This is a genomic window from Geoalkalibacter ferrihydriticus DSM 17813 (genome assembly GCF_000820505.1).
Taxonomy (GTDB): domain Bacteria; phylum Desulfobacterota; class Desulfuromonadia; order Desulfuromonadales; family Geoalkalibacteraceae; genus Geoalkalibacter; species Geoalkalibacter ferrihydriticus.
The window spans coordinates 287,647-345,317 of the sequence record NZ_JWJD01000002.1; the positions used below are offsets into that span (position 1 = coordinate 287,647).

Below are 57,671 nucleotides of genomic sequence, written 5' to 3' on the forward strand. Positions count from 1 at the left end.
AGGCGATAGCGCACCAGATTGGGATGTTCGGGCGGATTGGTGTTGGGGTCGACGCCGGCGGGAACTTCGACGCGTACCACCAGATCACCTGGCCGCAGGGTCACGGGGGTTAAAAAACCGCTCAACGTCAGGGTGCGCGCCTCTGGGTCGGAGGCCGTGACCTGAAAGACGCGATCCAGAGGCTGAATGCGGCTGGCGGGCCGGAAAATCCGCGCATAGACAGGCGTGGCGAGGTAATCCTGTGCATGAAACAAGCGCACCATGCCTTCGGACGCCAGATTGAGGGTCTCCTCGGTGCCCGTCGTGCTCAGGTCGTCGGAGATCCGCGCGATCACTCCAGGAGCGGACAGGGTGCGAAAGATGAGCGCGTCGAATTCATTGGGATCAAGACAATCACCATTGTCGTTGAGATCCACGCAGCGCAAGGACGCAGGGGCGCTCACAAAAATATCCTCATCGGCCACGCCCAACCCCGCGAGGCGCAGATCGCGGCTCATGCGCTCCAGGGCCACACGCAGATTCTGCTGCACCTCGACCACTTCTTCGGTGGTATGGGCATGACGCTGAGAAGTCTGCACCAGACCGAACACAGCGACCATGACGACACCGAGCAAGGCTGAGACGATGAGCAATTCGATCAGGGTGAAGCCACGCTGACTGCGAAAATGAAGGATCTGTCTCATAGTCTTTTAAATCCCGTGAGTGAGACAGAACGGGTTTGAACCGTCATCGTTCGGCCGCCGTCAACCCGTACACGGACCTGCGCCATTCCGGGTGCGGGAGAATTCAGAGTGATATCATAACTTGCTTCATACCTGTCACCCCCGCGTATATTGGCCATCGCCGCGGCATTCAGGGCAAAAGGCTCATCCGCCACCGTATCACCGAAGATATCATCATCCGCCGAACGCGACAGGATGTCTTCCAGCACTCCCTGGGCGATGGCCGTGGCCACCGAATTGCTGTCGGCATCCATATTGGCCTGGATGGCGGCCATCTGCATGCCGGCCACGGTCAGCAGGCCGATGGCGAAAATGGTGATCGCGATGAGCAACTCGAGTAGGGTGAAACCTTTTTGGCGTAAAGAAATCATGGGTCGTGCCTGTATCGAGAGAAAGTCCGACGCGCCGACTTACTCAGGTGCAAATCCCGCACCAGCAAATTCGGGGCCCAAACTCTGCATTTTACACCAAGACACCCTTCCCGGACCATGCAAAAAGCTTCACCCCTTGCGCCATTTCGCGGGGGCTTATTCAATCCCGTAATCTTTGACCTTGTACAAAAGGTTGCGCAGACTGATGTCCAGAAGGCGAGCGGCCTGGGTGCGGTTGCCGTTGGTGCGGGCCAGCGCCTTGCGGATGAACTCTTTTTCAATGCGCGCCATGGCGGCTTTAAGGGACAATTCTTCGTTTGCCGCGCGGTTTCGGCGCCGGATTTCCCAGGGCAGAGCGCTGAGCTCAATGAGCGGTTCGCGGCAGAAGATCAGGGTGCGTTCAATGAAATTGGCCAATTCGCGCACATTTCCGGGCCAGTCATAGCTCTGGAGGAACTCCAGGCACTCAGCGGCAAAACGCGGTACGGAGCGACCTTCGCGGCGTGCGATGCGCTGCAGAAAATGTTCGGCCAGAGGCAGGATGTCCTCGCGTCGTTCGCGCAGGGGCGGGATGAAAATTTCCACGACGTTGAGTCGATAATAGAGGTCTTCCCGAAATTGTCCCTCGGCGACGGCCTGCCTGAGATCGACGGCGGTGGCGGCGACCACCCGGACCTTAACGCGGCGGCTGACGGTTTCGCCGACACGGCGCACTTCGCCTTCCTGCAACACCCGCAGCAGCTTGGGTTGAAGCTCCAGGGGAAGCTCGGCGATCTCATCGAGAAACAAGGTGCCCTTATCGGCCGCGGCAAACAAACCTTCGCGGTCGCGCTCGGCACCGGTAAATGCACCACGCACATGGCCGAAGAGTTCGCTTTCGAGCAGCCCGGCGGGTACCGCGCCGCAATTGAGGGCGATAAAGCCGTCCGGTTTGCGCCCACTACGGGCGTGCAGGGTACGCGCCACCAGTTCCTTGCCGGTGCCGGTCTCGCCCCGGATCAGGACCGCGCTGGCGGCGGGCGCCACCCGCTGCGCCAGATCCACCACCTCGGCCATGGCCGCGCTGCGATAGACCATACCGTCCTGGTTCTCGCCGTCGAGCTGCCGCCGCAGTTGCTGGTTTTCGCGCTGCAGACCCAATCGCTCTTCGGCCTTGCGCAGGGTCAGGACGACCTCATCGGGTTTGAAGGGTTTGGACAGGTAGTCGTAGGCGCCGCGCTTCATGCACTCCAGGGCCGTATCGATGCTGCCGTAGGCGGTCATCATAATAAAGGTGGGCGACAGGTCGCGACGGCGTACCTCATCGAGCAGATCGAGACCGCCAAGCTCGGGCATGCGTATATCGCACAGCACGATGTCGCAGGGGTCTTCCTGAAGGCGCGCAAGTGCCTGACGACCGCTTTGGGCTTCGTTCACGAGATAGCCGGCGCGTTCGAGCAACAATCGCAGCATGTGGCGCATGGCGCTTTCATCATCGACAATAAGAATCCGCAGGGACTCAGGCATGGTGCGCCTCCGCGTCAAAAGCGGGCAAGCTCAGGGTAAAGCAGGTTCCTTGGCCGATGCGGCTGTCGACCTCCAGCCGCCCCTGCCATTGCTCCACGACCTTGTGGCAGAAAAACAGGCCCAGTCCACGCCCCTTTCCTGGCTCCTTGGTCGTAAAAAAGGGCTCAAAAATGCGCTCCTGCAGAGCGGGCGAAAAGCCGCAACCGTTGTCCCTGATGACGAAACAAACTGTCTGTACGTCGACAAACCCCTGCACAATCACCCGTCCTTGCCCCGCAACGCAGGAATCTCGCGCATTGAGGAGCAGATTGACCAATACCTGTACCAGTTTGTGCCGGGAGCCGCGCACCATCGCCAAGGCCTCGGGCAACTCGACGCGCAGGTCGATTTCGCTGAACACTCCCTGGTGGCAGAGCAGATCCAGCGCCTCGCGCGCCGCGTCCGCGGACTCGAAAACCTGATCAGCCTCCGTATCCGGCGCGGCAAAGTCAAGCAGGTCGCGCACCAGGCGATCAATGCGTGCCAGTTCACGGGTCGTGCGCGTCAGAAGATCGAGATGCTGTGGCTCATGGCATTCGGTCTGCAAAAACTCCAGGTATCCCAGGGATGCACCAAGGGGATTGCCGATTTCGTGAGCCATGCCCGCGGCGAGGTTTCCGACCGCCGCCATTTTTTCCGAGCGCACCAGGTTGTCGCGGGCTTCAGCCAGTTCGGCATTGGTCCGGTGCAACGAAGCGATGGTGGCCTGGGTCTCGCTGCGACTGTCCTGCAGCGCTTGGGTCATGGCATTAAAAGATACGGCCAGTTGAGCGATTTCGCGTGGGCCGTCCACCGGCAGGCTGACACCCAGCTCGCCCCCGGCAACCTGCGCGGTGGCCTGCATAAGGCGGCGCACCGGCGAAACCACGGTTCGTCCAAGCAGATAAGTACCGAATCCGACCAGAACCGCACCGAAACCGAAGATCAGCACGACGACTGCCTGTTGCGCCAGGGCCATGCGCTGTGCGACGCCATCCAGGGAAAATCGGGTGAGCAGCACACCCTCAACGCTTCCTTCGAAAATAAGCGGAAGATAACATTCGAAGGAACCGCCCGCGCTGCCTGGCACCAGGCTGCGCCAACCCGCGGCGGAGTAAATCGCAACCCGGGACGTGCCGGAACGGATCACGTTCTGCAGAGTCTCGGAGTCGGCACGGATCGCATTGCTGCCAGAAAACCTCCGCTGCTCGGCATCCAAGAGGGAATAGGCCTGAAGATCCGCCGCGTTGCTCATCTGCCGAAACAGCCAATCGATCTCGTGCAGAAATCGAGCGCGGTCGGTTTGGGTTGCCGCCACGGAGGGCAGGCGATGCAGCAGGCCAAGGGTAAATTCAATGCGCTCCTGCACCAGTTCGTTTTCGGCGACTTTGAGTAAAAACAGCGCCGCGAACAACAGTCCGGAAACGACCAGGACGGATAGACTGATAAGAATTTCACTGCGCAGGCCTATGATTTTTTTCACGCCGCCCTCGGAAGAAAAAGGGGAAATTAACCCAGACCAACAAGATAGCATAGGCAGTGCTGCAATCTCCATGCGCATCGGAGGTTATCGTATTTTTTGCTTAGGTTTCAATATGCAGCGCAGGCCTTGGCAGAATCGCTTGCGGTAAATACTCGCCTGCGGGGTGATTGGGAATTGCAATTGAATCGTGTAACTGTTCAGCATGTACCGCAGGGTACGGCGGCATCGCGTGCGGCAAAAACTCACCTGCGGCTCAAACATTTGCCGCAGCACTCAACCGCCGCACCCTGCGGTCCTATTTTGGACGTTGTAGCTGAATAGTTAGGTTTTTTGTACGGTATTTGTCGTTGGATTTTGCTTGTTTTGCTGCTAAAGTGTCGCCCGAACTCTTCCCAGCCTAGGAGATTGCCCATGCCCCGCGTACCCGTCGTCGACCAGCAAGCCTGCATCGGTTGTGAAGTGTGCACCCAGATCTGCCCGCAAGTGTTTCGCATGGAAGAAGGCCCCGAAGGCGGCCACGGCCACGAGCACAAATCCACAGTTTACAACCCCACCGGCGCCCCCGAGGAAAAAATCGAGGAAGCCATGGACAACTGCCCCGTCGCCTGCATCTATTGGAGCGAATAACGCTTGCAGATCTGACATCTGACGACCGGCACGCCCTTGCCTTTCTCCTCCAACATCGCCAAACTCAGAGCTTTTTCCTTTCTCAAGATGACGCTGTTTCCCATGGCGATCATCACCCTGTTCTGGAAGGATCACATTGGCCTGAGCCTCACGGAAATCCTTGTCCTGCAGGGGTTTTTTTCACTCGCGACACTTCTCTTCGAATTTCCCTCGGGTTACCTCAGTGACCGGCTGGGTTATCGCTTCAGTCTCAATCTGGCCTCGCTTCTCGGAATCTGCGGATGGGGCTGGTACCTGTTTGCCGGCTCCTTTGCCGAAGTGCTCATCGCCGAACTTCTGTTGGGTGCCTCATTTGCTTTTATCAGCGGCGCGGACAGCGCTCTGCTCTATGAAAGCCTGCGCCAGGAAGGCAGCGAGCACCGCTACAGCCAGCATGAAGGGCGCATGATCGGCCTAGCCCAGGCGGGCGAAGCCGCCGGCGCCATTTTCGCGGGAACGCTCTATGCCCTTTTTCCCTTGCTACCCTTCATCATTCAGGTCGTGGTCTGGATTCTGGCCCTGGGACTGACCACGACCCTGAAAGAGCCGCCACGCGAGCGCGCGCCCACGACGCACTCACATCTGGCCGAAGCCCTGGCCACGGTACGCTATACCTTCCGGGACAACCGGCGCCTGCGCGCCACGGTGGCCTTGTCAACGGTGCTGGGACTGGCCTCCTATTATCCGGTCTGGATGATCCAGCCTTTCATGCAGGAGACCGGGGTTCCCCTGGCATGGTTCGGTCCTATCTGGGCCGGCGCCAATGCCACCGTGGCCTTGTTTTCGTGGCTCAGCTACCGATTTTCCATGCGCCTCGGAAACCGCTCCATGGCTTTTCTGATGTTTGGCCTGGTTGCCTGCGGATACTTCGGGCTGGCATTCACTCATGCCCTGTGGAGTTTTCTTTTCTATTACCTTCTCACCACCATGCGTGGCCTCCAAGGGCCGCTGCTCAAGGCGCATATTCAAGGCCAGAGCCAGTCGTCCAATCGGGCCAGCATCATGTCCTTAAAATCCTTTGCCTTTCGCTTCTGTTTCATCTGCACTGGACCCGCCGCCGGCTTAGCCGCCGATCGCTTCGGCCTTAATACCGCCTTTGCCATCCTCGGCCTGGCCTTGTGCGCGACCCTGATCCTGTGTCTGAGAAAATTCGAATTCTCCGCGTCTTCATCCGGCGCATCGCATCCCTAATTTTTGCAGGCCCCCCTTTCATACTCCTGGGTCCGTGAGCGCCAGGATATTTATTGCATTTTTTACCGCTTCGTTTAAAATCAATCCATTACGTATACGGCATTCCTGCCGTTGGCTGGGGGAGGTTATGATGAGAACGTACGAGGTTCCACAGGAAGGCGCGGAGGAGCTGCGGGTCGGAAGTTGGGTGGAAATCTTTGAGGCCTACTGCGATCCTCGCAGCCAGGCGGTGCGGGTCAGAACGATGCGGGTTGGCGCAAAGAAACTTGATTTCATGATCGAGCGCCCAGGGGGAAATCTGCTTCGGCCTCACGAAGGGAAGATCACCCAGATCTATCGCAGTTCGGGGAAAGCCCAGTTCAGCATCAATCTTTAAAAATCTGGGGAACTCATGTCATACAGGGACGGTCACTGGACCGTCCTTTTTTTGTGTCAACGGGGCCCCAAAAAAAATGGCCCGGTGAGGAGGGCACCGGGCCGAGAAAGGAGAGGGAGGTTCGGGTACTACTTGGAACTTGTTCTGTATTGCTTTTCTTGTCTTTTAATTGCTTACTTACTTGGTATTCAATATACCAACATTTTTAAAACTGTCAAGAGTTCTTGTCGATTTGTAGCTGTTCAGCATGCACCGCAGGCCGCCGCGGCATCGTTTGCCGCAGAAACTCGCCTGCGGCTCAAAGCACTCAACGGCTGCGCAATGGGGCTTTGCAGCTTAATCCTCATGCCTATTTTTTCTTTTCTCCTGCGCAACCAGACTAAATGCGATAAGGTTTTCCCAGGATTTTTTTACCTGCGGAGGAACTATGTCCGGTGCTTTTACTTCATTTCGCCGTTTCCTGCTTTTTTTTGCGGCCCTGCAGGCGATTTTCTTCCTGGCGGGGTGCGGCGCAAAAACGCCCTGGAGTGGAGAAACCTTGCCCACGAAACTCTATATCGACGCGCCGCGCAACTTCGTTGTCGAATTTCCCGGCAACTGGGCACGGTTTGTCGATCCTGATCAACCCTTTGTGCCAAGCGCCGATGTGGTCGGATGGGAAAGCCCGGAGCAACGCAGCACAGAAGCGGCAGCGCGCATGGCGGTTGCAAGCCTGCATCGTGGGATGGAACGCGAGGTCGCAATCAAATCAATCCTTGCGGAATTACCCGACCTGACCATCGAAAAACACGGCGAGGAAAGAATCAACAAGCTGCGAGCGCCGACGCTGCTTGGCGCCACGGCGCAGCGCCGCTATTATATCATTCTGGTGGGCGAGCCGCTCATAAGCCATGTCCTGGTTTACTCTGCTTTATCGGAAGATTTCGATCGTTATCGCCCCCAGTTCAAGGAGATGGTGACATCCTTTGAAACCCTGCGCTGAAGACAGGGGCATCGTCGCGCGCTGTGTGGGCTCTTGCTGAAGTGATTGCGCCATGGAACCTTGGCTTGAAACCGTCGCGAGCTTTCTGCCCTCGGGCGGGCTTTACTATTTCTGCCTGGGGCTGTTCACATTTCTTGAATCCCTGGCGCTGGTGGGTATTTTTATTCCCGGGAGCGTGGTCATCGTTCTGGCGGGATTTCTCGCGGCTCACGGCAAGGGCGATATCTGGATGCTTATGACGGTGGCGGCCCTGGGCACAATTCTTGGTGACTGCCTGAGCTATCTGTTGGGCGCTCGCTTTGGACCGCGTCTCTTTCAGACCCACATCCTTCTTCGGCGCAGACAGATCCTGGATCACGCACGGCGCTTCTTTGACGCCCATGGCGGGAAAAGCGTGTTCTTCGGCCGCTTTATCGGTTTTCTTCGCCCTTTCATTCCCCTGATCGCGGGCAGCGCCCGGATGCCGTTCGCTTCGTTCATGGTCTACACGGTCAGCAGCGCCATTCTCTGGGGTATCGCCTATCCAGGCCTCGGCTTTTTTTTCGGCGCCAGTTGGCAACAGGTGCAAATCTGGACGGGCCGTTTAAGCCTGCTGATTCTGGTTTTCGCCATCCTGCTGGTCCTCAACTACCTTTTCTGGCGCTATGTATTTCCTTTGCTGCAAAGGCTGGTCTTGCGCCTGTGGGTTCGGTCTCAGGGGACATTGGAGCAATTGGCTGCGTCCAGACAGTCCCTGTGGTTCGCTGCACGCCTGCCCCATCTGCACAAATTTGTCCTCGATCGGTTTTCCTTACGCAAAAGCACCGGTTTTTCCCTGAGTATCGGTTTTCTCGCCAGCCTCATCTTTGCCCTGGGCTTTTTCTGGATCAACCGGCTTCTGGTGCGCCAGACACCCCTCGTGCGTGGCGACCAACTCTTTTATGAATTGATGCCGGAACTCCATCACCCCTTCAGCAATCTGTTCTTTGCTGCCGTCAGTCAATTGGGCGATGTATCGATCATGCTCATGGTCGCCGCTCTGGCCCTGCTCTGGCTGATCCTCAACAATCGGGATTTTTCCGCGCTGATTCTGGTTTTCGGCTCTGCCGCAGGTCAGGTTCTGGTTCTGTTAATCAAGGTTATTTTCGACCATGGGCGCCCCCTGCCCTATTTTCTCCATGTCGATACAGTTTTCTCCAGTTTCCCCAGCAGTCATGCTTTCAGCGCCGTGGCTTTCTACGGTTTGATTGTTTATTTTCTTCTCGGCAGCGTACGCCTGTGGGAAATCCGTTTTTATCTGGTCTTCTGGGCGAGTTTTTTCGCTCTGCTGGTTGCATTCAGCCGTATCTATCTGGGCGCGCACTGGCTCAGCGATGTTCTCGGCGGCTTGACTTTGGGCGCCTGCTGGCTGAGCGTCCTCATTACCATCTGTGAAATGCGTTTTCGCTTCGGCGAATTTCCTCTGCGGCGCGGCTGGCGGCCCATCAGCTTATCGCGCCGCGGCAAACTGCTGATTCTGGCTCCTGCGGCAGCGGCGACACTCGTCGGCATCGCCCTGCTGATCACGACCAACCTGCGCATGCTGAACTGATTTTTATCCGGAAGCGGGCTTTTATGAACGGCCAAATTCAGTTGCCGTACCCGCATCTTTGCATTAGCATGCACGGCATTCATCATCATGCGCGCAAGGAGTTATGCTATGAACCTTCGCCTGCCCGCCGAGTGGGAAGAGCAGGATGGCGTGTTGCTGGCCTGGCCGCACGCGGCCAGTGACTGGGCACCGCTGCTGGACCAAGTGGTGCCGGTGTTCACCGAAATTGCCTGTCAGATCAGTCGCTTCGAATCCGTTGTCATTGTCGCTCCGAATCTGGAGCCGGTGCGCAGGGAACTGGCCGCCGCAAACGCCGATCTCAGTCGTTTTCGCTTGGCGGAGCTGCCGACCAATGACACCTGGGCGCGGGATTTCGGACCGATCACGGTGGAGGACCAGGGCAAGCCTTGTCTGCTTGACTTCGGCTTTAACGGCTGGGGACTCAAATTTGCCGCGAATTATGATAATCAGGTGACGCGCGGCCTGGTCCGACAGGGGATTTTCGGATCAATCCCGCTGCGCACCCCAGGTTTGATCCTGGAGGGAGGCAGCCTTGAAAGCGACGGCCGCGGCACCCTGCTGACCACCAGCGAATGCCTGCTCAATCCCAACCGCAATCCCCACCTCGACCGCGCGGCCCTTGAAGCCGAACTGGCCGTGCACCTGGGCGCAAAACATTTTCTCTGGTTGGAGAGCGGCTATCTCGCAGGAGATGATACGGATTCGCATATCGACACCCTGGCGCGGCTGGCTCCTGAAGACACCATTCTCTATGTCGCCTGTGACGATAAAGAGGACGAGCATTATGAAGCTCTGCGCGCCATGCGCTTGGAACTGGAGAATCTCCGCACCCCCACGGGGCAGGCTTACCGGCTGCTGCCCCTGCCCTGGCCGGCGCCGCATTTCGAAGAGGAGGACGGCCGGCGTCTGCCTGCGACCTACGCCAACTTCCTGGTGATCAATGGTGCGGTTCTGGTGCCTACCTATGGCGATGTGCGGGACACAGAAGCGCTGTCCATGGTGGGCAAAGCATTTGCCGAGCGTGCTATCATCGGTATTGACTGTTCGGCACTGATCCGGCAACACGGCTCGCTGCATTGCGTCACCATGCAGCTTCCCAAGGGAGTTCTGGCATGAAGAAGCTGACTGTCGGTCTGGTTCAGCAAAGCTGCAACGCGGACCCTGAGAGCAATATCCAAAAAAGCGTCGCCGGCATCCGCGAGGCGGCTGGACGCGGTGCGCAACTGGTGGTTTTACAGGAGTTGCACACCGGGCTGTATTTCTGCCAGACGGAAGATACTGACTGCTTCGATCAGGCGGAAACCATTCCCGGTCCGTCCACGGAACTTTTCGGCGCCCTGGCCCGGGAGCTCGGACTGGTTATCGTGACCTCGCTGTTCGAGCGACGCGCGCCCGGCCTCTATCATAACACCGCCGTGGTGCTTGAGCGCGACGGCTCCATCGCCGGGCGCTACCGCAAAATGCACATTCCCGACGATCCCGGCTATTACGAAAAATTCTACTTCACTCCCGGCGATCTCGGCTTCACTCCCATCGACACCTCCCTCGGCCGTCTCGGCGTGCTGGTGTGCTGGGATCAGTGGTATCCCGAAGGGGCGCGCCTCATGGCCATGGCGGGAGCCGATTTGCTTATCTACCCCACCGCCATCGGCTGGGACCCGCGCGACCAGAAGGATGAGCAGCAGCGTCAGCGTGACGCCTGGTTGACGATTCAGCGCTCTCATGCGGTGGCCAACGGCCTGCCGGTGCTCAGCGTCAACCGCGTAGGCCTCGAACCCGATCCCAGCGGCCAGTCTCCCGGCGCGATGTTCTGGGGCAGCAGTTTTGTCGCCGGCCCTCAGGGGGAATGGATCGCCCGCGCCGGAACCGAAGAAGAAGAAGTTCTGGTCACGGACATTGATCTGGCACGCAGCGAAGCGGTGCGACGTATCTGGCAGTTTCTGCGGGACCGGCGCATCGACGACTATGATGATTTAACCAAACGCTATCGGGACTGATATAAACAATAAATCGTAACTTTTCAGCATGCACCGCAGGGTACGGCGGCATCGCGTGCGGCAAAAACTCACCTGCGGCTCAAACATTTGCCGCAGCACTCAACCGCCGCACCCTGCGGNGTACGGCGGCATCGCGTGCGGCAAAAACTCACCTGCGGCTCAAACATTTGCCGCAGCACTCAACCGCCGCACCCTGCGGTACTGTCGGATGTTGCCGCTGCATAGTTACAATAAATCAATCAATAACTGTTACCTTGCTTATCACCACCGGCTCAACCGGTGCATCCTCATGTCCCGCCACACTCGTGGTCGGTTGTTGCTCGATGGTATAGACCACATCCATGCCGTCGACGACCTGCCCGAACACCGCATAGCCGAAATCCGCAGCGCTGGTTCCCGTGTTGTTAAGAAATTTATTGTCCTCGGTGTTGATGAAAAACTGCGCGGTCGCGCTGTCGATCTCTTCGGTGCGGGCCATGGCGATGGTGCCGGTCTTGTTCTTCAATTTGTTGCGCGCTTCGTTTTTAATGGGTGCTGCGGTGGGTTTTTCCTGCATATCAAGGGTCAACCCGCCACCCTGGATCATGAAGCCTTTGATTACGCGGTGAAAAATCGTCCCATCATAATGTCCGGCACGAGCGTAAGCGAGAAAATTGGCAACGCTCAAGGGCGCCTTTTCGGCATCGAGTTCAAGAATGATTTCGCCCCGAGAAGTTTCCATCTGGACAAGGGGATTGGTGTTGCTCATGGGTTGGTTCCTCCCAGAAAAGTAAGTCAATGGTCACTGTTCAGCAGGCGCCGCAGGGTGCGGCGGCATCGCGTGCGGAAAAAACTCGCCTGCGGCTCAGACACTTGCCGCCGCGCCCTGCGGCACTGTCGGATGTCGCAGCTGATAAGTTACAGCCAGTGTTGATTTGGGCGCGCAACCGGCCGATGTTCAACGAAATAAAGTTGTCTGAAAATGCGTTCCGAGAATTTCCTGAAATGCCTTGACCTCCTGCAGCGCCAAGCGCAGGCGGCCGGTCTCCATACGGTTGAGTTGCGTCAGGGCAATGTAGTTGATCGGGTCGCGTCCTGCCTTCAGTGCGCTCACCTGCCCACGCAACCTCAGAGAGACCAGAAAGTCGAAGCTGGCCTCAAGGTCTGCGACCAGCTTGCGCCCGAGTACCTTGGCGTCCTGCAAGGCATGCATGCGTTCACGGGTTCCACCAGTAAAGATGCCTGCTTCCAACGCCAGTACCTTGATCCCTTCGGTGATAGCAAAAATCCCAGCTTTCTTCACGTCGAGCATGCCGATATAATCACCCTCGGTTTCCACCTTGATGCGTCCGAACAAGCCCAGGGGTGGCTTGAATCTCTGCACATTGGCCGCAGTGCGGGCCAGAAACCCGTCGTTGCGCTGGAGATTTTCAGCGACCTGCTCTTTGAGGGCGCGCTCGAAACTTTCATCGCCGTGGAGTGTGCGCAAGTCGAAAAACATACTGCCGTTGAGAATGTTCTCCGGCGTTGCGCTACCCATCCAGCGATCCAGAACCTTTGTCCATGATTGGAGGCTGCGCCGCCAGGCCTCGTTTTTGGCCATGATGCCACCTGGGCAGGGCGGCACCCCGATAGAGATGAGGTTATCAATCAAAATCTGGCTGAACTTTTCAAGGCGCGCAATATCCGCCGGCGGCAAATCGTCGGCATAAACGATGGCATTGTCCTGATCGGTCGTCAGAGTCTGCTCACCCCGCCCTTCGCTGCCCAACACCAGGAAGGCAAAACGATCCGTCAGATCTGGAAAGCTCTGCTCCCGGGTCAGTGCGATGAGCCGGATCAGAAGGCGATCATTGAGATGGGCGATGGTTCGCACCAGGTCGCGCGTCGCAACCCCGGTGCCCAGCAGATGCACCACCAACTCCTGCACCTGGCGATGAAGCTTTTTAAGCTCATCCACATCCTGCGCGTGTTCAATGTCGCGCATGACCTGTTGTGGCGATCGGCTTTGCAGCCTGAGAATATCAGAATTGGTGATAATGCCCGTGAGCTTTCCAGTGCGATCGACGACCCCGACACGGTGGATGTTGTGGTGGGTCATTCGGTAAAGCGCCTCGAATAGAAAGTCCTCCTCCCTCACCACAATGAGCGGGGCATTCATGATGGAGTGCACAATCAACGATTGAGGATCCAGGCCGCGCGCAATGACTTTGTTGCGCAAATCGCGATCGGTCAGAATGCCGATGGGAGCACTCCCGTCGCACACCACGACGCTGGAAATGTTTTTCTCCCGCATGATCTCCGCGGCCTCCACGAGTCGCTGATCGGGAGAGCAGGTCACCACATTTCTTTGGCAGAAATCCTTGACCGGCAGAAAGAAAACATTTTCAGCAGGCATCGAGACATTCTCCAAGCAAAAAAGCGATTGTAACTGTTGAGCACGCACCGCAGGGTCGGCGGCACTGATGAACGGTGCAGCTGAATAGTTACAGGCGATTTACAGAAACCGACATTCTTGAGTTTATTGGTAATTCTAAAGAGGTCAAGAAAAAAGCCCCTGCCGAAAAGCATTCGGCAGGGGCGCTGCGGTGCAGAAAATCTACAGAACTATTCGATCAGGCGGATTTCGCGTAGCCTTCCAACTCATCGAACTGAAGATACTGGTAGATCTGATCGGATTTAGGCAGAACTTTTTCCTTATAAACAGCCAGATATTCGGCCGGGGTCGGAATCTTGCCCATGTTGGTGATGACCGCGCCAAGCTCGGCGGAGCCCAGATAGACCTTGGCACCGTTGCCGATGCGATCGTCGAAGTTACGCGTCGAGGTCGAGAACATATTCACCCCGTCGGGTACGCGTGCCTGGTTGCCCATGCACAGCGAGCACCCGGCGATTTCCATACGTGCGCCGATGGCGCTGTAAATCGCAAAGTAGGCTTCTTCCTTGAGCTTTTCCTGATCCATTCGGGTCGGCGGACACAGCCAGGTACGCACCTCGGGGTTGAATTTCTGACCCCGCCAGATTTCTCCGGCGGCACGGAAGTGCCCGATATTGGTCATGCACGAGCCGAGAAATACGTCATGAATCGGGGTGCCGGCAACCTCTGAGAGCAGCTTGACGTCGTCCGGGTCGTTGGGGCAGGCAAGGATCGGCTCGGTGATTTCGGCCAGGTCAATCTCGATAACCTCGGTGTATTCGGCATTTTTATCGGCTCTGAGCAGCTTGGGGGCCTTCAGCCACTCGTTGACGGCGTCAATGCGCTTGCGCAGGGTTTCGGGATCCCGATAGCCCTCTTCAATCATCTTCTCCATGAGGGCCACGTTGGAGCGCAGGTAAGTCGCCACCGAATCCTCGGAGAGCTGAATGCAGCCGGCGGCAGCGGAGCGCTCGGCAGCGGCATCCGTCAACTCGAAAGCCTGCTCGACGGACAGCTCGGGCAGTCCTTCCATTTCGAGAATACGGCCGTTGAAGATGTTCTTTTTGTTTTTCTTGGGTACCGTGAGCAGCCCCTGCTTGATGGCCCAGTAGGGAATGGCGTTGACCACGTCGCGCAGAGTGATGCCTTCATTGAGCTTGCCTTTGAAGCGCACCAGCACCGATTCGGGCATATCCAGGGGCATAAAGCCCATGGCACCGGCAAAGGCGACCAGGCCCGACCCGGCGGGAAAGGAAATGCCGATGGGAAAGCGGGTATGGGAATCGCCCCCGGTCCCGACGGTGTCGGGCACCAGCAGACGATTGAGCCAACTGTGGATGACACCATCGCCGGGACGCAGGGCCACGCCTGCGCGCTCAGCGATAAAATCGGGCAGCGTCTTGTGCATCTTGACGTCGGCCGGCTTGGGGTAAGCCGCCGTATGACAGAAAGACTGCATGAACATGGGCGACTGGAATCTGAGACAAGCCAGTTCCTTGAGTTCATCGGCGGTCATGGGACCGGTGGTGTCCTGGGAACCAACCGTCGTCATTGTCGGCTCACAGGCGGTGCCGGGCAGCACTCCGGGCAATCCGCAGGCCTTGCCGACCATCTTTTGCGCCAGGGAATATCCCTGATCGGCTTTCGGCGTCGGATTGATCGGTTTGGCAAAGACTTCACTTTCCCCCATGCCCAGGGCCTGACGTGCCTTGTTGGTCAGAGCGCGTCCGATGATCAGAGGAATGCGGCCACCGGCGCGGTACTCGTCAGCGAGAGTATTGGGCTTGATCTGAAAGGTCGTAATCACTTCGCCCTTCTCGTCTGTAACCTCACCTTTTTGGGTGTTGATGGTGATGACATCTCCGGTGTTCATCCTGGAGACGTCCATCATCAGCGGCAGCGCACCGGAATCTTCCGCGGTGTTGAAGAAAATCGGCGCGATAACCTCGCCAATAATAATGCCGCCGGTCTTCTTGTTCGGCACGCAGGGGATTTCTTTCCCGATGTGCCATAAAACGCTATTACAGGCCGACTTGCGGGAGGAGCCGGTTCCAACCACATCGCCAATGAAAGCCACCTGATGCCCTTCCTCGCGGAACTTGGCGATGGTTTCAATCCCTCCGGGGAAGCGGCTTTTACCCATGGCGAGTGCATGCAGCGGAATGTCGGGACGACTCCAGGCATCGCCGGCCGGAGAAAAATCATCGGTGTTGATTTCACCGTCAACCTTGAACACTTTGACTTTGATGGTTTCGGGAACTCCCGGCTTTTTGGCGAACCATTCAGCGTTCGCCCAGGACTCGACGACTTTTTTGGCGGCCGCATTACTTTTGCTCATGGCTGCGACATCGTCAAAGGCGTCATAGACCAGCGTAATGCCGGAGAGAGCTTTGGCGGCCTCGTCGGCCAACGCTGAATCCTTGAGAGCATCGACCAGAGGCTGAACGTTGTAGCCGCCCATCATGGTGCCGAGAATTTGCACCGCTTCAACTTTGGAGATCAGGGGCGAGGATGCTTTACCCTTGAGGATCTTGTCGAGAAACTCAGCCTTGACCTCTGCGGCGGGGTCAACACCGGGAGAAATACGGTTTTTAAACAGATCGAGCAGGAAATCGTCCTTGCCGGCAGGGGGATTTTCCAGCAATCCGCAAAGCTCGGCCGTTTGTTCAGGACTCAGGGGCAGAGCCGGAATACCTTGGGCGTTTCTTTCCGCTTCGTGTTTCAGATAAGCATCGATCATTGCTTTCCTCCTAGGAAAATTGACATCAGCTGAAGCCTGGTCGGTCTGCCCAGGTGTGTCGAAGGGCATCCCGTCAAGCTCCGGGCAGTCCCTGTTAAAGATGCAAATTGCACGAGGAAAGGAATCAGCCCGGTGCCGGAGTGGTGCATACTGTATACGATTGAACAGGGTTTTGTCAACGACTCAAACCCGCTCCATATCTGGCAAAGATATCTTTCCACGGGACGGCGGGAAAGCAACTAAACGAATCCGGCGCCGACGCCAATCCCCGAGAGCGAGAACAGCCCAATCTGACACATTCTGTCGCACCCATCGTCAAAGATATAAATGTAGCTGTCCAGCCTGCACCGCAGGACGCGGCACGCGTCGACGTTGCCACTGATTGATTGCGGTCATGTCAACTCAAATCCGGAGGAAGTCGCGCATGTTTGAATTAACAATGCTCTTGAGTTTTGTCGCCGCCGGATTTTCTCATTGTTTTCCGATCCAGCGCACAGCGCGCGGCAAAAAAGAGGCCCGACAGGAGAGCGTACGCCTGTCGGGCCGGAAAAAACATCAACATTTTAGCCGAAATCAGTTAATCAGCGCCTTAACCTTCTCAAAACCAAGGCTGTAAGCCTTTTTATTCAGCTCGATGAAAGCTTCGGGGACACGAGAGAGAACAGCCTTCTCCCCGGCTTCGCGCGACACGACGTCAGTCAGTGCGATCATCGCGCCGAGAGCGACGACGTTAGCGACGATTTCACGACCGATGTCCTCTTTGGCGGTGCGCATAATCGGCATTCTGACGATTTTAAAGTCGCCCTTGGGCTCATTGCGAACAAAATCCGAATCGATCAGCAGCAGGCCTCCAGGCTTGATCCCGTTGGCATACTTATCAGCAGCTTCCTGCGTCATAGCCAGACAGGCGTCAACCACGGTCGCTTTCGGGTAATCGATTGGTCCGTCGGAAACAATAACCTCGGATTTGGAGGCGCCACCACGAGCTTCAGGACCATAGCTCTGTGACTGAGTGGCATGCTTGCCTTCGATGATGCTGGCGGCTTCCGCGAGAATGATACCGGCGGTGATCAGACCCTGTCCACCGGCACCGGAAAACCGAATTTCATAACGTTGTGCCATGGTTTCAATTCTCCTTAAGGGATGATCAGGACGCCGCACCTTGCGCGCGCTCGATAACCTTCTGGTACATTTCGCAATATTCCGGTTTATCCTCTTTGTAGAGAACACCGGTGAGGGTCTTGCCCTCAAGCTGCTCGGCGGTCATTTTGGCGGCGGCCTGAACCGGAACCGCAATGTCCTTGAGCCGCTTCATCATGTCCACAACCGAACGGAACTTGTTGCGGCGCCCGTAAGTGGTGGGGCAGTCGTCAAGAACCTCAATGACGGCCATGCCTTTGTGCTTGATGCCTTCGACAATCAGCTTGTCGATTTGCGTAGCGTGAAAAGCGGTGGTCCGAGCGACAAAGGTCGCACCGGAGCCGATGGCAAGCTTGCTGATGTCAAAGATGGGATCCGGGTTGCCGTAAGGCGTGGTCGAGGCCTTATGGCCAGTGGGCGTACAGGGCGAGAACTGCCCGCCCGTCATGCCGTAGATGTAATTGTTCATGATGACATAGGTCATGTCGATGTTGCGCCGGCAGGCATGGATGAAGTGGTTGCCGCCGATAGCGGTGCCGTCGCCGTCGCCGCCGACGCACAGGACGTTCATCTCCGGCTTGGCCATCTTGACGCCGGTGGCAAAAGCAGCCGCGCGACCATGAGCCGTATGCAGAGTACAGGCGTCGAGGTAGCCGGGCAGACGGCTTGCGCAACCGATGCCGGAGACCACGGCGGTATTCTTACGGTCGAGGTTGCAGGTGTCCATGGCCCGGATCAGGCCCTTCATGACAATGCCGTGACCGCAACCGGGACACCAAATGTGGGGCAGTTTCCCGGGGCGGATCGATTTTTCGTAATCGTAAGCCATTTAAAGAACCTCCTTGACCTTATCCATGATCTGGCCGGGATTGATGGGTTCGCCATCGACGCGGAACTCGCCGACCACCGTGCAGGCCCCTTTGGCCACGCGCTCAACTTCATAAATCATTTGCCCGAGATTCATCTCGGCCACGACGATCGCTTTGGCTTGCTGCGCCAGAGCGGCGGTGCGCTTTTCCGGGAAGGGCCAAAGAGTGAGCGGACGGAACAGACCAGCCTTGATTCCAGCTTCGCGCAATTCGTTTACCGCATATCGCGCGGAGCGTGAAGTGGAACCATATGCCCAAATAACCACTTCAGCATCTTCGGTCAGGTATTCTTCGTTCAGCTCGATATCATCGACGGCATCCATGACCTTGTCGATCTGACGGCGTTCCTCTGCGTCAACCAGTTCGGCCTTGGTCGTGGGGAAACCGTCAGCAGCCTTGTTCAGGCCGGTGACATGGAATTTATAGCCGGAACCGAAGGACGCCAGGGGAGGAACGGCGCCCTTGGTGGCATCATAGGGTTTGTATTCCTCGGGTGAAACGCTCGGTACTTCACGGTTGATAACTTCAAGTTCGCCCGGTTCGGGAAACTCGACGCGCTCACGCATGTGCCCGACGATTTCATCGTAAAGAACCTGCACCGGCATGCGGTATTTTTCGGCCAGATTGAAGGCTCGCACAGTTTCTGTATAAATTTCCTGGCAGGACGCGGGAACCAGGGCAATTGCAGCGTGATCGCCATGTGTGCCCCAGCGTGCCTGCATCACATCCGATTGACCGGGACCGGTCGGCATGCCGGTGGAGGGGCCACCACGCATGACATTGATAATGACACAAGGCGTTTCGGCAATGCAGGCATAACCGATCAGCTCCTGCTTGAGGGAGACACCGGGCCCGGACGTCGCCGTCAAAGCCTTGGCGCCCGTCAGAGCGGCACCGATCACCGACGCCATGGCGGCGATTTCATCTTCCATCTGAATAAATTTACCACCGACTTTGGGAAGTTCGTTGGCCAGAACTTCGGCAACTTCCGTCGAGGGCGTGATGGGGTAACCACCGAAGAAATTGCACCCGGCATAAAGCGCACCGTGGGCGCAGGCTTCGTTCCCCTGCAAAAGAGCAACTTTTTTAGCCACGTTATCCGTCCTCCTGTTACGATTTAGGCAACCTTATGAACCTTGATGGCGAAATCCGGACAGCGTAATTCGCACTGCATGCAGGCAATACAAGCCTCCGGTCTGACATCCTTCACGACAAAAAGATCCATTTCAAGGACCTGAGTCGGGCAGAACTCAACACAGATACTGCATCCCTTGCAGTACCTTTCAATAATCTCCAGGGTTCCCTTCGCGCTGCTCATTACCGTTTATCTCCTTTTTTGTGATCCCCGCCACGGAGCGGTTTACGAAAACGGCGGAATGCTACCACAACCGGCCAAATCAAGCCAGAACAATCTGTATACGCCTGATATTTTAGCGGTTTCAATCGACATCTCGCATTACCTGAGTTGTGAAAAAATGCTGTGGAGCCTGTCGCAACTCTGCCATCTGGCTGTTCATCGTCAAGACTTCAGAACGGATGAAAAAGAAGGGCAATGTTTCCATTGCCCTTACTTAACTGCATAAGATATTCAAATATCCTTAAAGCTGGAGACTGTCGACAAGGCCTTTTACAGCCGCTACCGACTTGTCCATCATCGCCTGCTCTTCGGCATCCAGTTCGAATTCGATGATTTGTTCGATACCTTCGGCGCCGAGAACACAAGGAACGCCAACATAGTAGCCATTCACGCCGAATTCACCCTGCAGGAAAGCACAGGTAGGCAGAACCCGTTTCTGGTCTCGAATAATCGATTCGGCCATGGCCATGGCCGATGAAGCCGGGCTGTAGAAAGCGCTGCCGGTCTTGAGCAGGGCCACGACTTCGCCACCGGCACCACGGGTGCGCTTGACCATGGCTTCCATGACTTCCTTGGCTTTGGCTTTGTCCTTGTATTTACGCTCAAGAAGCTCCATCACCGGGATGCCGTTGACACTGGCATAACGCACCAAAGGCACCATATCGTCGCCGTGCCCGCCGAGCGTCATAGCGGTGACGTCTTTCACCGATACGCCGAGTTCCCAGGCAATAAAAGAAGCGAAGCGGGCCGAATCGAGGACACCGGCCTGACCGATGACGCGATTGTAGGGGAAGCCGGTAACTTTCTGGCACAAAGTCACCATGGCGTCCAGCGGATTGGAGATGACGATGACAAAGGACTCAGGAGCGTACTGCTTGATGCCTTCGGACACCTGGCGCATGATTTTGGAGTTGACCTCAATCAGATCGTCGCGGCTCATACCCGGCTTGCGGGGCAGACCGGCGGTGACGATGACGACATTGGCGCCTTCGATGTCTTTATAGTCGTTGGTCCCTTTGAGTTCGACGTCGAAGCCGTCAACCGGAGAGGCTTCGGCTATATCGAGACATTTGCCCTGGGGCAGGCCTTCAACGATGTCAAACAACACCACGTCACCCAGTTCGCGCAGGGCACAAAGCTGAGCCAGCACGCCACCAATCTGTCCACCACCGATCAGCGCAATCTTTGGTCTTGCCATAAGATTCTCTCCTTTAGTTAGATAATGAATCCAAGGGGCCGGAGCGGGCTAAGCCGCCCCGGTCCCGCCAGCAAATCAGTTTTCGCCGGATATGTGCTTAGGCGAGTTTCGCAAGTATCGCATTGAGAGTCGAACTGGGGCGCATTTCTTTGTCAGCCTTTGCCGGATCGGGGCGGAAATATCCACCCACATCCACAGGACGCCCCTGGGCGGCCAGCAGCTCCTGATCAATCTTGGCTTCATTGGCCGTCAGCTCTTTGGCGACAGGAGCAAAGCGGGCCTTCAACTCGGCGTCCTTGTCCTGCGCGGCCAGGGCCTGAGCCCAGTAAAGGGTCAGGAAGAAGGTGCTGCCGCGATTGTCGATCTCGTTGACCTTACGCGAGGGCAGCTTGCCATTGTCCAGATACTTGCCGATGGCCTGATCGAGAGTTTCCGCCAGAACCTTGGCCTTGGCGTTTTTGAAGTTTTCAGCAACCAGCTCCAGAGAAGGCACAAGGGCACAGTACTCACCCAGGGAATCCCAGCGGGTATGCCCTTCTTTGAGGAATTGCTGCACATGCTTGGGTGCGGAACCGCCGGCGCCGGTTTCGAACAGACCGCCGCCCGCCAGCAAAGGAACAATGGAAAGCATCCGCGCACTGGTGCCCAGCTCGAGAATGGGGAACAAATCGGTGAGATAATCACGCAGCACGTTGCCGGTAACGGAAATGGTGTCGAGTCCTTTTCTGATGCGCTCACAGCTGAGCTTCATGGCGTCGACAGGCTTCATGATGCGGATATCAAGGCCGGTGGTGTCGTGATCCTTGAGATAGGCATTGACTTTTTTGATGAGCTCGGCGTCATGACCGCGCCTCTCATTCAACCAGAAAATGGCGGGCGCACCCGATGCCTTGGCGCGGTTGACGGCCAGCTTCACCCAGTCCTTGATGGCAACATCTTTGGTCTGACAAGCGCGGAACAGGTCACCGGAGGCAACCTTTTGTTCAACCAGAGTCGCGCCGGAAGCATCCACGACACGGATGGTGCCGTTGCCGGGCGCGGTGAAGGTTTTGTCGTGAGAACCGTACTCTTCAGCCTTCTGTGCCATCAAACCCACGTTGGAAACACTGCCCATGGTGGCGGGATCGAACTGGCCGTTTTTCTGGCAATCCTCGATCATGGTTTGATACATGGTCGCGTAACAGCGATCGGGGATCATGGCGATGGTGTCTTGCAGCTCATCGTTCAGATTCCACATCCGGCCACCATCACGCACGACATTCGGCATGGAGGCATCAACGATTATATCGTTGGGCACATGCAGGTTGGTGATCCCTTTGCGGGAGTCGACCATGGCCAAGGCGGGGCGGTTTTTGTAACAAGCCTGAATATCGGCTTCAATTTCGGCTTTCTTGTCGGCCGGGAGACGATCAAGCTTTTCCAGAACATCAGCCAAGCCGTAGTTGGGATTGGCGCCGACTTCTTTGAGGGCGACAGCGTGCTTCTCGAGAGCATCCTTGAAGTAGACCGAGACACAGTGCCCGAAAAGGATCGGGTCGGAGATCTTCATCATGGTCGCCTTGAGGTGCAGAGAAAGGAGCACTCCCTTCTCCTTGGCCTCCTCAATAGTCTTGGCATAGAACTCGCGCAGGGCGGCGACGTCCATGTGGGTCGAATCAACAACTTCGCCCGCCAGCAAAGCCAGCTTCTCTTTCAGAACCGTCACCTTGCCGTCTTCGGCGACAAACTCGATCCGCGCCTCGGTAGCCTTGTCCAGAGTCGTGGAGGTTTCGTTGTCAAAGAAATCTCCGCCTTCCATATGGGCGACACGGCACTGAGAGACCTCGGGCCAGGGTTGCATCATTTTATGAGGATTCTTTTGAGCGAATTTCTTAACCGCGGTAGCAGGTCGACGGTCGGAGTTCCCTTCGCGCAGAACAGGATTGACTGCACTACCGAGAACCTTGGCGTAGCGCTCCTGGATCTTTTTTTCTTCGTCGTTCTTGGGCTCTTCAGGATAGCTCGGAACATCGTAGCCTTTGGCCTGAAGCTCCTTGATGGCCGCCTGCAACTGGGGAATCGAGGCGCTGATATTGGGCAGCTTGATGATGTTGGCTTCGGGGGTCTTGACCAGGTCGCCCAACTCAGAAAGATGATCGGCAATCCGCTGATCGTCCCTGAGTTTGTCGGGAAAGGTTGCAATGATCCGGCCGGAAAGGGAGATGTCGCGCGTCTCGACCTCGATATCGGACCCTTTGGTAAAGGCCTGAATAACCGGGAGGAATGCATAAGTCGCCAACGCGGGCGCTTCATCAATTTCGCTCCAAATAATCTTCGCAGTTTTCGTAGTCATATTCTCTCCTTAGTTTTTATGCCGACACCATCGCAGACAAACGAAAGCCCTCCCCAACCGCAATCATCAACAATGTTTTAACCGGCACTTCCAAAAGACCCAGCGCCAAGCCAGACATTGGTGATCCGCACGGAGTTACCGCGCCCGAAATAGGTGCAGGAGGTCAAATCGTGTATACAGTATACAAACGGGGGAACACTGTCAAGGAAAATATAGTACGCCTGCCCGTCCGTCGCGGATCGCGTATACGTCAGGGACAAAACGATTTTTTAAATATTTTCAAGCCACATGTGGGTTGCTTTTCAGCGGAAATCAGCGGTCCGCGGAAGCCGTTGGGAGCAATTGCTTGACAGGGAAAAGTTCGGACTGGCGGGCTTGGGCGCGAACTTCCTCTTTCTCGCGCTCGGAGACATTGCGCGGGACGTCGAGGGTCTGGCCGGTATAAACCTGGCGGGGGTCCTTAATCTGGTCTCGATTGGACTTGTACAGCAACGGCCATAGCAGAGGATCACCGTAGACTTCAGGGCGCGCGGCAATCAACCAGAGGGTATCCCCAAACTGGACATCATACACCGAAACGGGTGTGGGCGGGGGCGCACTCACCGCGGGCGCGGGACTGGGAGCAACTGTGGAAGGTGGCGCGGAAGGAAGGGTTTGCGGTTTCGGAGTGGGCCGGACGGGCGCCTCGGTCGTCTGCCTTTCACGCTCTACTTGTTCCCGGGCCCGAAATTCTTCCTCCATGCGAAGCTTTTCCGCCTGCGCCGCCAAGATGGCCTCACGGGCGAAATGCTCGGCAACCGCGAACGCCTCGCGTGCCTGAGCATGATCACCGCGCGCGATGTGCCCCTCACCCTGCGCGAGAGCTGCGAAAGCCGCCTGGTAGGACTCGATGGCAAGATGGTCGGCACCGAGAGAATAAGCCCGAGCCACCAGGCTGCGGGCTCCCTCCAACTCGATGCGCGGAGGAGGACTTGCACAGCCGGCAAGGACAAATCCGAGGAACAGCGTGATCGATAGGGTCTTCAGATTTGTTGCCTGCAGATGCTAACCTCTCTTTCTACTCCTAAACAAAAGACTGGCAAGGGGGCGACGACAAAAGGTTGACATGCGCCCCCCCGCTCACTGTTTTCATATGACCACTTCGCCGGACCTACTTGGGACGAGTGACCAGCTTGATACCCAATTCGCGCAGTTGCTTGTCATCCACCTCTCCCGGCGCTTCGGACATAAGGCAGGTTGCTTTCTGGGTTTTGGGAAAGGCGATGACGTCGCGGATTGAGTCTGTGTCGGCAAGAATCATGGTCAATCGATCGAGGCCGAAGGCGATGCCGCCATGGGGCGGCGCACCGAATTCAAGAGCCTCCAGCAGGAAACCGAACTTGATGCTTGCCTCCTCATCACCGATGCCCATCAACTCAAACATTTTACTCTGGACCGCCCGATCATGGATACGAATGCTGCCGCCGCCGATTTCAGAGCCGTTGAGCACCAGGTCATAGGCCTTGGCGCGCGCCTTGCCGGGATCGGTGTCAAGCAGAGTAACATCTTCGTCCATGGGCGCAGTGAAAGGATGATGCACCGCCACATGGCGACGGGTTTCACCATCCCACTCCAGCAGGGGAAAGTCGGTCACCCAGACAAATTTATAAGCGCCCTTGTCGATCAGACCGAGTTTGTGCCCCAGATGGCCGCGCAGGCGCCCGAGAGCGTCATTGACGATGCGGAAGGTGTCGGCTACAAAAACCAGCAGGTCGCCAACCTCGGCGCTCAATGCCTGGGCGATTCCCGCCACCTCATCCGCGGAAAAGAATTTGATGATCGGCGACTGCCAGCCGTCGGCGTTGACCTTGACCCAGGCCAGCCCTTTGGCGCCATAAATCTTGACGAATTCTCCCAGATCATCCAGGTCCTTGCGCGACAGTGTCGCCCCGCCCTTGATGTTCATGGCCTTGACGAGGCCACCACCCTGAACCGCGTCGGAAAAAACCTTGAAACCGCTGTTGCTGACGATTTCAGAGATATCGACGAGCTCCATGGCGAAACGCAGGTCGGGATTGTCGACGCCGAAACGCCCCACCGCCTCCGCATAAGTCATGCGCGGCATGGGCAGGGGCACCTCCACTCCGATGGCTTCACGGAAAACGCGCGCAATCATTGCCTCCATGACGGACAAAACCTCGTCACGGTCGACAAAACTCATCTCACAGTCGATCTGGGTAAATTCAGGCTGGCGGTCGGCGCGCAAATCTTCGTCGCGAAAGCATTTAACGATCTGCATGTAACGATCGAAACCCGACACCATGAGGATCTGCTTGAAGAGCTGAGGTGACTGGGGCAGCGCGTAGAAAGTGCCTTGATTGACGCGACTCGGCACGAGATAGTCCCGTGCCCCTTCGGGAGTGCTTTTGGTCAGAAAAGGCGTTTCCAACTCCAGAAATCCTTCTCCAGAAAAGTAGTCGCGCACGATCCGCGTCACCTGGTGGCGCAACATGAGGGTACGCTGCAGGGCGGGCCGGCGTAAATCCAGGTAGCGATACTTAAGGCGTGTGTTTTCAGCCACTTCGGAGAACTCATCGATCATGAAGGGCGGTGTTTTTGCTGAATTGAGGATCCGCAGTTCGCGCACCTCGATTTCCACCTCACCGGTCTTCATTTTCGGATTAAGGGTGCCATCGGGTCGACGCGACACTTCACCTTTGATCGCAACGACGAACTCGCCACGGACCCGGTCGGCTTTCTGATGTGCCTCGGGATCACGGTCGGGATCGAGCGCCAACTGCACAATGCCCTCGCGATCGCGAAGGTCGATGAAAATCAATCCGCCATGGTCGCGCCGACGTTGCACCCAGCCCATCAGGCAAACCTCGCGCCCGATGTGCTCGGCATTGAGATGGCCGCAATAATGGGTTCGTTTCCAGTCGCCAAGAATGTCGTTCAAGAGTGGATCCTCCCTCGTCAAATCCAGTTTTCCGCCGGTAGCCCGGGCAGGTTTATGGAGAATGGTGGATTATACAAACCGCGATAAAAAATCTCAAGGACATTACCTGAGAGGCAATCCACGACAGGCTATTTCGCGCCAAGCTCCCGGGGCAGTTCGTCCAGGGATACTTCCCGCTGGGTGCTATCGCCCATATTTCGCAACTGACCGACTCCCCGGGTCAATTCATCTTCGCCGACAATCAGCACCCGGGCTGCGCCGAGTTTGTCGGCACGGCGCATCTGTGCTTTGAGACTGCGGCCCTGATAATCGATCTCGGCGCGCACCCCCCGGCGCTGCAGATCGTGCATCAAACTGAAAACACGGCGTTGCGCCACATCACCTAAGGCGGCCAAAAAAATATCGGGCGGTTGCACCGCGCGGCGATCTTCGCCCATGAGCAGAACCAGGCGCTCGACGCCCATGGCGAATCCGATTCCAGGCAGGGCCGGCCCCCCAAGTTGGCGCACCAAGCCATCATAGCGACCGCCTGCGGCCACCGCGTTCTGCGCACCGAGATTGGCAGTCACCATCTCAAAGGTGGTACGCGTGTAATAGTCGAGTCCGCGCACCATGCGTCGATTGATGGTAAAACGGGCTCCGATATCTTCAAGATGGAGGCGCACTGCGGTGAAATGCTCATCGCAGCCCTCGCACAAATGATCGAGCATGGCCGGCGCGGCGGCGGTGGCTTCGCCGCAACCCGTCGCCTTGCAGTCAAGGACCCGCAGAGGGTTGGTCGTATAGCGCCTGCGGCAATCATCGCACAGATCCCCTAGACGCGTTTCGAGAAAATCAACCAGCTGTGTGCGGTAGAGAGGACGGCACTGCGGACAGCCGAGGGAATTGACCTGCAAATCGAGATCGTCAAGGCCGATCTCATCAAAGAAATGCTGAAGCATGGCCAGAATCTGAGCGTCGATGCGTGGGTCATCCACTCCGACGGCCTCCGCTCCGATCTGATGAAACTGGCGATAGCGACCTTTCTGCGGCCTTTCGTAGCGAAACATGGGACCCAGGTAATAAAGTTTGGCCACGGGATCAAGGGCATGGAGCTTATGCTGGATGAACGCCCGCATGACGGCCGCCGTACCTTCGGGACGCAGGGTCAGGGAAGTGCCGCCCTTGTCGCAGAAGGAGTACATCTCCTTCTCAACGATGTCCGTGGTTTCACCGATGGAGCGACAGAACAGCTCCGTCTTTTCCACCACGGGAACTCGGATTTCGGAAAAACCATGCAGGGCAAAAACCCTGCGCGCCGCGACCTCCAGAAATTGCCAGGTTTCAACTTCGCCGGGCAAAATATCGTTCATCCCCTTGATACCGGTAATGCTCATGAATGCGATCCACTCCACTTCAGAAATTTGGACTGATCCCGCACCTCGGCGGAAAAAGCCGTGCCATTATTTACCGCGCCGGAACCCATGCCGTCAATGTTGAAGGCGCGGTCACGGCAGAAAAGACTGAAAAAAGGATGGAATAAGCAGGGTGGAGTCGCCGAAGGTTGTCTCAGCTAGCAGTCATATCGCGGGCATAGCGCACCACGTTGCGCCTCTCCTTGCCCCAATACATGGCGCGATCGGCAAGGTTGAGCAACTCCATGTGGTCCTCGGAATCCAGGGGAAAGGTGGAGACACCTATCGTTGCGGTAAGGTGGGCGTTGATGCCGCGCTCGGCAAGAAAAGCATGTTCTTCCAGTGCCAGGCGAATACGCTCCGCGACCACGCGGGCGCCGTCACCCTCTGTTCCCACCAGCATCGCGGTAAACTCGTCGCCACCGTAGCGAAACAGAAAGTCGGTATCGCGCACACAACTGCGCAACACCTGACCGACTTCCCGTAAAATGGCGCTACCGATTAGATGACCATGACAATCGTTGATCTCTTTGAAATAATCCAGATCGACAAAAATCAGAGAAAACTCCAGGCGATAGCGGCCCGCGCGGCGCAATTCCTGTTCAAGCACGACCTGCAGATAACGATAATTGTAAAGTCCGGTAAGGTCGTCGGTATACATGAGCTCTTGCACGCCCTGAAGCCGCGAAACATTTTCAAAGCCGACGGCAACCTGCCGCGCCAGCAAATCGCACCCTTCCCGATCTAAAGTGCCGGACGCGGCACCGATCAGGATCAGACCTCCCTCCACAACCTGACGCGCGCACAGAGCAAAAGCGGTAAGGGGACGCTCTATCTGCAAAACATTGGCTTCATCCTGGTTGAGATACAGCGAATTTTCAGTGCAGGACAGACGGGGGAACAGCAGCCGCGCCCAGGCCTGCGCCGCCCCCGGAGCAAAGCCCTGAAGTCCATGCAGGACAAAGCCGTCACCGTCGCGGACAAAAGCAAAACCGCCCTCCGCCCCCGATTCCCTCACCCCCAAGGCAACCGCGCACTCGAGCATGGGGGCTAAGTCGAGGGTTGCAAGCAATGACAATCCCTCGCTCATCAGGCGAGCATGACGACTCAACCGCTGGCTTTCCAGGACGAGCGCCCGTCTCTCCAGGCACTGCCGCACCAGGTGAGACAATTCACGGGTATCGAAGGGCTCGAGGATGAACCCGGAAAACCCATTTTGCAGTATTTTCAATGCAGCCTGGCGCTCGCCCTGCCCAACTGCCAGAATGACGTCTACAGGCGGCCGGCAATGCCGGGCGGCATTCAGGATATCAGCATCATTGAAACCAGAGATCTTCGGGTCGACAAAAACCAGATCGATGCCGCCTGATGACAGACGGTGCAAGGCAGCTTGCCAAGAGTCGGCAGTGACGATTTCGCACTCGTTGCCGCCGAAACTGTCAGCAAAGAGCCGATGGCAGGAGGATTCGGCGTCCGCAACAAGCAGGGTTGGGATCTTCATGAAAACTCCGCGAATAAGCAGATTGAAAATTCAATTGGAAAGCAAAATCCAGGCCATGCCTTCAGCGGAAAGCTCCCCGCTCCCAGCTCTGAAGAGTCCAACCCGCCCCTTCACTGCGCATGCGCAGGCTTCCATACGTATCGGTACGGGCCAGAGGAACACCTGCCGCCTCCAGATAACCGACGAGCGAAGCGGCCGGATGCCCGAAAACATTATGGCGTCCGGACGAAGCAAAAACCGCTTCAGGCCTCAGTATTTCGACCAGCTCATCGCTGCGTGACCCGGCACTTCCGTGATGCGGAAGTTTCAGTAAGGATACCGGACCGGGGAAGGGATGCAAGAGCAACTCACTCACCCCAGCCTCTTCAAGATCGCCTGTCAATAAAACGCCATCTTGTCCGTGGGCAGCATAAACCACCAGCGATTGATCGTTAAGTAAAAAATCCTGCCCCACAGGTCTGAAAACAGCCAGAAACGGCTGCGAAGGTTCAGTAATTGTCCATCCGGGCGCGAAATGCCGCACCGGGATGGCGCGCTCGTTCAGAATCTGAACGAACCCGGTATCAAGTTCGACCAGAGGCGCCGGCGCCCAGAACTCACCGACGGAGAACTGATCCAGAACGTAATGCAGCCCCTTGCGGTGATCGGGATGATCATGGGTCAGCAGCACCGCATCCAGGTGGCGCACGCCCAAATATCCCAGAGCGGGGGCAACCAGTCGTTCGCCGACATCAAAGGTGTCACTGCGCAGCCCGCCCCCATCGACCAGGATATTACGCCCGTCGGACAAACGCAGCAGGGTGGAATCACCCTGACCGACGCTCAACGCAACCACCTCCAGGCCGCAAGGTTGAGTTGCGGGCAGCAGAAGAAGAACGCAGCCGGCTGTCGCAAGCGCACCACGCAGCCACCTGCCCAGCCGATACCAGGCCAGCAGCGCCAGCGTCAATACGAAAATCCCGAGCAGCTCATGCGGCGTCAGATACAAACGCCAACCCGTCAGCAGGGGCTGGGCAACCAGCCAGGCAATCACGTCAAATGTCTTCTGCACCACCCATCCGTCAAGAACCAGCAGAATCTTTGCCCCCGCCTCCCAAAAAGGCACAAGGAGCACCGCGATCAACCCGAGGGGCACCGCCACCAGTCCGACCAGCGGAACCGCCAGGAGATTGGTGAGCAAAGCGGCGGGAGCAAGCATGTGAAAATGCAGCAGGGTCAGAGGCAGAGTTGCCAGGGTTGCCGCCAGCGTGGTGAGAGCAAGAAGCATGAACCAGCGCAACACATGGGGGCGCTCGGGACAACACTTCGCCCAACGGGGCATTAACAACAGGATGCCCAGCACCCCGGCAAAGGACAACTGAAAGGACGCTTCGAACAGCAGGAGCGGCTCAAACAACAAAAACAGCAGTGCGGCGGTCCACAGAAGGTTCAGGGGCGCTGTGCGCCGCGAATACAGCCACAGGAGCGCCCCGGCCGCGGCCATAAAAAAGGCACGGCGGGTCGGTAACGCCTCGCCAGTGAAAAGCAGATAAGCCAGCAATACCGGCAACAAAAAAAGCGGCAGATAACGGCGTGGCGGCAAATACAGGAGAAGTCGGTCGCTGCGTCGCCAGAAGAAAAACCCGACATGGTAGGCATAGAATCCGATGAGGCCGAGATGCAGACCGGAGATCGAAAAGAGATGAGAAATGCCACCACGCGCAAGAACGTCGCGCTGCGCACCGCTGATGCCTCCCTTCTCACCGATGAGCAGAGCGGCGAGTAACGCCGCGGTTTCGGTAGGCAGGCTCTGATCGATCAGAGCCTGCACCCGCTGCCGCCAATATCCGGCGATCTGCCGTGGCGTTCTCCTGGAAAGCTGCGGAAAAACCGCCGCTTCATCCATGCTTTTCAAATAAGCACTGGCCCAGATGCCGCGCGCCGCGAGATAACGAGGGTAATCAAACTCACCGGGTGTGCCGAAGGGGTAGGCTTGCCGCAGACGGGCGCGAAAACGCAGGTGGTCACCGGGGAAAATCTCCACCTCCCCGCCCTCGTGAAACAAGCGCAAGCGACCCTGGGCGGCTGTGACCTGTCCATCCTCCTGCACATGCAGCGCCCGCAGGTCAAGATATCCTTTCCCGCCGCTGCGCCGTCCCACACTGAGAACTTCGGCCGCGACCAGAACCTCGCCGCCCTGAGCCCAAGAGCGAATGTCGGCACCGCTCGGCGGCGTCAGCGCCAACCCATAAAGCAAGTAGCCTGAGACGAAAAAGAAAAGCCCCGCGACAAGCTGGAGCGATCGTGGACGGCGACGCAGTAAAATGGCCGCACCGGCGGCTAGCGCCGCGGCGAGCAGCAACCATGGAGAGAAAACGCCGAAAGGAGCAAGGGCAATGCCCGCACAGAGGGCTAGCAGCCAGGGAAGAACACCCATGGTCCGCCCGGCTCAGTGAAAAACGCCGACTACGGCAAGCAGCGCGAGCAGATCGTCCATCTCGTCGGCCAAGGTTCCCTCGAAACCGACGGCGCGCCCGGTAAGGCGCTTAATATCCACCGCCCCGGAGAGCAGTTCCTGGAGGCGAACCACATCGAGACCGACTCCGGGGGGCAGGTCCACCTGGATGCGGTGCCGCCCAGCGGCGAGGTAGACGCTGTCGGCCGAAGTTTCGGCCAAATAGGAGGGCCAGGAAATCTCGCGGTGCGGCTCGTCATTGATCTTAACCCGAGCCGGAAGATTTCCTGCGCCGACCAACGTCAACCGGTAAACGCCAGAGCGCCTGACAGATACAGAAAGGACAACTTCGGCCGGAGAGGTCGTGGCCCGCAGCCAGCGCCCACCACTCGGTGCGCCGAGATAGCGGATCGATACCACGGCGGCGCCTCCTGTGTCTTCGGCATCCTCCGCCTCAATAACCAGTTCCGCCGGGCCCTCGGGTAGGATGTCCAGCAAATCCAGCGCCTGCAAGGCCGTTGCCCCTAAGTCCTCGCGGGTGAGTGGGCGCTCGGGTTGCCAACCGCCCAGCGGTGCGATTGTCGCAAGTTCGGGGGCGCGAAAATCCAGATAATCAATGGCGCCGTTGGGCGGCAGATGAACGATTACTTCCTGCTCACCAGCTTCCAGAGTCACCGGGCCGAGGTCCACGGAGACAAACTCATGAGCTCCGGAAGCTCTGAATTCCTGGCCACCGAGATGAATAACGTGGCCGGGCAGACGCACCATCGCCGTAACCTGATAGGTTCCGCGCAAGGGCAGCAGAAATGACAACCGGGCGGTGGTCGGCATGGCGATGCCACTGACCCAGCCTGCCCCGCTGAAAGGCCCGAAATGGGGAAAATCCTTGACCGAGACCAGGCTTTCAGGCTGCAATGCCTCCTCGGCCTCGACCCGCAGGGTGCGCCGCCCCGAGAGAATACGCAGATAATCTTCATCCTCGGGCTCATCAGGCAACCCGAAAGACAAACCCAAAGCCTCGACCAGACTTCTCATCCAGTCGCGCTGGGTCAAGCCCGATCCCCAAGCGGCCTCAGGAGCGGCCAACACCAGAATCAGCATGACAATGGCAAAATGTTTCAATGATCCCCCCCCGCAAGAGTCCTAATCCTGTCCCGCGCAGTGTATGCCAAAGCCTAGCACAGGGGCCGGTTTTTGAGAAGGCGCAAGCGGTGCTCTGAATTTGCACAAAAAAAGCCGGGCGCACGGCCCGGCTTGCAGGTAATTTGAAGTGAATTATTGCAAAACTCTTCTTGCTTGCAGGCTACTCGAATACCACGAGCAGATCATTCTGCTGCACGGAATCGCCCTCTTTGAACAGCACCTCGACAACCTTGCCGGCGGCTTTGGCCTTAACGTTGGTCTCCATCTTCATCGCCTCGGTGATCAGCAGAGTATCTCCCGCACTGACCTCATCGCCCACCTTGACAAGCAATTTGAAAACCTTGCCCGGCATGGGCGCGCCGACATGTTTGGCATTGCCCTTTTCGGCCTTCTGGTGACTTGCCTGGTCCGACTCGACGGAAAGATCCTGAACGGTCACCTGGCGCGGCTCGCCGTTGAGTTCGAAATAGATGTTGCGGGTTCCATCTTTTTGCAGGCTACCCACGGCATTGAGGCGCACAATCAAGGTCTTGCCCGGCTCAATTTCCACGTTGAGCTCGTCTCCGGTTTCCAGTCCGTAGAAGAATACCGGCGTCGGCAGCACCGAGGTATCGCCAAACTCCTGTCGATGGCGATCGAACTCTTCCCAGACACCAGGATAAAGAACGGCGGAAAGCACGTCGCGTTCGCTGACCGGGTGCTCGACCTTGGCTTCAAGCTCGGCTTTGCTCGCAGCAAAATCAACCGGCTCAAGCAGTTCTCCGGGGCGGCAGGTCAGAGGTTTTTCATCCTTAAGGATGATCTTCTGCAGATCCTCGGGGAAACCGCCGACGGGCTGCCCGATCATCCCCTTGAAGAAATCAATGACCCCTTTGGGGAAGGTCAGATCCTCCCCGCGCGCATAGACATCCTCGGGTTGCAGGTTGTTCTGCACCATGAACATTGTCATGTCGCCAACGATTTTCGATGAGGGCGTCACCTTGATGACGTCACCGAACATATCGTTGACCTGACGATACATTTCTTTGCATTCCTCCCAGCGATGGCCGAGCCCCAAGCCCTCGACCTGCGGTTTGAAGTTGGAATACTGGCCACCGGGTATTTCGTGATAGTAGACCTGGGCGGTCCCGCTGCGCAGTTCGGACTCGAAAGGCGCATAGTAAGTGCGCACCGTCTCCCAGTAATTGGCGAGGGTCTGCAAGCCGTCCTGGTCGAGCTTGGGATCCCACAGAGTATTCTCGAGAACCGCCAGCAAGGCATTGAGGTTGGGCTGGGCGGTGAGGCCGGACACCGAAGAGAGTGCCGTATCGACGATATCCACCCCGGACTGGGCGGCCACCAGTAGCATGGCGCCGCCGTTGCTCGAAGTATCATGGGTGTGCAGGTGGATGGGAATGCCGATTTCGGCCTTGAGCGCCTTGATGAGCTTCTCTGCGGCAAAGGGCTTGAGCAGGCCGGCCATATCCTTGATACCGAGGATATGCGCGCCCATTTTTTCCAGCTCCTTGGCCAGCTCGACGTAATATTTGAGCGGATACTTGTCGCGTTTGGGGTCGAGAATGTCGCCGGTATAACACATGGCCGCTTCGCACACGGTACCACTTTTGCGCACCGCGTCCATGGCGACAGCCATGCCCTTGCTCCAATTGAGGGAGTCGAAAACGCGAAACACGTCGATGCCACTTTCGGCGGCCTTCTTGACGAACTCCTGCACAACGTTGTCGGGATAGTTGGTGTAACCGACAGCATTGGAGCCGCGCAGCAACATCTGGAAAAGAACATTGGGGATTTTTGCCCGCAGCCGATCCAGACGCTCCCAGGGGTCCTCACGTAAAAACCGCATGGACACATCGAAGGTCGCCCCCCCCCACATCTCCAGGGAGAACAACCCTCCACCGTGGACACTGGTCGCCTCGGCAATGCGGTCGAGGTCGGCCGTGCGGAAACGCGTCGCCATCAGCGACTGGTGAGCATCACGCATGGTGGTGTCGGTAATCAGCAGCTTTTTTTCCTTGAGTGCCCACTGCGCCAATCCCTCTGGGCCTTTTTCGCGCAGGATGTCCCGACTGCCGCGCGGACGCGGCGTGTCGTAATGGATCTCCGGAACATCGGCTTCGCGCAAATCGCGGAAACGCAGGGCCCTTTCCGGCTGGATGCCGGGGTAGCCATTGACCACCGTATGCCCGATGAAGCACAGCAGCTTGTTGGCGCGGTCGCGCTTGACGGGAATCTGAAACAGTTCGGGATGCGAGTCGATGAAGGACGTATCGCAAGTGCCCGCCAGAAACGTCGGATGGGTGATGACGTTTTCGAGAAAGCCGATATTGGTCTTGACGCCGCGAATGCGAAACTCCTGCAAGGCCCGGTGCATGGTACGCGACGCATCGCGAAAGCTGCGGCCGAAGGCGGTGATTTTGGTCAGCAGCGAGTCGTAATGCGGGGTGACCTGAGCGCCGGCATACCCCTGCCCGGCATCAAGACGTACGCCGTAGCCGGCGGCGGTGCGATAGACCTTAATGGTGCCGAAGTCGGGAGCGAAACTGTTCTGCGGATCCTCAGTGGTCACGCGGCTTTGGATGGCAAAGCCGCGCAGTTCGATATCTTCCTGGCCGCTGATACCGATTTCAGGATCGGACAAGCGATGTCCCTCGGCCACCCGGATCTGAATCTGCACCAGGTTGCGCTGCGTGACCATCTCGGTGACGGTGTGCTCAACCTGGATGCGCGGGTTGGTTTCGATAAAATAGAAATTGCCCTGCTGGTCAAGCAGAAACTCGACGGTCCCGGCGTTGACATAGCCCACGGCCTGGGCGATCTTCATGGCCATGTCGCAGACGTTTTGTCTCTGCTCAGCCTTTAGGCTGAGGGAGGGGGCCATTTCAATGACTTTCTGGTGGCGCCGCTGAATCGAGCAATCCCTCTCGAAAAAATGCACGATGTTACCGTGGGTATCGCCCATGATCTGGACTTCAATGTGCTTGGGCCGCTCAAGGTATTTTTCGAGGAACACCGCCGCGTTGCCGAATGAGGCCTGAGCTTCGGAGGCGGCACTCTTGAGGCCCTCAAGGAGCTCGCGCTGGGTGCGCGCCACACGCATGCCGCGCCCACCACCACCGGCGGACGCCTTGACGATGATGGGGTAGCCCGCTTCTTTGGCGAAAATCAGAGCTTCCTCTTCGTTTTCGATGGGCTTTTCGGTGCCCGGCACAACCGGCACGCCAGCTTCGATGGCCACCGCGCGGGCACTGACCTTGTCGCCCAGGCGTCGCTGGATTTCAGGTGTGGGACCGATAAAGGTAATGCCGGCGCGCGCGCAGGCATCCGCGAACTCGGCATTTTCCGACAGGAACCCATAACCGGGGTGGATGGCGTCGACTTCTTTCTTACGTGCCAGGTCGATAATCTCGTCGATGGCCAGATAGGCATCGATAGGGCCCTTGCCCCTGCCGACGGGATAAGCCTCATCAGCCTTATAACGGTGCAGCGAAATGTTGTCCTCTTCCGAATAAATCGCCACCGTCTTGATCCCCAGTTCAGTACAGGCGCGAAAAATGCGGATGGCGATCTCTCCCCGATTGGCCGCCATAATTTTTTTAAACTTTTTTACTGCCATTAAACCTCCTCCTGCCGGCATCCCCGTGTGCGCCGGCCCATAAAAACGTTAAAGCGAGTCCCCGTAAAAGGCATTTCCATTTTAGCTTGCCTAAATTTTTACAGTAATTTTAAAACCTTACCTCATTTAAAGCTACGGAAGAAGCTAAGCAAAGGGGCGCACTCCTGTCAAGTTAGAATATCGTTCTAAGTTGCAAGCATCTGAAATCACAACACAAAAAAATCCTCGTCTTCGCAGCAATTCCCACATAAGAGAGAGAAGAGCGAATAAAAAGGCGGACCCGAGGTCCGCCCGAAATGGCAAAAATCTGCGCTCTAAGCCTGGGAGTCGCTTTTACTTTCCTTGTTCTCTCTGGTTATCTTTTCGATGAACGGCGTAAGCAGATCAATGGGCATAGGGAAAATAATGGTTGAGTTCTTATCGGCGGCAATATCGGTCAGAGTCTGCATAAAACGCAACTGCAAAGCACCCGTTTCGGAAGAGATAATTTTGGCGGCATCGGCAAGTTTTTGCGATGCTTGGAATTCCCCTTCGGCATGAATGACCTTGGAGCGCCGCTCACGTTCGGCCACGGCCTGCTTGGCCATGGCACGCTGCATTTCTACAGGCAGGTCGACGTGCTTGATTTCGACATTGGAAATCTTGACCCCCCAGGGATCGGTCTGCCGATCGAGAATCTCCTGCAAATGAACATTGAGTTTATCGCGATGTGCGAGCAAATCGTCGAGATCCGACTGACCGAGCACACTGCGCAGGGAGGTCTGGGCCAACTGACTGGTGGCGTAAAGGTAGTTCTCGACCTCGATCAACGCCTTGTCAGGACCGATTACCCGAAAATAAATGACTGCATTGACCTGGATCGACACATTGTCCCTGGTGATGACATCCTGCTGCGGAACGTCCATGGCCACGGTGCGTAGGCTGATTTTCACCATACGGTCGATGCCGGGGATGATGAAACGCAGTCCCGGTCCCTTGACACTTGAAAAACGCCCCAGTCGAAAAACGACTCCACGCTCATATTCAATAAGCATGCGTACCGCGCTGGCGATAATCACCACCAGCAAAGCGAGAATTACGAGCCAGAAGATATTAACCGGCAATTCCATGAGTTGACCTCCTTAGGAGAAGATACCGACAAACAAGCAACTGTGGGGTTCGCAGGCTGCCGGCGATTCAATTATCGGGACTGACGCGGCGCACTTCGAGTTTCATACCGGGCACCATCGCCACGACCTCGATGGTCTCTCCCTCGGAAATGGCTTCGCGCGAAATCGCCGTCCAGTGTTCACCATGCACAAAAACCCGCCCCTCCGGGGCGATGGCCGATACCGCCAGACCACGCTCGCCGACCATCCCCTCTGTTCCGGAAAATGCCGGTCGCCGCTGGGTGCGGGTAACAAAGTAGATAACCACCAGAAAAAAGCCCGCACAGACAAGGACGGTGGCGAAAATAACCGCCCGCGAAATCTGCATTGCCGGTTCCGCCGTATCGATGAGCATGAGCGACCCCAAAGCCATGGAGAGGATAGCGCCGACCGAAAGCATACCGTAGGAAGAAACATAGATTTCAAGCATGAACAACACCACCGCGACAAACAGCAACAAAACGCCGACATAATTTACGGGCAGCGTCTGCAAACCGAAAAAAGCCAGAAGCAGGGCAATGACGCCGATGGCACCAGGGACGATGGCTCCCGGGTTGGAGAGTTCGAAAAAAATCCCGAGAAATCCCAGCATCAGCAACAAGTAGGCGACGTTGGGGTTGCTGATGGCGGTCAAAATCTGCTGCCGCCAATTCATCTCGGAATAGACCAGTTCCACCTCGGTCGTCGTCAGCGTCAGGGCCTGGCCGGTGCGCAGATAGCGCATTCCGTCAAGCTGCGCCAAAAGATCGTCTTTGTCTTCGGCGATCAGGTCGATCACCTGAAGATCAAGGGCCTCGCGCGCCGAGGAGGAAAGTCCTTCGCGGATGATGCGCTCGGCCCATTCGGTGTTGCGGCCACGCTGCTCGGCCAGACTTTTGGCATAGGCGACGGCATCCTGCAGGACTTTTTCCATCATGGCTTCGTCCTGCTCGCCCCCGCCCAGCGCCACCGGGGTGGCCGCTCCCATATTGGTGCCCGGCGCCATGGCGGCAAAATCCGCCGCCAGGGTGATCAACGCACCAGCCGAGGCGGCCCGCGCTCCACGGGGGGAAACATAAACAATAACAGGGGCCTGCGAATTGAGAATGGATTGAATAATGTCGCGCATGGCGGTATCCAAACCGCCGGGCGTGTCGAGTTCAAGAAGAAAAGCACGCATGCCCTCGCGGTTGGTACGCTCAATCTCCTGATTAATAAAACGCGCAACAACCGGATTGATGACATCGGCAATCTGCACGACGTTCACCCGGTTGACGGCGGGCACGCTTACCTGACTGCTCAAGCTCTGGGAAACGAGCAGAGTACAAGCCAGAGACAACATCAGCACAAATAGGATAAGTCTATGAAATCGTTTCATACGAATAAGATTAGCCTAAGCTTGCATCTTGTCAATCACTGCAGCGTCCTGGTCGGCACCACCCCGCGGCGAAAAAACTCTCACCACCGCCGGCAGGCGCGGCCGAAGATGAGCCTGAAGAACTCAACGCCCGCAATTTCCATTGCCTGGCATGCCGCCACCGTGCTAAGGTCTCCGTCAAACAAATGACGCACAGAGGGAAGGGTCTGCCATGAAAAACACAACCCAGGTTCTCGTCATCGACGACGAGGCACACAACCGCCAGGCGCTGAGCATGTTGCTGAAACATTCGGGCTATCAGGTGCAGTCGGCGGTCAGCGGGGAAGACGCCCTTGAGATCATGCAGGAAACGCCTTTCGAGATCATCATCACCGACCTGTTTCTGCCGGGCGTCAGCGGCATCGACATCCTCAAGCGGGTCAAGGAGGACTCACCTTATACCAGCGTCATTCTGATTACCGGCAACGCCTCGGCTGAAACCGCGGTGGAGGCCATGAAGGAGGGCGCCTTCGATTACATCACCAAGCCCTTCAACTTCGAAAAGCTCAAGGTCATCGTCGCCAAGGCCGTCGAGAAAAGCCGCCTGGTGGCCGAGAACCTCTACCTGCGTCAGCAGTTGCGCGGCAAATACAAATTCGACAACATCATCGGCAACAGCCTTGCAATGAACCAGGTTTTTTCGCGCATGGAGCGCATCGTCAATACCGATTCAACCATATTGATTCTGGGGGAATCGGGAACGGGAAAAGAACTGGTGGCAAAGGCCATCCATTACAACAGCCCGCGCAAGGACCATCCCTTCATTGCCATCAATTGCGGCGCCATCCCCGCTGAATTGCTTGAAAGCGAACTTTTCGGCCATGTCAGGGGCAGCTTCACCGGCGCGGTCGGCGACAAAGCAGGGCGCTTCGAAGCAGCCAACGGCGGCACTATCTTTCTTGATGAAATCGGCACCATGCCCATGCATTTGCAGATGAAATTACTGCGGGTGCTGCAGGAACAGGAAGTGGAGCGCGTCGGCTCCACGCGAAAAACCAAGCTCAACGTGCGCGTGGTGTCGGCAACCAACGCCAACCTGGAAGACGAAGTTAAAAGAGGGCATTTTCGCGAAGATCTTTACTACCGCCTCAATGTCATTCCCATCATCCTGCCGCCCCTGCGCGAGCGCCGCGAAGACATCGCCCTGCTGGCGCGCAGTTTTCTGCAGAAATTCTGCCGCGAGATGGATCGTCCCCTGATGTCCATTTCGCCGGCCGCCATGGCCGCCATTGAAGCCTACGCCTGGCCGGGCAACGTGCGCGAGCTGGAGAACCTCATCGAGCGCACCGTCGCCCTGACCGACGGCGAGGTTATCGAGCCGGACGACCTGCCCGCCTCTATCGCCGGCGCGAACCCCCCTTCACCCTATGCCACGCCAGAGGCGCCGCGCGTCACCCCCACGGGGGTGGATATGGTCCGGGTGATCAGCGATATCGAGCGCGCCATGATCTGCGAATCTCTCGAACTGACCAAGGGTGTCAAAGCCCGGGCTGCCGCCCTGCTCGGCATCAACCGCACCACCTTGGTGGAAAAAATCAAACGCCTGGGCCTCGAAGAACGCTGAGCTGCAAAGGCAAGTCCAAGGTGCACATTGAATGACCCTCCCACCCGCCCAAGCCCTTCTCTGGGCAATTTGGCGCCCAGGCCTTTTGCTTTCCTTCATTACAAAAAACAAAACACTTAAAAAGCTTTAAATGTCAAAAGGTTAGAGCGGTTCGACGAAATCGGGATTTATGTTTGCACACCCGTTCCCTATGGAGTAAAAGGGAAGTATAGGAAAAAACATGTCGCGATTCAGCTGCAACGTCTGACCGTACCGCAGGGTGCGGCGGTTGAGCGCTGCGGCAAATAGTTGAGTCGTAGGTGAGTTTTTGCCGCACGCGATGCCGCCGTACTCTGCGGTGCATGCAGAACAGTTACAAAAACATGAACATTGCAGCAACGCCAAGAGGGGGTTCTTATGGCTAACGAAGACAGGTATCCGGAGATCCTTTTTGATGAATTGAGTTCACTCTATCAGGATGACCCCGACAGGTTTGAAGAACAGCGTAAGGTCCTTATTGAGCAGGCGATTGAAAATTTTCCCGAAGACTTCCGGCGCCGTGCGCAAGGGCTGCAATTCACCATCGACTGCAAATTGCACAAGTACAGAGATCCGATCATGCGCATGAACAAGATGGTTGAGATTTTCTGGGAACATTTTTCTCTGTTTCAGGAAACCATCAACGATCCGGAAAAAATTCTTCAGGAAAGACGCGCCGCCCAACAGAGTGCCAAAGTCATTCCCTTGCACTGCCGGGAAGATCAGGGGCCCCCTTCCGGGCAACCCCATTGACCTTCTCCCGATACACCAAAAGCCGCTCTCTCTCAGAGCGGCTTTTAACGTTGACCTTGCGCTCAGGATTCGGTCCGCAGACGCTTGAGCACGAGTTTCATGTCTTCCCAGACTTCGCGCTTTCCGGCAGGATTGCGCAGCAGATAAGCCGGATGGTAAGTCGGCATCAAGGCGATGCCCTCATATTCATGCCAGCGCCCACGCAGGCGTCCGAGGGCACTCTGATCACGCACGAGAGTCTGAACCGCAAAGCGTCCCAACGCGACGATCACCTGGGGCGCAATGGCCGCCAACTGACGCCGGAGATAAGGCTCACAGGCCGCGATCTCTTCGGGGTGTGGATCGCGGTTCTGCGGCGGGCGACATTTTATGACATTACAGATGTAAACATCGTTGCGATGAAGGCCCATGGCGAAGAGGATGCGGTCAAGCAGGCGCCCGGCCTCGCCCACGAAGGGCTCACCCTTTTCATCCTCTTCCCGGCCTGGAGCTTCACCGACAAAAACCACGCGGGCGTGGGGATTGCCCACCCCGAAAACGAGATTGCTGCGTCCCTTGCACAAGGGGCAACGGCGGCAGCCGTCCAGTTCCGCATGAATTTCCTCCAGGGTTTCCTGGCGGCAGAGGACGCGGCCACCGCGATCGACACCGGTGACATTCAGCGGACAGGGGGGTAGATTTTCCGGGACAACCTCCCGCGCCGGAACAATCAGGTCCTGTACACCCAAAGTGCGCCAGTCCTGCAGCAGCGCTCGGACTTGGCTGGTGATTTCAAGTAGTTCCTTTTTCATTGACCGCGGAATTGCTCCCTTTACATAATACCAGGGGTATTCTATCCTTTTTGGTAACGACAAGGTGCCTGATGGCTTTTATCATAATAGCAGCTGCCCTGCTCGGGATACTGTGCTTTCCGACAGACGCTCTAGCATGGGGGATTGGTATTCACCTGCAGCTCGGCAGCCATATTCTCGACAAACTGCATCTTCTGCCGGTGGCGCTACAAACCCTTCTGGCGGCACATCCTCAGGATTTTCTCTATGGATGCATCAGCGCCGACATCACTATCGGCAAGAAGTTCACACACCATCTCAACCATTGCCACTCCTGGCGACTGGGCCGCAAGATTCTTGCGGCTGCGGTAACCGATCGACAGAAGGCCTGCGCATACGGCTACATCACCCACCTGGCTGCCGACACCATCGCCCACTCCTACTTCGTCCCTTTTAAAATGGTGCGCAGTTTCAATACGGTGATGCTTAATCACCAGTACTGGGAATTGCGTTTCGAAGCCGAGGTTCCGCAGGACATCTGGGGCACTGCCCGCCAGATCGCCCGACAGGATTTCCGCGAAAACGACACCATGATGCGCAGCGTTCTGGCAGATACGATTTTTTCCTTCAACACCAACAAGCGCATTTTCAACTCGCTGCTGCTCCTGAGCCGACTCCAGCAGTGGCAAAAGGTTCTGCGATCGGTTTCGTCCACCTCAAAGTTCACCCTGCCTGACGAAAGCCGCAGAGAATATTACGGCCTGGCCCGCGAGGCAGCCGAAAGCGTGCTGATACTGATGAATGAAAGCCCCTACTGGAAGGCTGACCCCACGGGGGAAAGAGCCATCTCCGCCGCGCGCATGATCCGCAAAAATCTCCACCTGCTGTGGCTGGAGGGAAAGGTCAGCGACGCTGAGGCGGGAAAAATTGTCGACGGTTTGAAACCCCGCTTCCGCGAGGGAATTACGCGTCCCAAAGAGGTGCTTGATCTGTTGTCCAGCGCCTGATGAAATCAGGTCCCCTTGCGCAGGGACTGGATGCGATCGAGGATGTGCCGGGCGACCTCGTCCTTGGTCATTTCGGGCAAAGCCTCTTCTGTCCCGTCGGGCTGCAGAAGGCGCACGATGTTGGTGTCGACATCAAAGCCGGCTCGCTCCTGGGTCACGTCGTTGGCCACCATCAGGTCCAGGTTCTTGGCACGCATTTTCTTGCGGGCATTCTCCAGCAAGTCGCAGGTTTCTGCGGCAAATCCCACCAGAAATCGGTCCCCCTTGCGGAGTCCGAGTTCCGCGAGTATGTCGGGGTTTTTCTCCAACTCCAAACTCAGTGACTCCCGATCTGCTTTTTTAACCTTGCGCTCACTGCGTCGCGCTGGGCGATAATCGGCCACGGCGGCCGCCTTGATCGCAATGCTGACCTCACCCCAGCGATCCAGCACCGCGTTACGCATCTCTTCAGCACTCACCACGCAAATCCGCTCTACCCCCCAAGGAGCCGTCAGGGCGCTCGGCCCACTCACCAGCAACACCCGCGCGCCGCGCAACCGCGCAGCACGGGCCAGGGCATAACCCATCTTACCCGATGAGTAGTTACTGACGAAGCGCACCGGATCTATTTCTTCGCGCGTCGGACCGGCGGTAACCAGGACTGTTTCGCCGACCAAATCCTGGGGCATCAATACGGCCAGGGTTTCTTCGAAAATATGTCCAGTGTCGGCCAGTTTGCCTTTGCCTTCCCAGCCGCAGGCGAGAAACCCGGTCGCCGGCTCGACGAATCGCAGGCCGAGGGCCGCAAGCTTGGCCTGGTTCTGCTGGTAAACAGGGTTCTCCCACATGTTGACGTTCATGGCCGGCGCAAACAGCACCGGCGCCTTGGTCGCCATGAGGGTCGTGGTCAGCAGGTCATCGGCGATGCCCGAAGCGACCTTGCCGACGACATTGGCGGTGGCCGGTGCCACGACAAAGACATCGGCGCGGTCGGCCAGGGAGATATGGCCGATTTCGCGCTCCTGCAAGAGGTTGAAGAGCTCGCAATGGACAGGATTGCCGGTGAGCGTCTGAAAAGTCAGCGGCGTTATGAACTCCTGGGCGCTGCGGGTCATGATCACATGCACCTCGGCTCCCGCCTTGACATAGAGCCGCACCAGTTCCGCCGCCTTATAGGCGGCAATTCCCCCGCAGACTCCGAGGACGATGGTTTTTTCACGCAACAGCATAAGGCACTCCCCTGCCAGCCGGCAACAGGACTTAGAGAAAGGGGTTGGAACGTTTCTCACGGCCGATGCTGGAATCCGGACCATGACCCGGATGCACCAGTGTGTCTTCGGGCAGAACCAGCAGTTGGTCGCGAATCGCCGTCAGCAATTGGTCAAGGTCGCCGCCGGGCAGGTCGGTACGACCGATGGAGCCTGCAAACAGTGCGTCTCCGGTAAAAACATGGTCGTCCACATACAGAGAAATTCCCCCGGGAGAATGACCGGGGGTTGCCAACACCTTAACCTCCAGGCTGCCCAGGGTCAGAGTTTCGCCCCCGTCAAGCATTCGCGAAGGAGGCGCGGAGGCGCTCACGCTCAATCCATAAAGGGCGGCATGCTGCTCAGCCTTGTCCAGCAGAGCGAGATCGCCGCGGTGAATGAGCAGTTCGGCGCCGGTCTGCTCCACCAACAGGTGGTTGGCGCCAATGTGGTCAAAATGGCCATGGGTGTTGATCACCAGCTTCGCCGTTGCGCCGAGCCGCTGCAAAGCGGCCGTAATGCGTTCGCCCTCCGCGCCCGGATCAATGACGGCGGCCTCCAGGGTCTGCGGACAGGCAAGGATGAAACAGTTGACCTGCAAAGGCCCCACGACTATGCGTTCAACAATCACCGATTACTCCTTATCGTCTTGCGTAGAGAAAAGATCGAGACTCTTGCCCCGTAACTGGTCGCCCAGGGTAAAGCTCGCGCCGCGCGAGCGACTCTCGTTGCTTTTGACGGCCCGGCCCGGCATCGTCTGGGGCTTAGCCGCGGATTGGGGCTTTACAGCCGGTGCCGGCCCCTCAACTGCCGCCGGCGCGGCGGCTTCAGCGCCAAAAGAATCTTTAAAAAAGTAGCGATCATAGAGACGGTGGTAGGCAGTCCAGCCACTCGGACTATCAGGCTCACGCTCCATGTGCGTGCGCACACCGTTGATCTTGGAGTCGAGGTCATCAAGAAAATTGAGGATCACCGCCTCGATGATCTTGGGTCGCTTGGGAGAGCCATATTCATACTGCCCGTGATGAGAGAGCAGCAGGTGTTTGAGCAGCATGGCCAGCCGCGGGGGAAAACCGGGGATGGCGCGAATTTTCTCGTCCACCAATTCCACGCCCATGACGATGTGGCCGATGAGCTTGCCCTCATCGGTGTAATCAAAGGAGCGTTCATAGCAAAGCTCATCGACCTTGCCGACATCATGGAGCAGGGCGCCGGCAACCAGCAGGTCACGGTTGAGGCCGGGGTAGCGACGGCAGATATCGTCGACCAGATCGGCGACCGCCAGGCTGTGCTCAAGCAGCCCGCCGAGATAGACATGATGCATGGCCTTGGCCGCGGGCGCGGTCCGGTAGCGCCGCAAAAAGTCTTCGTCCGCGAAAAAACTCTCAAGCAGTCGCCGAAGATGTCCATCCTCCAGCGAAGCCACCTTGGCATGCAGCTCCCGCTCCATGTCCTCAGGCAGACGTTCACTCACCGGAAGAAAGTCACTGAGATCGATCTGCTCATCGGTGAGCCGCTCCAGATCCTGCACGACCAGTTGCATCTTGCCCAAATAGACACTGGCCTTGCCCTTGGCGAGAATAAAATCATCTTTTTCAAAACGGGTCGCGAACTCATCCACCCGGTCCCACACGCGGCCTTCGATCTCTCCGGTGCGATCCATCAGCTTCAGAGTCATATAGGGCTTGCCGTTTTTGGCCATGGCCATGATCTTATCGCGGACCAGAAAAGGGCTCTCCACCCAATCCCTCTCCTGAATGCTCTCCACAAAAACCTGCTTCACGTACTTCTCCTATCGGTGATCTGTCTCATGACGGCTTCGGCGGCACGCAGCCCATCCAGGGCCGCACTCATGATACCGCCGGCATAACCGGCACCCTCTCCGCAAGGAAAGAGCCCGGGATGGGATAGAGATTGCCCGTCGTCACCACGTATAATGCGTAGTGGCGCCGAGGTGCGGGTTTCGACACCGACCAGGGTGGCCTCAGCCGTGACAAAGCCGCGCATGCGGCGCTCGAACACGGGCAGGGCCCGGCGCAAACCGGTGCCGATAAAAGCGGGCAGAATCCGGTTCAGGTCGGCTTCACGCACTCCGGGACGACAGGTTGAGTGCAAGGAGCCGCGACCGCGACCAAGAAAACTCAACAGGTTCTGGGCCGGTGCATGGTAATCGGCGCCACCTGCTGCAAAGGCTTGAGCTTCCAGCTCCTCCTGCAAGGCTAAACCGCCCAGGGGGCCGGGGACGGGAAAGTCTGTTTCGCGTACGCTCACCACCAAGGCGCTGTTGGACATTTTCCCAGCCCGACTGAGATAGCTCATGCCATTGACCACCAGTCTGCCCGTTTCGCTCGAAGCGGCGATCACTTCACCCCCCGGACACATACAGAAAGAATAGATGCCGCGGCCGCTTTCAGGGTCATTCCAGCTCAGGTTGTAATCGGCCGTCGGCAGTCGTGGATGCCGGGGTAAACCATATTGAATGCGGTTGATCAGCTCCGCTGGGTGCTCTATGCGCACGCCCATGGCAAAAGCCTTGGCCTCCAGCGCCACGCCTGCCTCGGCAAGCATGCGGTAGGTGTCGCGCGCGCTGTGCCCGGGCGCCAAAACCAGGTGGTTGCAGGGCAACTCACTGCCGTTGCCGAGAACCGCGGCCCGAACTCGACCGGAATCCAGACCCAAGGCCGCAAGGCGGCTATGAAAATGGATAGCGACCCCCAGGGATTGCAACCGTTGCCGCAGATTGAGCAGCACCAGGCGTAGGCGATCGGTTCCGACGTGTGGTCGGGACTGCGCCAGAATATCGGATGGCGCGCCAAGGTCGACAAGAGTTTCAAGGACCAGACGAATCCAGGGATGATTAATCCGTGTCGTGAGCTTGCCGTCAGAAAAGGTCCCCGCGCCCCCCTCGCCGAACTGCACATTGCTTTCGGTATCAAGCTCGCCCGTCGCCCAGAAACGGCGCACATCCCGCACACGTTCCTCCACCGGTCGCCCCCGCTCAAGAAGGGTCACAGGCACTCCGCAGCGTGCCAGGTGCCAGGCGGCAAAAAGCCCCGCCGGCCCCATTCCGACGACCACCACCGGAGATGTCGCGGCGATTTTTCGCAAAACCGGTAACGGAGCCGCGACAACCGGCTCCAAGCGCTTCACCGCTTGAGGATCAAGAACCTCGCGCGTTTCCTTCGTCAGATCGAATTCAACACTGAAAACGCGCAGGATTCGAGATTTTCGCCGGGCATCAACGGCGCGGCGCACCACCTTGAGCCCGACAATCTCGCCAGGCGCCACGCCCAGCTGTCGCGCGACAATGGCAGGCAGCTGATCTTCGGCCTGATCAAGATCGAGCCTGACTTCGTTGAGTCGCCAGCTCATAAAGGGAAAATCGGCAACTGAATGTGAAAGGTCGTGCCCTCCCCCGGGTTGCTTGCGACATTGATCTTTCCGCCGTAGCCCTTCACGATCCGCAAAACCACGGACAACCCCAACCCCGTGCCGCGTTCCTTGGTCGTAAAAAACGGATCGAAAACCCGATAGAGGTTTTCCTTGGGGATTCCACGTCCCGAGTCACGCACCTCAATAAAGAAAAATTGCTCATCATACCGTAAGCTGATCCTGAGGCTCCCGCCATGAGGCATTTCATAGAGAGCATTGACAATGAGATTGTTGAAGATCTGCGCGACTTCATGCGCATCAGCCTGGATCAGGGGTGGATTGGGAGCAATGTCCGTCTCGACCTCTACACCCTGCCTATGAATTTGCGCCTCGAACAACTCTAGAGCGTTCTCGACTTCCTTAGCCAGATCAACCCCTTGAAGTTCGACATGAGGTCTCTTGCTGGCATTGAGCAGATTACGCAGAATACCATCGATGCGATCAACTTCTTTAATGATCTTCTCGGGATATTCCCGCAAATCCTCATCGGCGGACAGACTCGAATGCAGGATTTGCGCAAACAGGCTGATGGAGTTGAGCGGATTGCGGATTTCATGGGCCATTCCGGCCGAGAGATGGCCGAAGGCCGCCAGCTTTTCCGCCTGAACGATTTCCATCTGGGCGCGCTCAAGTTCGGCGCTTTTCTCCGCCACACGCTGCTCGAGTTCCTGATTCCACTTTTCGATCTCGGCGCGCAGTTCCTGATTATGCAGTTCGATGCGGCGAATGAGCAGGGCGTTTTCGATGCGGTCGAGCAGATCCTGATTCTTAAACGGCTTGAGCACATAATCCGAGGCTCCGGCCTTCATCAACTCGACGGCAATCTCCTCGCTGCCCTTGCCGGTGAACATGATGACGTAGGTGGCGGGAAAACGCTCCTTGATCTCTTTCAAGGCCGTCATTCCGTCCATGACCGGCATCATGTAATCGAGCAGCACCAGCGGCACGGGCTCTTTTTCAAGAAAATCCAGGCCTTCACGCCCACTCTCGGCCGTGACAACCTCAAATCCCTTGTTTCGCAGAATCATGGAGGTAAGTTGCAGAATGACCTTTTCGTCATCCACCACCAGGATTTTCTCTTTCATGGGGGTCCCGGCATCAGTCAAGAAGTGGAAAAGCAGGAAAAAGCGGATGTCAGCATACCTTGTGCCCAACCCGTTTGACAAGGAGTAAAGGGCCAAAACAAAGAGGCAGCCGAAGCTGCCTCTGAGATGACCACAAAAGAAAGCCGCAGGGTTATTCGGAATCGGTAACGCGGATGGTCATCACCGGAATCGGCGACTTACGCACGACCTTTTCAGCGGTACTGCCGAACAACACATGGTCAAGCCCGGTACGGCCGTGAGTGCCCATGACGATCAGATCGGCTTGTTCCTCTTCGCCTTTCTTGATGATTTCGTCATAGGGAATGCCGGGCAGCACGAAAGTTTCATAATTGCTGTAGTCGCTCAGGTGCTTGCGACAGAATTTCTCCATCATTTTCTTGGCCCCTTCCTGGATTTCCTCCTCCAACTTGTCGAAGGAAATATGCGGGACGTAAAACCCGCGCAGGTCGACGGGTTCGTTGACCACATGCACCAGAAGCAGCCGCGCATCGAATTTCTTCGCCAGAGTCAGAGCGAACTCGAAGGCGAAATCCGAACTTTCGGAAAAATCGGTGGCATAAAGAACAGTTTTTAAATCTTTCATAAAACCTCCACAAAGTAGGGGACCTTGCACCAATCAGACCGTCACTGAATCGCCATGACGAAAGAGCTTGTTCATTACCGACTTAAGTTCATGAAGCTTGACCGGCTTGTTGATATATTCGAAGGCACCCAGGTTCATGGCCTCCAGGTAAGACTCCACACCGCCGTAGGCGGTAATCATGATGACATTGATGCCGGGATGAGAGCGGTGCAGTTCACGCAAAAAAACCAGACCGTTCATTCCGGGCATGTGAATGTCGCTGATGACCAGACTGACCCGGTGATCGCGAATGAAATCAAGCGCTTCACGTCCGTCACCGACGCTGTCCACATCATAGCCTTCCTGTGACAGCAGCCTGCTCAGCCCAATCCGGGCATTTTCCTCGTCATCGACAATGAGAATTTTTCCGACTGAAGACCCCAAGAACTTTGCTCCTTAAGAGAAATTGCAGTGAAAGTCTAGCATGGAGAAGTCGACTGTCAACTCGGCAAAAAACTGATTAAACGACAAATTACAATCAATCAGGCCGATGACAGACCACGCATGCGAAAGGCCCCCATACCGGTTGCATGCGCTGCATCCTAGGTCTGCTTAGGTTAGTCGGCCAAGCGCCAGGAATCAATCAGGACATCAAGCAGCTCGGTCAAACGGGCCGCGCTGCGGCGACCCTCAACCAACACTTCGTCATGGCTCAGGGAAGCGTCACCGCGGCCTGCGGCATAGTTAGTAATCAGCGACAAGCCGGCGACATCAACACCGAGATAGCGCGCCATAATGGCTTCGGGCACCGTCGACATGGACACCGCATCGCCACCCAGACTGGCAACCATGCGGATTTCCGCCGGAGTCTCGTAAGAAGGCCCGAGCAGACCCGCCAACACACCCTGGCGCAATCGAATATTCAGTGCCCGCGCACCCTCAGCCAGCAAAGGAAACAGGTCGTTACGGTAAAGGCGGGAGAGATCGACGAAAGGGGGGGGAGTGCGACCGCGCAAGGGATTATCGCCGGTCAGGTTGATGTGATCACGGATAAACATAAAATCGCCGGGGCGCAAATCTTCGCGGACCCCGCCGGCGGCATTGGTAAGCAAAATTCTTCGACAGCCCAAAGCCGCCGCCAGTTCGACCGGCCGTACCACCTCGCAAGCACGATAACCCTCGTAAAGGTGATAGCGCCCCGCAAAAACCAGCAATCGCCAACCGCCGCGACGCCCCGCCCACAAGCTTCCCTGATGACCGGCAACGGTCGTGGCGGCCATTGCGGGAATCTGGTCGTAGGCAAGGCTTTGCGCACCTTCCAGGGACGCGGTCAGCTCACTGAGTCCTGAGCCAAGAACCACCGCCAGGTCGAAATCCTGGTCGCCAAAACAACGGCGTACCTGCTGCCGGCCAAGAGCGAGAAGATCATCCGTGAGTATCACTGGAGCAACCTGCGAACACGCTCCAGGAGAAAATCGGGCGTGAAGGATTTACCGATAAAGTCATCGGCTCCGGCTGCCTGGGCGGCATCCTGATCTGTTTCCTTGCGAAAAACTCCGCTCATGGCGAGAAGTCGCATGTGCCGCAAACTTGCGTCGGCGCGAATGATCCGCATCAGCTCATAGCCGTTACGCAAAGGGAGGTTCAAATCCAGAATGACAAGGTCCGGCTTTTCGGTTCGCACCAGAGCTAAACCTTGCTCGCCGTCGGCGGCTTCACAGATCTCCAAATCGAGAGGCGCCAGGACATCCCGCACCAGTTCGCGAAAAAAACGAGCATCTTCGATAATGGCGACCTTGGGCCGCCTAGGATCGGCTGCTGCCGAAGGCAACTCTTCAGCAGCCTTGTGAAGAACGAAGACATCGTTGCACTTCGGGCAACGGATGCGCATCCCGGATCTGACACGCTCGCCGGGTACGCGATAGCGGGCTCCACACAGAGGGCAACGAACCAGCATGGCCTGCCCCCCTCAAGGTCCGCCGACCGCATTGACCGCGGTGAGGACCACACGCGATCGGTTTCCGAAAGCCAGAGGGCGCTGGTCGACCCAAAGGCTGATGGCCTCGGGCTCCTGCACCAAAAGCTGAGCCTGAAAACGTGCCTGCCAAGTCACCACGGCGCCGGCCTGCAACTGATAGCCTTGAACAGGGCGACCGTCCAGCACAACTTCCAAGTGCGTCGCCCTGTCGGCCTGCACCCGTACGCTGCTGCCCTCCTCGCGAAGAACTGCCAGAGATCGCGTGTCACCTTCCTGAGCGACCGGCGCGACAAATGCGGCGGAAGCAGCCGCTGAAGGCACATTCGCCGCACCACCCTCTTCGCTAAGCTCATCCTGATCGGGCAACACATCTTCATCGACCGCGGGAGCGGAGGGCGAAGGCAATACCGGCTGCTGTTCAACGGGCGGCGCGGGTGTCTGCGGCATCGGCGCCTGAGAAATCGGCCGTGACAACCAGTACCCCAAAGCCGCTGCGAGAAGAATTATCAACAACAGAACCAAAAGACTGCGCTTGGTCGAGGAAGGCATGGGTACGGATTCGATCAACTCCGTCTCGATCCTGCGCAACTGATCCGGGGTCGCCGCTTCTTCAGGCCTGCGCTGCAGGTAGCATTCGAGCAGCTCTCTGGGGTCAAGATTCAGAAACTCAGCGTACGAGCGCAGAAATCCCTTCAGGTAGGTTTCCCCCGGAAAGGCATCCCAGCGCTCCTCCTCCAATGCCTCGACAAACTGGCGCCGGATACGAAGCTTCAGGGATACATCATCAAGCGAAAGTCCACGTTCTTCGCGACGGTTTTTAAGCTTTTCACCAAAACCTTGAATATCGTTCATACCTTATAGGGGCCGGTAATTTCCCGGTCGATCATGGTTATTGAAGCAGCCGGAGGTAGTTCTGGGCATGGCGGCCGACTTCCGAATCCGGGCTAAGGTCCACCACTCGACGAAAAGCGGCGGCAGCTTCCTGCTGCTGATTAATTTTCATATAGGCCAGGCCGAGCTGGTAGTGCGCCTGAGCATAGGCAGGATCAATACGAACAGCTTCACGAAATTCTTCCAGCGCAAGATCCGGCTTGTTCAAAGCCAGATATGCCTCCCCGAGATGGAGTCGGGCCGGAGCATAACGACGGCTTCTCTGCAATGCCTCCTGGTAGGCGGAAACCGCCTCAAGGTATTCGCCCTTTTGATAATGCGCCATGCCCAGGCCGGTAAAAGCCACCGTGGGCTGGTCGAAGAGCAGATCTTGCGCCGCCGTGCGAAACCGGACGATGGCATCGTCCCAGCGCTGCATGTCGAGATACAAGGCAGCCAGATTGTGATGATAAAGGGCCTCGCGGGGAGCCAGACGAATGGCTTCGAGATAGTGACGCTCAGCTTCGGCATAGGCCCGCATCAGATGGTAGGTCTGCGCCAGGGATTGCTGGATTTGGGGATCGCGCGGCGCCAGTTCGGCGGCCTTGAGAAATTCGCGCAAAGCGGCACTCAGGTTGGGCTCGCGCATGTAGGAGATACCCAGAGTGTGATGCACCTCGGCCTGCTGTACCCGGTCGTGGCCCGGAGCACAACCGACCGCCGTGAACCCAAGAAGAATGAGTAAAATTGAAAAGATAAATAGACGCAAGATCAACGCTCCTAAAAAGCTGCCAGCATTCGTCCGACACTGTCGATCAGCCGCTGACGACGGACCTCTACAGCATCGGGAACAACGGAATCCGGCAGCTTGGCAGCGACTGCCCCAGGTTTACGCGAGCCGTCCGCGCCCGACAGGGCGACGGCAGGCACCGGCGCGGGCCGCACGCCATCGGCCAATGGTAGCGCACGCCACATCTGCTCGCGTTGCTCTCTGGAAAGAGTTTGCACCTCGAGGTCGGTCATGAGAAACCCCATGGACTCGACGAAATAAAGCCCCTCGTCGATAACCGCGTCAACCTCCTGCGGGCCAAGGGTGCCTTGCTCATTGTTATAAAACACCAAACGGGCGGAATCGAAGAGTTCCAGCACAACGGAAACGCGCAAGCTCCGGCCGGCACGAAAAACACAGAGAAAAGCCCCCGCGCGCTGACCGGGAAAACCGCTCAAGGCTACCGGCACGGGGTTGATGGAGCGCAGCAATCGAACCACATGGGTGGAAGCGATGGGGAGTTGGTCTCGGTCCTCGTCAAGGGCGAACATGGGCGCCGCTTCCTCCTCGCTGAAATCTTCGAAAGGCGTCAAGTGATCGAAATGACAGAAAGCGAATGACCTCGAATTCCAATCAATACACCGAGCGACCCGCAGCGTCCGCAACTCGCAGCTGCACAGATTTCTCAGAACGTTCTCCAATAGCCCGGGCTTGCCGATCATCCGAGTTAAACATCATATCACAAGCAATCAACTTAGAGCCATCAACCTGCGATGCGACCTCAAAGCCCTAAACCCGGATCTCAGAAATCCATGCTAAAGGTATTTGCCGATGATCGGCGCCAGATCCCGACGGGTTTGCTCAGGGATCAGGCTCTTGTCGGTCATGATGGCAAATTCCAGTGCGGCCCCGCAGCCACAGCCACGCGCATTACCAAGTTGCTTTGCCGCCGCCTGGATGATGCCACGCGCGGTGGCGACATTTTTCTGGATGATCGCAATGACCGCCTCCACGGAGACATCGTCATGCTCAGCATGCCAACAGTCGTAATCGGTGGCCAGCGCGACGGTGGCATAACAGATTTCAGCCTCACGGGCCAGTCGCGCCTCGGGAATGTTGGTCATGCCGATAATGTCCACTCCCCAGGAGCGGTAGATATTCGATTCGGCACGGGTCGAAAAATTGGGGCCCTCAATGCAAAGATAGGTTCCCCCTTTATGGACGACGGCGCCGACCTGCTTTGCTGAGCTTTGCAGCACCTGTGCCAAATCATCACAGACCGGATCGGCAAACTGCACATGCCCGGCCACGCCCTTGCCGAAGAAGGTAGAGGCACGCTTGCCTTGGGTGCGATCAAAAAACTGATCAGGAATGACGATATGCCCGGGCACAATCGCCTCTTTCATGCTGCCGACCGCCGACACGGAAATGATACGCTCAACGCCGAGGGTTTTCATGCCGTAGATGTTGGCGCGATAATTCACCTCGGAGGGCAGCAAGCGATGCCCGCGACCGTGACGAGGTAAAAAAACCATCTTCACGTTGCCGAGCATGCCGCAAATATAGGCATCCGACGGCGCGCCGAAGGGGGTTTCGACGTGCTCTTCACGCACCTCGATCAGCTCATCCATCTGGTAGAGACCGCTGCCGCCGATAACCCCGATGACAGGTTGTGACATCAGAAAATTCCTCCTGTGGGATTTTGTTGCTGCTCTTTATCCAACCGCCCCTTGAGCTGACCGCAGGCCGCGGAGATATCGGCACCCTTGCTCGAACGGCGGATAGTCACGATATTGCGTTGCAAAAGATAGGACTGAAACGCATCCATCGCCTCACTTGTCGGAGCCTGCCAGTCTGATCCCTCATGCTCGTTAAAAGGGATCAGGTTGACCTTGGCCCTGATCCCGTGCAGCAACCTGACCAGGCGTTTGGCATCGGCGGGGGAATCGTTGAGACCGCGAATCACGATATATTCAAAGGTGATGCTCTGACGTGGTTGCAGGGGATAGTCACGACAGGCCGCCATCAACCGTGCCAGGGGATAGCTCCGATTGACGGGCATCAGACGATCACGCACCTCGTCGGTAGTAGCATTGAGAGAGACCGCCAGATTAACTCGAATCCGCCGCCCCAGCTCGGCCATTTCCGGCACCAGTCCGCAGGTGGACAGCGTAATTCTACGCGGGCTGAAACTCAGGCCTTCTTCGGCGTAAAAAATATGCAGAGCCGTGATGACGCTCTCCAGGTTGTGCAGCGGCTCCCCCATGCCCATGAGCACGATGTTGTTCACCGGGCCATCGACCAGGGCGGCGCAGACCTGGTTAACGATCTCCGCCACGCTGAGGTTGCGCATCAAGCCGAAGGTACCGGTCAGGCAGAATCGGCACTGCATGGCGCAACCAACCTGGGTGGAGATACACAAAGTGCTGCGCCCCTCATCCATGGGGATGCGCACGCTCTCCACCGTCTGCCCGTCGGCCAGGCGCAGCAGATATTTACGGGTGCCGTCGCGACTCGACTCCACCGCTTCGGGAACAAGCCGGGAAACAAAGGAGCGCGCCTGAAGTTCCCGGCGAAAATCCTTGGAAAGGTCCGTCATCTCGGCGAAGTCGCTGACCCCTTGACGATACATCCAGCGAAAAATCTGGCGGGCGCGGAATCGCTCCTTGCCCATACCGCCGAGAAATGCGGTGAGAGCGTCGAGATCAAAATTTTTCAGATCGACTTTGCGATCGGTTTGCACAACAGGTTCAGTCATTACGGCAATTCGTCACGAAAAATAGCCCTTTGGGATTGTACCCAAAGGGCTATCGGTTCACAAGGCTTAACTTTTGGACAATCCAGCCGAATCAGCCGAGAAGTTCAAGACCGGAGAAAAAGTAGGGAATCTCGAAGGCGGCCGTTTCGGGGGCATCGGAGCCGTGAGTGGCGTTCTCGCCGATGGAGACGCCGAATTCCTTGCGCAGGGTTCCGGCATCGGCCTTGGCCGGATCGGTGGCGCCCATCAGATCGCGCCACTTTTTGATGGCGCCGGGAGCCTCGAGCACCATGACGACACAAGGGCCGCTGCTCATGAAATCGGTCAGTTCGCCGAAAAAGGGGCGTTCTTTGTGAACGTAGTAGAAACCTTCAGCTTCAACCTTGCTCATGAAAATCTTCTTGAGACCGACCAGCTTGAAACCTTCGGCATAAATACGGGCAAGGATTTTTCCGGCATGGCCGGAGGCGAAAGCGTCGGGCTTGATGATGGCAAAAGTTCTTTCCATGATGACGTATACTCCTTGAAATTAGCGACGAAGTCAGTAATATAAAGAATTCTTGAATTTGGACGCGTTTTTATCACTGCCCGCCGACAGTGTCAAGGCTTTATCCCCCCACCTGAAGCCAGACGCGAGTTTGGCCCCCACGGCGCCATTGCCGAACAGACCGGAGAAGAACGCATGGATTTTGCAGTGGAGCATATTTTTACGGAAATGGCCCTGATCCTGGGCATCAGCGCCGTTATCGGTTTTCTCGCCACCCGCCTCAAACAACCGCTGATCGTCGCCTTTATCGCAGTGGGCATTCTGGTCGGGCCATCGGGACTCGATCTGGTGGAATCCCACCAGCAAATGCACCTGCTGGCCGAGATGGGCATCGCCATTCTGCTCTTCGTCGTCGGCCTCAAGCTCGATCTGCACCTGATCCGCACCATGGGACCCGTCGCTCTGGCCACCGGCCTGGGCCAAGTGCTCTTCACCTCGGTGTTCGGCTTTCTCATCGCCCTGGCTCTGGGGATGAGTCCCATCGGTGCGCTCTATGTGGCCGTCGCCCTGACCTTCTCCAGCACCATCATCATCGTCAAACTGCTCTCCGATAAACGTGAAATCGATTCGCTTCACGGGCGCATCGCCATCGGCTTTCTTATCGTGCAGGACATCGCCGTGGTCCTCGCCATGATTCTGCTCACGGCCCTGGGCGCCGGCGGCGAATCGGGCAGCCTGATGCTGGCCAGCCTCGGCGTGGTGATCAAAGGGATTTTCCTGCTGGCGACCATCGGCTTGTTGATGCGCTATGTCCTACCGCGCCTGATGGACCAGGTGGCCCGCTCGCAGGAACTCCTGCTGCTGTTTTCCATCGCCTGGGCGGTCATGTTGGCCAGCGGCGGTGAACTGCTCGGCTTCAGCAAGGAGGTCGGCGCCTTCCTGGCCGGCATTTCCTTGGCGACCACTCCCTACCGCGAGGCCATCAGTTCGCGCCTGGTGAGCCTGCGCGACTTCCTGCTGCTGTTCTTTTTCATCAACCTGGGCTCGCAACTCGACCTCTCCGTGCTGGGCGCCCAGATCGGCGCGGCCCTGATCTTTTCGGCGTTCGTACTCATCGGCAACCCGATCATCGTCATGGTCATCATGGGAATCATGGGCTATCGCAAGCGCACCGGCTTCCTGGCCGGCCTGACCGTGGCGCAGATCAGTGAATTTTCTTTGATTCTCGCCGCGCTCGGGTTGACCCTGGGGCATATCGACCAGGACACCATGGGGCTAATCACCCTGGTTGGCCTCATCACCATCGGCACCTCGACCTACATGATTCTCTACAGCCATCAGCTCTACGAGAAGATTTCACCGCTTCTGAGCATTTTCGAGCGGCGCATTCCCCACCGCGAACGCGACGAGGACAGCAGTGACCATGCCGAGGAGGCCGATGTCATTCTTTTCGGACTCGGACGCTACGGTCGCAACATCGCCACCAACCTGCTGGCGCGCCATAAGCGGGTTCTGGGCGTGGATTTCGACCCGCAGATCGTCGCCGAATGCCGCCTGCAGGGCTTGCCGGTACGCTACGGTGACGCCGAAGACCCTGAGATCCTCGAGCATCTGCCCCTGCACTCGACCCAATGGGTCGTCAATGCCACCCCGGGCTACGAAGCAAACCTGACCCTGCTCAAAGCTCTGCAGTCGCACGGCTTCGGCGGCAAAGTGGTGCTGACCGCGCACAATCAATCCGAGGCGCAGAGGTACCGCGAGGCGGGCGCCGACAAAGTCTTGTGGCCCTATGTCGATGCCGCCGAGCAGGCCGTGGATTACCTAACCACCTCCACCGACACCATCTCCGCAGGCATTCCCTGGCCGGTAA

Annotated in this window: 49 protein-coding genes (2 of these 49 only partly in view); 11 read left to right on the forward strand and 38 right to left on the reverse strand. The window is 57.4% G+C overall.

Features of this window, described 5'->3' with window-relative positions:
- The 4 genes from GFER_RS07515 to GFER_RS17610 all read right to left on the reverse strand — a co-directional run.
- A protein-coding gene (locus GFER_RS07515; protein ID WP_040098039.1) for a PilW family protein crosses the window boundary here: on the reverse strand, nucleotides 1-683 show its 5' portion. The gene continues 286 nt to the left of window position 1, outside the view; 683 of the gene's 969 nt are visible here — the first part of the coding sequence; the start codon lies at nucleotides 681-683; the stop codon falls past the left edge of the window.
- Nucleotides 680-1,093, reverse strand: coding sequence for a type IV pilus modification PilV family protein (locus tag GFER_RS07520; RefSeq protein WP_040098042.1), 414 nt, complete (start codon nucleotides 1,091-1,093; stop codon nucleotides 680-682). Before GFER_RS07520 ends, GFER_RS07515 begins: the two co-directional genes overlap by 4 nt.
- Before the next feature lie 156 nt (nucleotides 1,094-1,249).
- Complete coding sequence (locus GFER_RS07525) at nucleotides 1,250-2,599, reverse strand: sigma-54-dependent transcriptional regulator (RefSeq protein WP_040098045.1); 1,350 nt, start codon at nucleotides 2,597-2,599, stop codon at nucleotides 1,250-1,252.
- Nucleotides 2,592-4,100: a sensor histidine kinase gene (locus tag GFER_RS17610; RefSeq protein WP_052446149.1), complete on the reverse strand. Its 1,509-nt coding sequence runs from the start codon at nucleotides 4,098-4,100 to the stop codon at nucleotides 2,592-2,594. The genes GFER_RS07525 and GFER_RS17610 overlap by 8 nt, the downstream gene beginning before the upstream one ends.
- Before the next feature lie 411 nt (nucleotides 4,101-4,511).
- Between GFER_RS17610 and GFER_RS07535 the strand changes: the two genes are divergently transcribed.
- From GFER_RS07535 to GFER_RS07565, 7 genes are all read left to right on the forward strand, one after another.
- Nucleotides 4,512-4,727, forward strand: coding sequence for a ferredoxin (locus tag GFER_RS07535; protein ID WP_040098046.1), 216 nt, complete (start codon nucleotides 4,512-4,514; stop codon nucleotides 4,725-4,727).
- A 36-nt stretch (nucleotides 4,728-4,763) separates the two neighbouring features.
- A complete protein-coding gene (locus tag GFER_RS07540) occupies nucleotides 4,764-5,957 on the forward strand; it encodes an MFS transporter (protein WP_074669463.1) in 1,194 nt (397 codons plus the stop codon).
- A 127-nt stretch (nucleotides 5,958-6,084) separates the two neighbouring features.
- Complete coding sequence (locus GFER_RS07545; protein ID WP_139171966.1) at nucleotides 6,085-6,333, forward strand: hypothetical protein; 249 nt, start codon at nucleotides 6,085-6,087, stop codon at nucleotides 6,331-6,333.
- 427 nt (nucleotides 6,334-6,760) lie between these two features.
- On the forward strand, nucleotides 6,761-7,315 hold the full coding sequence (locus GFER_RS07550) for a hypothetical protein (RefSeq protein ID WP_040098051.1): 555 nt from the start codon (nucleotides 6,761-6,763) through the stop codon (nucleotides 7,313-7,315).
- 52 nt (nucleotides 7,316-7,367) lie between these two features.
- Nucleotides 7,368-8,885 (forward strand): bifunctional DedA family/phosphatase PAP2 family protein, encoded by a 1,518-nt coding sequence (locus GFER_RS07555; protein WP_040098054.1) that lies wholly within the window; start codon nucleotides 7,368-7,370, stop codon nucleotides 8,883-8,885.
- 108 nt (nucleotides 8,886-8,993) lie between these two features.
- Complete coding sequence (locus tag GFER_RS07560; RefSeq protein ID WP_040098056.1) at nucleotides 8,994-10,022, forward strand: agmatine deiminase family protein; 1,029 nt, start codon at nucleotides 8,994-8,996, stop codon at nucleotides 10,020-10,022.
- Complete coding sequence (locus GFER_RS07565; protein WP_040098058.1) at nucleotides 10,019-10,903, forward strand: carbon-nitrogen hydrolase; 885 nt, start codon at nucleotides 10,019-10,021, stop codon at nucleotides 10,901-10,903. The genes GFER_RS07560 and GFER_RS07565 overlap by 4 nt, the downstream gene beginning before the upstream one ends.
- Nucleotides 10,904-11,138: 235 nt before the next feature.
- On the opposite strand, the gene GFER_RS07570 is transcribed toward GFER_RS07565, so the two are convergent.
- The 18 genes from GFER_RS07570 to GFER_RS07655 form a co-directional block, all read right to left on the reverse strand.
- On the reverse strand, nucleotides 11,139-11,651 hold the full coding sequence (locus tag GFER_RS07570; RefSeq protein WP_040098060.1) for a peptidylprolyl isomerase: 513 nt from the start codon (nucleotides 11,649-11,651) through the stop codon (nucleotides 11,139-11,141).
- Between the two features lie 189 nt (nucleotides 11,652-11,840).
- On the reverse strand, nucleotides 11,841-13,280 hold the full coding sequence (locus GFER_RS07575; protein ID WP_040098062.1) for a putative nucleotidyltransferase substrate binding domain-containing protein: 1,440 nt from the start codon (nucleotides 13,278-13,280) through the stop codon (nucleotides 11,841-11,843).
- Between the two features lie 217 nt (nucleotides 13,281-13,497).
- Nucleotides 13,498-16,038: a bifunctional aconitate hydratase 2/2-methylisocitrate dehydratase gene (locus GFER_RS07580; protein WP_040098064.1), complete on the reverse strand. Its 2,541-nt coding sequence runs from the start codon at nucleotides 16,036-16,038 to the stop codon at nucleotides 13,498-13,500.
- Nucleotides 16,039-16,611: 573 nt separating this feature from the next.
- Complete coding sequence (locus GFER_RS07585) at nucleotides 16,612-17,160, reverse strand: 2-oxoacid:acceptor oxidoreductase family protein (RefSeq protein ID WP_040098066.1); 549 nt, start codon at nucleotides 17,158-17,160, stop codon at nucleotides 16,612-16,614.
- A gap of 25 nt (nucleotides 17,161-17,185) precedes the next feature.
- Entirely contained in the window at nucleotides 17,186-18,007 is an 822-nt protein-coding gene (locus GFER_RS07590) for a 2-oxoacid:ferredoxin oxidoreductase subunit beta (RefSeq protein ID WP_040098068.1), read from the reverse strand.
- A complete protein-coding gene (locus tag GFER_RS07595; protein ID WP_040098071.1) occupies nucleotides 18,008-19,141 on the reverse strand; it encodes a 2-oxoacid:acceptor oxidoreductase subunit alpha in 1,134 nt (377 codons plus the stop codon).
- A gap of 23 nt (nucleotides 19,142-19,164) precedes the next feature.
- Nucleotides 19,165-19,365 carry a 4Fe-4S binding protein gene (locus tag GFER_RS07600; RefSeq protein WP_040098073.1) on the reverse strand — a complete coding sequence of 67 codons (201 nt, stop codon included), beginning with the start codon at nucleotides 19,363-19,365 and terminating at the stop codon, nucleotides 19,165-19,167.
- A gap of 280 nt (nucleotides 19,366-19,645) precedes the next feature.
- The gene (gene mdh / locus GFER_RS07605; protein WP_040098076.1) at nucleotides 19,646-20,602 is read right to left on the reverse strand and encodes a malate dehydrogenase; all 957 of its coding nucleotides are present in this window, start codon (nucleotides 20,600-20,602) and stop codon (nucleotides 19,646-19,648) included.
- A gap of 97 nt (nucleotides 20,603-20,699) precedes the next feature.
- Nucleotides 20,700-22,934: an NADP-dependent isocitrate dehydrogenase gene (locus GFER_RS07610; protein ID WP_040098078.1), complete on the reverse strand. Its 2,235-nt coding sequence runs from the start codon at nucleotides 22,932-22,934 to the stop codon at nucleotides 20,700-20,702.
- Nucleotides 22,935-23,246: 312 nt separating this feature from the next.
- Nucleotides 23,247-23,864, reverse strand: coding sequence for a LysM peptidoglycan-binding domain-containing protein (locus GFER_RS17615; protein WP_052446151.1), 618 nt, complete (start codon nucleotides 23,862-23,864; stop codon nucleotides 23,247-23,249).
- A gap of 220 nt (nucleotides 23,865-24,084) precedes the next feature.
- The gene (gene aspS, locus GFER_RS07620; protein WP_040098080.1) at nucleotides 24,085-25,872 is read right to left on the reverse strand and encodes an aspartate--tRNA ligase; all 1,788 of its coding nucleotides are present in this window, start codon (nucleotides 25,870-25,872) and stop codon (nucleotides 24,085-24,087) included.
- A 128-nt stretch (nucleotides 25,873-26,000) separates the two neighbouring features.
- Nucleotides 26,001-27,248, reverse strand: coding sequence for a histidine--tRNA ligase (hisS, locus tag GFER_RS07625; RefSeq protein WP_040098083.1), 1,248 nt, complete (start codon nucleotides 27,246-27,248; stop codon nucleotides 26,001-26,003).
- A gap of 172 nt (nucleotides 27,249-27,420) precedes the next feature.
- Nucleotides 27,421-28,767, reverse strand: a complete 1,347-nt coding sequence (locus GFER_RS07630; RefSeq protein ID WP_040098085.1) for a GGDEF domain-containing protein — start codon at nucleotides 28,765-28,767, stop codon at nucleotides 27,421-27,423.
- A gap of 61 nt (nucleotides 28,768-28,828) precedes the next feature.
- The gene (locus GFER_RS07635) at nucleotides 28,829-31,183 is read right to left on the reverse strand and encodes a DNA internalization-related competence protein ComEC/Rec2 (protein WP_040098088.1); all 2,355 of its coding nucleotides are present in this window, start codon (nucleotides 31,181-31,183) and stop codon (nucleotides 28,829-28,831) included.
- A gap of 12 nt (nucleotides 31,184-31,195) precedes the next feature.
- Nucleotides 31,196-32,323, reverse strand: a complete 1,128-nt coding sequence (locus GFER_RS07640) for a carbohydrate-binding protein (protein ID WP_040098091.1) — start codon at nucleotides 32,321-32,323, stop codon at nucleotides 31,196-31,198.
- 181 nt (nucleotides 32,324-32,504) lie between these two features.
- Nucleotides 32,505-35,957, reverse strand: a complete 3,453-nt coding sequence (locus GFER_RS07645; protein WP_040098094.1) for a pyruvate carboxylase — start codon at nucleotides 35,955-35,957, stop codon at nucleotides 32,505-32,507.
- A gap of 314 nt (nucleotides 35,958-36,271) precedes the next feature.
- Nucleotides 36,272-37,066 carry a slipin family protein gene (locus GFER_RS07650; protein ID WP_040098097.1) on the reverse strand — a complete coding sequence of 265 codons (795 nt, stop codon included), beginning with the start codon at nucleotides 37,064-37,066 and terminating at the stop codon, nucleotides 36,272-36,274.
- Between the two features lie 67 nt (nucleotides 37,067-37,133).
- The gene (locus tag GFER_RS07655) at nucleotides 37,134-38,462 is read right to left on the reverse strand and encodes an NfeD family protein (protein ID WP_040098099.1); all 1,329 of its coding nucleotides are present in this window, start codon (nucleotides 38,460-38,462) and stop codon (nucleotides 37,134-37,136) included.
- Nucleotides 38,463-38,673: 211 nt separating this feature from the next.
- On the opposite strand from GFER_RS07655, the gene GFER_RS07660 reads away from it, so the two are divergent.
- Both GFER_RS07660 and GFER_RS17620 read left to right on the forward strand, forming a co-directional pair.
- A complete protein-coding gene (locus GFER_RS07660) occupies nucleotides 38,674-40,065 on the forward strand; it encodes a sigma-54-dependent transcriptional regulator (RefSeq protein WP_040098101.1) in 1,392 nt (463 codons plus the stop codon).
- Between the two features lie 396 nt (nucleotides 40,066-40,461).
- Nucleotides 40,462-40,836, forward strand: coding sequence for a DUF3135 domain-containing protein (locus GFER_RS17620; RefSeq protein WP_052446155.1), 375 nt, complete (start codon nucleotides 40,462-40,464; stop codon nucleotides 40,834-40,836).
- A gap of 62 nt (nucleotides 40,837-40,898) precedes the next feature.
- Here the strand turns inward: GFER_RS17620 and GFER_RS07670 are convergent, their stop codons facing one another.
- Entirely contained in the window at nucleotides 40,899-41,627 is a 729-nt protein-coding gene (locus GFER_RS07670; protein ID WP_082047963.1) for a uracil-DNA glycosylase, read from the reverse strand.
- A 71-nt stretch (nucleotides 41,628-41,698) separates the two neighbouring features.
- Here GFER_RS07670 and GFER_RS07675 point away from each other — a divergent pair, with 71 nt between their 5' ends.
- A complete protein-coding gene (locus tag GFER_RS07675) occupies nucleotides 41,699-42,613 on the forward strand; it encodes a zinc dependent phospholipase C family protein (protein ID WP_040098104.1) in 915 nt (304 codons plus the stop codon).
- Between the two features lie 5 nt (nucleotides 42,614-42,618).
- On the opposite strand, the gene coaBC is transcribed toward GFER_RS07675, so the two are convergent.
- The 15 genes from coaBC to ndk all read right to left on the reverse strand — a co-directional run bounded on the left by coaBC (nucleotide 42,619) and on the right by ndk (nucleotide 55,822).
- Nucleotides 42,619-43,818 carry a bifunctional phosphopantothenoylcysteine decarboxylase/phosphopantothenate--cysteine ligase CoaBC gene (coaBC, locus tag GFER_RS07680; protein WP_040098641.1) on the reverse strand — a complete coding sequence of 400 codons (1,200 nt, stop codon included), beginning with the start codon at nucleotides 43,816-43,818 and terminating at the stop codon, nucleotides 42,619-42,621.
- A gap of 34 nt (nucleotides 43,819-43,852) precedes the next feature.
- Complete coding sequence (locus tag GFER_RS07685; RefSeq protein WP_040098106.1) at nucleotides 43,853-44,470, reverse strand: MBL fold metallo-hydrolase; 618 nt, start codon at nucleotides 44,468-44,470, stop codon at nucleotides 43,853-43,855.
- Between the two features lie 3 nt (nucleotides 44,471-44,473).
- Nucleotides 44,474-45,622, reverse strand: a complete 1,149-nt coding sequence (locus GFER_RS07690; RefSeq protein WP_040098108.1) for a 3'-5' exoribonuclease YhaM family protein — start codon at nucleotides 45,620-45,622, stop codon at nucleotides 44,474-44,476.
- A complete protein-coding gene (locus GFER_RS07695; RefSeq protein ID WP_040098110.1) occupies nucleotides 45,619-47,211 on the reverse strand; it encodes an NAD(P)/FAD-dependent oxidoreductase in 1,593 nt (530 codons plus the stop codon). Before GFER_RS07695 ends, GFER_RS07690 begins: the two co-directional genes overlap by 4 nt.
- Nucleotides 47,208-48,356, reverse strand: coding sequence for a response regulator (locus GFER_RS07700; RefSeq protein ID WP_040098112.1), 1,149 nt, complete (start codon nucleotides 48,354-48,356; stop codon nucleotides 47,208-47,210). The genes GFER_RS07695 and GFER_RS07700 overlap by 4 nt, the downstream gene beginning before the upstream one ends.
- 151 nt (nucleotides 48,357-48,507) lie before the next feature.
- Nucleotides 48,508-48,960 carry a universal stress protein gene (locus GFER_RS07705; protein ID WP_040098115.1) on the reverse strand — a complete coding sequence of 151 codons (453 nt, stop codon included), beginning with the start codon at nucleotides 48,958-48,960 and terminating at the stop codon, nucleotides 48,508-48,510.
- A gap of 33 nt (nucleotides 48,961-48,993) precedes the next feature.
- Nucleotides 48,994-49,383: a response regulator gene (locus GFER_RS07710; protein WP_040098117.1), complete on the reverse strand. Its 390-nt coding sequence runs from the start codon at nucleotides 49,381-49,383 to the stop codon at nucleotides 48,994-48,996.
- 173 nt (nucleotides 49,384-49,556) lie between these two features.
- Nucleotides 49,557-50,381 (reverse strand): purine-nucleoside phosphorylase, encoded by an 825-nt coding sequence (locus GFER_RS07715; protein ID WP_052446157.1) that lies wholly within the window; start codon nucleotides 50,379-50,381, stop codon nucleotides 49,557-49,559.
- Complete coding sequence (locus GFER_RS07720) at nucleotides 50,378-50,896, reverse strand: response regulator (RefSeq protein WP_052446159.1); 519 nt, start codon at nucleotides 50,894-50,896, stop codon at nucleotides 50,378-50,380. Before GFER_RS07720 ends, GFER_RS07715 begins: the two co-directional genes overlap by 4 nt.
- Before the next feature lie 12 nt (nucleotides 50,897-50,908).
- Nucleotides 50,909-51,769 (reverse strand): helix-turn-helix domain-containing protein, encoded by an 861-nt coding sequence (locus GFER_RS07725; protein WP_040098119.1) that lies wholly within the window; start codon nucleotides 51,767-51,769, stop codon nucleotides 50,909-50,911.
- Nucleotides 51,770-51,806: 37 nt separating this feature from the next.
- Nucleotides 51,807-52,556, reverse strand: coding sequence for a tetratricopeptide repeat protein (locus GFER_RS07730; protein ID WP_040098121.1), 750 nt, complete (start codon nucleotides 52,554-52,556; stop codon nucleotides 51,807-51,809).
- An 11-nt stretch (nucleotides 52,557-52,567) separates the two neighbouring features.
- Entirely contained in the window at nucleotides 52,568-53,107 is a 540-nt protein-coding gene (locus GFER_RS07735; RefSeq protein WP_040098123.1) for a hypothetical protein, read from the reverse strand.
- A 264-nt stretch (nucleotides 53,108-53,371) separates the two neighbouring features.
- Nucleotides 53,372-54,235, reverse strand: a complete 864-nt coding sequence (mtnP, locus tag GFER_RS07740) for an S-methyl-5'-thioadenosine phosphorylase (RefSeq protein WP_040098126.1) — start codon at nucleotides 54,233-54,235, stop codon at nucleotides 53,372-53,374.
- A complete protein-coding gene (gene rlmN, locus GFER_RS07745) occupies nucleotides 54,235-55,314 on the reverse strand; it encodes a dual-specificity RNA methyltransferase RlmN (protein WP_040098128.1) in 1,080 nt (359 codons plus the stop codon). The genes mtnP and rlmN overlap by 1 nt, the downstream gene beginning before the upstream one ends.
- Before the next feature lie 91 nt (nucleotides 55,315-55,405).
- A complete protein-coding gene (gene ndk, locus GFER_RS07750; protein ID WP_040098130.1) occupies nucleotides 55,406-55,822 on the reverse strand; it encodes a nucleoside-diphosphate kinase in 417 nt (138 codons plus the stop codon).
- 174 nt (nucleotides 55,823-55,996) lie between these two features.
- On the opposite strand from ndk, the gene GFER_RS07755 reads away from it, so the two are divergent.
- Nucleotides 55,997-57,671 carry the 5' portion of a cation:proton antiporter domain-containing protein gene (locus GFER_RS07755; protein ID WP_052446161.1) on the forward strand. The gene runs 482 nt beyond the window's last position, so 1,675 of the gene's 2,157 nt are visible here — the first part of the coding sequence; its start codon is at nucleotides 55,997-55,999; the stop codon falls past the right edge of the window.

Coding starts and splice junctions, on each gene's coding strand:
- GFER_RS07520 (WP_040098042.1), bottom strand. CDS start 1,093: ATGATTTCTTTACGCCAAAAAGGTTTCACCCTACTCGAGTTGCTCATC.
- GFER_RS07525 (WP_040098045.1), bottom strand. CDS start 2,599: ATGCCTGAGTCCCTGCGGATTCTTATTGTCGATGATGAAAGCGCCATG.
- GFER_RS07535 (WP_040098046.1), top strand. CDS start 4,512: ATGCCCCGCGTACCCGTCGTCGACCAGCAAGCCTGCATCGGTTGTGAA.
- GFER_RS07545 (WP_139171966.1), top strand. CDS start 6,085: ATGATGAGAACGTACGAGGTTCCACAGGAAGGCGCGGAGGAGCTGCGG.
- GFER_RS07550 (WP_040098051.1), top strand. CDS start 6,761: ATGTCCGGTGCTTTTACTTCATTTCGCCGTTTCCTGCTTTTTTTTGCG.
- GFER_RS07555 (WP_040098054.1), top strand. CDS start 7,368: ATGGAACCTTGGCTTGAAACCGTCGCGAGCTTTCTGCCCTCGGGCGGG.
- GFER_RS07560 (WP_040098056.1), top strand. CDS start 8,994: ATGAACCTTCGCCTGCCCGCCGAGTGGGAAGAGCAGGATGGCGTGTTG.
- GFER_RS07565 (WP_040098058.1), top strand. CDS start 10,019: ATGAAGAAGCTGACTGTCGGTCTGGTTCAGCAAAGCTGCAACGCGGAC.
- GFER_RS07570 (WP_040098060.1), bottom strand. CDS start 11,651: ATGAGCAACACCAATCCCCTTGTCCAGATGGAAACTTCTCGGGGCGAA.
- GFER_RS07575 (WP_040098062.1), bottom strand. CDS start 13,280: ATGCCTGCTGAAAATGTTTTCTTTCTGCCGGTCAAGGATTTCTGCCAA.
- GFER_RS07580 (WP_040098064.1), bottom strand. CDS start 16,038: ATGATCGATGCTTATCTGAAACACGAAGCGGAAAGAAACGCCCAAGGT.
- GFER_RS07585 (WP_040098066.1), bottom strand. CDS start 17,160: ATGGCACAACGTTATGAAATTCGGTTTTCCGGTGCCGGTGGACAGGGT.
- GFER_RS07590 (WP_040098068.1), bottom strand. CDS start 18,007: ATGGCTTACGATTACGAAAAATCGATCCGCCCCGGGAAACTGCCCCAC.
- GFER_RS07600 (WP_040098073.1), bottom strand. CDS start 19,365: ATGAGCAGCGCGAAGGGAACCCTGGAGATTATTGAAAGGTACTGCAAG.
- mdh (WP_040098076.1), bottom strand. CDS start 20,602: ATGGCAAGACCAAAGATTGCGCTGATCGGTGGTGGACAGATTGGTGGC.
- GFER_RS07610 (WP_040098078.1), bottom strand. CDS start 22,934: ATGACTACGAAAACTGCGAAGATTATTTGGAGCGAAATTGATGAAGCG.
- hisS (WP_040098083.1), bottom strand. CDS start 27,248: ATGAGCATTACCGGTATCAAGGGGATGAACGATATTTTGCCCGGCGAA.
- GFER_RS07630 (WP_040098085.1), bottom strand. CDS start 28,767: ATGAAGATCCCAACCCTGCTTGTTGCGGACGCCGAATCCTCCTGCCAT.
- GFER_RS07635 (WP_040098088.1), bottom strand. CDS start 31,183: ATGGGTGTTCTTCCCTGGCTGCTAGCCCTCTGTGCGGGCATTGCCCTT.
- GFER_RS07645 (WP_040098094.1), bottom strand. CDS start 35,957: ATGGCAGTAAAAAAGTTTAAAAAAATTATGGCGGCCAATCGGGGAGAG.
- GFER_RS07650 (WP_040098097.1), bottom strand. CDS start 37,066: ATGGAATTGCCGGTTAATATCTTCTGGCTCGTAATTCTCGCTTTGCTG.
- GFER_RS07655 (WP_040098099.1), bottom strand. CDS start 38,462: ATGAAACGATTTCATAGACTTATCCTATTTGTGCTGATGTTGTCTCTG.
- GFER_RS07660 (WP_040098101.1), top strand. CDS start 38,674: ATGAAAAACACAACCCAGGTTCTCGTCATCGACGACGAGGCACACAAC.
- GFER_RS17620 (WP_052446155.1), top strand. CDS start 40,462: ATGGCTAACGAAGACAGGTATCCGGAGATCCTTTTTGATGAATTGAGT.
- GFER_RS07670 (WP_082047963.1), bottom strand. CDS start 41,627: ATGAAAAAGGAACTACTTGAAATCACCAGCCAAGTCCGAGCGCTGCTG.
- GFER_RS07675 (WP_040098104.1), top strand. CDS start 41,699: ATGGCTTTTATCATAATAGCAGCTGCCCTGCTCGGGATACTGTGCTTT.
- GFER_RS07695 (WP_040098110.1), bottom strand. CDS start 47,211: ATGAGCTGGCGACTCAACGAAGTCAGGCTCGATCTTGATCAGGCCGAA.
- GFER_RS07700 (WP_040098112.1), bottom strand. CDS start 48,356: ATGAAAGAGAAAATCCTGGTGGTGGATGACGAAAAGGTCATTCTGCAA.
- GFER_RS07705 (WP_040098115.1), bottom strand. CDS start 48,960: ATGAAAGATTTAAAAACTGTTCTTTATGCCACCGATTTTTCCGAAAGT.
- GFER_RS07720 (WP_052446159.1), bottom strand. CDS start 50,896: ATGCTGGTTCGTTGCCCTCTGTGTGGAGCCCGCTATCGCGTACCCGGC.
- GFER_RS07725 (WP_040098119.1), bottom strand. CDS start 51,769: ATGAACGATATTCAAGGTTTTGGTGAAAAGCTTAAAAACCGTCGCGAA.
- GFER_RS07735 (WP_040098123.1), bottom strand. CDS start 53,107: ATGTTCGCCCTTGACGAGGACCGAGACCAACTCCCCATCGCTTCCACC.
- mtnP (WP_040098126.1), bottom strand. CDS start 54,235: ATGTCACAACCTGTCATCGGGGTTATCGGCGGCAGCGGTCTCTACCAG.
- rlmN (WP_040098128.1), bottom strand. CDS start 55,314: ATGACTGAACCTGTTGTGCAAACCGATCGCAAAGTCGATCTGAAAAAT.
- ndk (WP_040098130.1), bottom strand. CDS start 55,822: ATGGAAAGAACTTTTGCCATCATCAAGCCCGACGCTTTCGCCTCCGGC.